Annotated in this window: 52 protein-coding genes (2 of these 52 only partly in view); 27 read left to right on the top strand and 25 right to left on the bottom strand. The window is 61.4% G+C overall.

The genetic code is table 11. From position 1 onward, the window contains the following. A protein-coding gene (locus NXT3_RS30250; protein ID WP_104841284.1) for an SDR family NAD(P)-dependent oxidoreductase crosses the window boundary here: on the bottom strand, nt 1–377 show its 5' portion. It extends 337 nt beyond the left edge of the window; only the first 377 of its 714 coding nucleotides appear in the window; the start codon lies at nt 375–377; its stop codon lies beyond the left edge, outside the window. Nucleotides 378–519: 142 nt separating this feature from the next. Then, nucleotides 520–1,452 carry a LysR family transcriptional regulator gene (locus NXT3_RS30245; RefSeq protein ID WP_097539161.1) on the bottom strand — a complete coding sequence of 311 codons (933 nt, stop codon included), beginning with the start codon at nt 1,450–1,452 and terminating at the stop codon, nt 520–522. Between the two features lie 168 nt (nt 1,453–1,620). On the opposite strand from NXT3_RS30245, the gene NXT3_RS30240 reads away from it, so the two are divergent. From NXT3_RS30240 to NXT3_RS30200, 9 genes are all read left to right on the top strand, one after another. Further along, nucleotides 1,621–2,295, top strand: coding sequence for a type 1 glutamine amidotransferase domain-containing protein (locus NXT3_RS30240; protein WP_037416233.1), 675 nt, complete (start codon nt 1,621–1,623; stop codon nt 2,293–2,295). Between the two features lie 171 nt (nt 2,296–2,466). Next, nucleotides 2,467–4,227 (top strand): cytochrome c biogenesis protein DipZ, encoded by a 1,761-nt coding sequence (locus NXT3_RS30235; protein WP_104841283.1) that lies wholly within the window; start codon nt 2,467–2,469, stop codon nt 4,225–4,227. Between the two features lie 33 nt (nt 4,228–4,260). Then, nucleotides 4,261–4,449, top strand: coding sequence for a hypothetical protein (locus tag NXT3_RS30230; RefSeq protein ID WP_097538664.1), 189 nt, complete (start codon nt 4,261–4,263; stop codon nt 4,447–4,449). Between the two features lie 113 nt (nt 4,450–4,562). After that, nucleotides 4,563–5,366 (top strand): SDR family NAD(P)-dependent oxidoreductase, encoded by an 804-nt coding sequence (locus tag NXT3_RS30225; RefSeq protein WP_104841282.1) that lies wholly within the window; start codon nt 4,563–4,565, stop codon nt 5,364–5,366. A gap of 48 nt (nt 5,367–5,414) precedes the next feature. Continuing rightward, a complete protein-coding gene (locus NXT3_RS30220; protein ID WP_104841281.1) occupies nt 5,415–6,959 on the top strand; it encodes an MFS transporter in 1,545 nt (514 codons plus the stop codon). A 56-nt stretch (nt 6,960–7,015) separates the two neighbouring features. Next, a complete protein-coding gene (locus tag NXT3_RS30215; RefSeq protein ID WP_037416245.1) occupies nt 7,016–7,960 on the top strand; it encodes a GlxA family transcriptional regulator in 945 nt (314 codons plus the stop codon). A gap of 143 nt (nt 7,961–8,103) precedes the next feature. Then, nucleotides 8,104–9,150, top strand: coding sequence for an alpha/beta fold hydrolase (locus NXT3_RS30210; protein WP_104841280.1), 1,047 nt, complete (start codon nt 8,104–8,106; stop codon nt 9,148–9,150). 359 nt (nt 9,151–9,509) lie between these two features. Next, the gene (locus NXT3_RS30205; RefSeq protein ID WP_104841279.1) at nt 9,510–9,926 is read left to right on the top strand and encodes an organic hydroperoxide resistance protein; all 417 of its coding nucleotides are present in this window, start codon (nt 9,510–9,512) and stop codon (nt 9,924–9,926) included. Between the two features lie 140 nt (nt 9,927–10,066). Next, nucleotides 10,067–10,732 (top strand): VOC family protein, encoded by a 666-nt coding sequence (locus NXT3_RS30200; protein ID WP_104841278.1) that lies wholly within the window; start codon nt 10,067–10,069, stop codon nt 10,730–10,732. A 77-nt stretch (nt 10,733–10,809) separates the two neighbouring features. Here NXT3_RS30200 and NXT3_RS30195 read toward each other — a convergent pair whose 3' ends face one another. The 5 genes from NXT3_RS30195 to NXT3_RS30170 form a co-directional block, all read right to left on the bottom strand. Next, complete coding sequence (locus NXT3_RS30195) at nt 10,810–12,129, bottom strand: ATP-binding protein (RefSeq protein ID WP_104841277.1); 1,320 nt, start codon at nt 12,127–12,129, stop codon at nt 10,810–10,812. Continuing rightward, nucleotides 12,129–12,866, bottom strand: coding sequence for a response regulator (locus tag NXT3_RS30190; RefSeq protein ID WP_097524401.1), 738 nt, complete (start codon nt 12,864–12,866; stop codon nt 12,129–12,131). The genes NXT3_RS30195 and NXT3_RS30190 overlap by 1 nt, the downstream gene beginning before the upstream one ends. A 94-nt stretch (nt 12,867–12,960) precedes the next feature. Then, entirely contained in the window at nt 12,961–14,280 is a 1,320-nt protein-coding gene (locus tag NXT3_RS30180) for an epoxide hydrolase family protein (RefSeq protein WP_199773425.1), read from the bottom strand. Between the two features lie 45 nt (nt 14,281–14,325). Next, nucleotides 14,326–14,727, bottom strand: coding sequence for a cupin domain-containing protein (locus NXT3_RS30175; protein WP_097539163.1), 402 nt, complete (start codon nt 14,725–14,727; stop codon nt 14,326–14,328). Between the two features lie 730 nt (nt 14,728–15,457). Next, nucleotides 15,458–16,846, bottom strand: a complete 1,389-nt coding sequence (locus NXT3_RS30170) for a transposase (protein ID WP_104839370.1) — start codon at nt 16,844–16,846, stop codon at nt 15,458–15,460. On the opposite strand from NXT3_RS30170, the gene NXT3_RS32235 reads away from it, so the two are divergent. The 5 genes from NXT3_RS32235 to NXT3_RS30150 all read left to right on the top strand — a co-directional run bounded on the left by NXT3_RS32235 (nt 16,748) and on the right by NXT3_RS30150 (nt 19,863). Beyond that, nucleotides 16,748–16,960: a hypothetical protein gene (locus tag NXT3_RS32235; protein WP_210207165.1), complete on the top strand. Its 213-nt coding sequence runs from the start codon at nt 16,748–16,750 to the stop codon at nt 16,958–16,960. The two genes, NXT3_RS30170 and NXT3_RS32235, sit on opposite strands and share 99 nt — an antisense overlap. A gap of 190 nt (nt 16,961–17,150) precedes the next feature. Then, nucleotides 17,151–17,498 carry an ArsR/SmtB family transcription factor gene (locus NXT3_RS30165; protein WP_104841275.1) on the top strand — a complete coding sequence of 116 codons (348 nt, stop codon included), beginning with the start codon at nt 17,151–17,153 and terminating at the stop codon, nt 17,496–17,498. After that, on the top strand, nt 17,491–17,994 hold the full coding sequence (locus NXT3_RS30160; protein ID WP_097524404.1) for an SRPBCC family protein: 504 nt from the start codon (nt 17,491–17,493) through the stop codon (nt 17,992–17,994). Before NXT3_RS30165 ends, NXT3_RS30160 begins: the two co-directional genes overlap by 8 nt. Nucleotides 17,995–18,267: 273 nt before the next feature. Continuing rightward, complete coding sequence (locus NXT3_RS30155) at nt 18,268–18,798, top strand: dihydrofolate reductase family protein (protein ID WP_097524405.1); 531 nt, start codon at nt 18,268–18,270, stop codon at nt 18,796–18,798. 288 nt (nt 18,799–19,086) lie between these two features. Beyond that, entirely contained in the window at nt 19,087–19,863 is a 777-nt protein-coding gene (locus NXT3_RS30150) for an ABC transporter permease (RefSeq protein ID WP_104841274.1), read from the top strand. 12 nt (nt 19,864–19,875) lie between these two features. On the opposite strand, the gene NXT3_RS30145 is transcribed toward NXT3_RS30150, so the two are convergent. Continuing rightward, nucleotides 19,876–20,907 (bottom strand): capsular polysaccharide export protein, LipB/KpsS family, encoded by a 1,032-nt coding sequence (locus tag NXT3_RS30145; RefSeq protein ID WP_199773424.1) that lies wholly within the window; start codon nt 20,905–20,907, stop codon nt 19,876–19,878. A 168-nt stretch (nt 20,908–21,075) separates the two neighbouring features. On the opposite strand from NXT3_RS30145, the gene NXT3_RS30140 reads away from it, so the two are divergent. From NXT3_RS30140 to NXT3_RS30125, 4 genes are all read left to right on the top strand, one after another. After that, nucleotides 21,076–22,110 carry a capsular polysaccharide export protein, LipB/KpsS family gene (locus tag NXT3_RS30140; RefSeq protein ID WP_104841272.1) on the top strand — a complete coding sequence of 345 codons (1,035 nt, stop codon included), beginning with the start codon at nt 21,076–21,078 and terminating at the stop codon, nt 22,108–22,110. Nucleotides 22,111–22,293: 183 nt separating this feature from the next. Then, nucleotides 22,294–23,232 carry an N-acetylneuraminate synthase family protein gene (locus NXT3_RS30135; protein ID WP_104841271.1) on the top strand — a complete coding sequence of 313 codons (939 nt, stop codon included), beginning with the start codon at nt 22,294–22,296 and terminating at the stop codon, nt 23,230–23,232. After that, nucleotides 23,233–24,402: an acylneuraminate cytidylyltransferase gene (locus NXT3_RS30130; protein WP_104841270.1), complete on the top strand. Its 1,170-nt coding sequence runs from the start codon at nt 23,233–23,235 to the stop codon at nt 24,400–24,402. A 4-nt stretch (nt 24,403–24,406) separates the two neighbouring features. Then, the gene (locus NXT3_RS30125) at nt 24,407–25,627 is read left to right on the top strand and encodes a DUF6716 putative glycosyltransferase (RefSeq protein WP_104841269.1); all 1,221 of its coding nucleotides are present in this window, start codon (nt 24,407–24,409) and stop codon (nt 25,625–25,627) included. A gap of 102 nt (nt 25,628–25,729) precedes the next feature. Here NXT3_RS30125 and NXT3_RS30120 read toward each other — a convergent pair whose 3' ends face one another. After that, nucleotides 25,730–26,341, bottom strand: a complete 612-nt coding sequence (locus tag NXT3_RS30120; RefSeq protein ID WP_158665429.1) for a methyltransferase domain-containing protein — start codon at nt 26,339–26,341, stop codon at nt 25,730–25,732. Between the two features lie 188 nt (nt 26,342–26,529). Here NXT3_RS30120 and NXT3_RS30115 point away from each other — a divergent pair, with 188 nt between their 5' ends. From NXT3_RS30115 to NXT3_RS30105, 3 genes are read left to right on the top strand one after another with little or no spacing between them, the layout of a single operon-like run. Next, nucleotides 26,530–28,479 carry a hypothetical protein gene (locus NXT3_RS30115; RefSeq protein WP_158665428.1) on the top strand — a complete coding sequence of 650 codons (1,950 nt, stop codon included), beginning with the start codon at nt 26,530–26,532 and terminating at the stop codon, nt 28,477–28,479. Between the two features lie 13 nt (nt 28,480–28,492). Next, nucleotides 28,493–29,725: a glycosyltransferase gene (locus tag NXT3_RS30110; RefSeq protein WP_234828258.1), complete on the top strand. Its 1,233-nt coding sequence runs from the start codon at nt 28,493–28,495 to the stop codon at nt 29,723–29,725. Further along, nucleotides 29,722–31,224, top strand: a complete 1,503-nt coding sequence (locus NXT3_RS30105) for a capsular polysaccharide export protein, LipB/KpsS family (RefSeq protein ID WP_104841265.1) — start codon at nt 29,722–29,724, stop codon at nt 31,222–31,224. The genes NXT3_RS30110 and NXT3_RS30105 overlap by 4 nt, the downstream gene beginning before the upstream one ends. A gap of 141 nt (nt 31,225–31,365) precedes the next feature. Here the strand turns inward: NXT3_RS30105 and NXT3_RS30100 are convergent, their stop codons facing one another. The 5 genes from NXT3_RS30100 to NXT3_RS30080 are packed head-to-tail and all read right to left on the bottom strand — an operon-like array spanning nt 31,366 to nt 35,722. Beyond that, nucleotides 31,366–31,656, bottom strand: coding sequence for a hypothetical protein (locus NXT3_RS30100; protein ID WP_104841264.1), 291 nt, complete (start codon nt 31,654–31,656; stop codon nt 31,366–31,368). Nucleotides 31,657–31,663: 7 nt separating this feature from the next. After that, on the bottom strand, nt 31,664–33,007 hold the full coding sequence (locus NXT3_RS30095) for a KpsE/RkpR family capsule polysaccharide export protein (protein ID WP_104841263.1): 1,344 nt from the start codon (nt 33,005–33,007) through the stop codon (nt 31,664–31,666). Continuing rightward, a complete protein-coding gene (locus tag NXT3_RS30090; protein ID WP_104841262.1) occupies nt 33,008–33,667 on the bottom strand; it encodes an ABC transporter ATP-binding protein in 660 nt (219 codons plus the stop codon). After that, nucleotides 33,664–34,434: an ABC transporter permease gene (locus NXT3_RS30085; RefSeq protein ID WP_104841261.1), complete on the bottom strand. Its 771-nt coding sequence runs from the start codon at nt 34,432–34,434 to the stop codon at nt 33,664–33,666. The genes NXT3_RS30090 and NXT3_RS30085 overlap by 4 nt, the downstream gene beginning before the upstream one ends. A gap of 4 nt (nt 34,435–34,438) precedes the next feature. Continuing rightward, on the bottom strand, nt 34,439–35,722 hold the full coding sequence (locus tag NXT3_RS30080; RefSeq protein ID WP_234828215.1) for a capsular polysaccharide export protein, LipB/KpsS family: 1,284 nt from the start codon (nt 35,720–35,722) through the stop codon (nt 34,439–34,441). 347 nt (nt 35,723–36,069) lie between these two features. Here NXT3_RS30080 and NXT3_RS30075 point away from each other — a divergent pair, with 347 nt between their 5' ends. The 3 genes from NXT3_RS30075 to NXT3_RS30065 all read left to right on the top strand — a co-directional run bounded on the left by NXT3_RS30075 (nt 36,070) and on the right by NXT3_RS30065 (nt 39,806). Next, complete coding sequence (locus NXT3_RS30075) at nt 36,070–37,830, top strand: type I secretion system permease/ATPase (protein ID WP_104841442.1); 1,761 nt, start codon at nt 36,070–36,072, stop codon at nt 37,828–37,830. After that, nucleotides 37,827–39,143: an HlyD family type I secretion periplasmic adaptor subunit gene (locus tag NXT3_RS30070; protein ID WP_037416302.1), complete on the top strand. Its 1,317-nt coding sequence runs from the start codon at nt 37,827–37,829 to the stop codon at nt 39,141–39,143. Before NXT3_RS30075 ends, NXT3_RS30070 begins: the two co-directional genes overlap by 4 nt. Nucleotides 39,144–39,368: 225 nt before the next feature. Beyond that, entirely contained in the window at nt 39,369–39,806 is a 438-nt protein-coding gene (locus tag NXT3_RS30065; protein WP_037416305.1) for a hypothetical protein, read from the top strand. A 297-nt stretch (nt 39,807–40,103) separates the two neighbouring features. On the opposite strand, the gene NXT3_RS30060 is transcribed toward NXT3_RS30065, so the two are convergent. Further along, a complete protein-coding gene (locus tag NXT3_RS30060) occupies nt 40,104–41,429 on the bottom strand; it encodes an NAD(P)/FAD-dependent oxidoreductase (RefSeq protein ID WP_104841260.1) in 1,326 nt (441 codons plus the stop codon). A gap of 244 nt (nt 41,430–41,673) precedes the next feature. Here NXT3_RS30060 and NXT3_RS30055 point away from each other — a divergent pair, with 244 nt between their 5' ends. Then, nucleotides 41,674–42,150: an Lrp/AsnC family transcriptional regulator gene (locus NXT3_RS30055; protein WP_037416311.1), complete on the top strand. Its 477-nt coding sequence runs from the start codon at nt 41,674–41,676 to the stop codon at nt 42,148–42,150. 195 nt (nt 42,151–42,345) lie between these two features. On the opposite strand, the gene NXT3_RS30050 is transcribed toward NXT3_RS30055, so the two are convergent. The 7 genes from NXT3_RS30050 to NXT3_RS30020 all read right to left on the bottom strand — a co-directional run bounded on the left by NXT3_RS30050 (nt 42,346) and on the right by NXT3_RS30020 (nt 50,809). Continuing rightward, the gene (locus NXT3_RS30050) at nt 42,346–44,007 is read right to left on the bottom strand and encodes an ABC transporter ATP-binding protein (RefSeq protein ID WP_104841441.1); all 1,662 of its coding nucleotides are present in this window, start codon (nt 44,005–44,007) and stop codon (nt 42,346–42,348) included. After that, nucleotides 44,007–44,876 carry an ABC transporter permease gene (locus NXT3_RS30045; protein WP_104841259.1) on the bottom strand — a complete coding sequence of 290 codons (870 nt, stop codon included), beginning with the start codon at nt 44,874–44,876 and terminating at the stop codon, nt 44,007–44,009. Before NXT3_RS30045 ends, NXT3_RS30050 begins: the two co-directional genes overlap by 1 nt. Continuing rightward, the gene (locus NXT3_RS30040; protein ID WP_037416319.1) at nt 44,873–45,823 is read right to left on the bottom strand and encodes an ABC transporter permease; all 951 of its coding nucleotides are present in this window, start codon (nt 45,821–45,823) and stop codon (nt 44,873–44,875) included. The genes NXT3_RS30045 and NXT3_RS30040 overlap by 4 nt, the downstream gene beginning before the upstream one ends. A 92-nt stretch (nt 45,824–45,915) precedes the next feature. Continuing rightward, on the bottom strand, nt 45,916–47,526 hold the full coding sequence (locus tag NXT3_RS30035) for an ABC transporter substrate-binding protein (protein WP_037416343.1): 1,611 nt from the start codon (nt 47,524–47,526) through the stop codon (nt 45,916–45,918). 85 nt (nt 47,527–47,611) lie between these two features. Beyond that, nucleotides 47,612–48,328 carry an HAD-IA family hydrolase gene (locus NXT3_RS30030; RefSeq protein WP_097524419.1) on the bottom strand — a complete coding sequence of 239 codons (717 nt, stop codon included), beginning with the start codon at nt 48,326–48,328 and terminating at the stop codon, nt 47,612–47,614. Between the two features lie 257 nt (nt 48,329–48,585). Beyond that, nucleotides 48,586–49,959, bottom strand: a complete 1,374-nt coding sequence (locus NXT3_RS30025; RefSeq protein WP_095678088.1) for an aspartate aminotransferase family protein — start codon at nt 49,957–49,959, stop codon at nt 48,586–48,588. Nucleotides 49,960–49,972: 13 nt separating this feature from the next. Next, entirely contained in the window at nt 49,973–50,809 is an 837-nt protein-coding gene (locus NXT3_RS30020; RefSeq protein ID WP_104841440.1) for a GNAT family N-acetyltransferase, read from the bottom strand. A 321-nt stretch (nt 50,810–51,130) separates the two neighbouring features. On the opposite strand from NXT3_RS30020, the gene NXT3_RS30015 reads away from it, so the two are divergent. Both NXT3_RS30015 and NXT3_RS30010 read left to right on the top strand, forming a co-directional pair. Next, nucleotides 51,131–51,799, top strand: coding sequence for a haloacid dehalogenase type II (locus NXT3_RS30015; RefSeq protein WP_037416357.1), 669 nt, complete (start codon nt 51,131–51,133; stop codon nt 51,797–51,799). A 12-nt stretch (nt 51,800–51,811) separates the two neighbouring features. Next, nucleotides 51,812–53,089 carry an NAD(P)/FAD-dependent oxidoreductase gene (locus tag NXT3_RS30010; RefSeq protein WP_037416361.1) on the top strand — a complete coding sequence of 426 codons (1,278 nt, stop codon included), beginning with the start codon at nt 51,812–51,814 and terminating at the stop codon, nt 53,087–53,089. A gap of 130 nt (nt 53,090–53,219) precedes the next feature. Here the strand turns inward: NXT3_RS30010 and NXT3_RS30005 are convergent, their stop codons facing one another. The 3 genes from NXT3_RS30005 to NXT3_RS29995 all read right to left on the bottom strand — a co-directional run. Further along, nucleotides 53,220–54,485, bottom strand: a complete 1,266-nt coding sequence (locus NXT3_RS30005) for a CAP domain-containing protein (RefSeq protein WP_234828214.1) — start codon at nt 54,483–54,485, stop codon at nt 53,220–53,222. Between the two features lie 298 nt (nt 54,486–54,783). Beyond that, complete coding sequence (locus tag NXT3_RS30000) at nt 54,784–56,241, bottom strand: NAD-dependent succinate-semialdehyde dehydrogenase (protein WP_199773423.1); 1,458 nt, start codon at nt 56,239–56,241, stop codon at nt 54,784–54,786. Nucleotides 56,242–56,256: 15 nt separating this feature from the next. Beyond that, a protein-coding gene (locus tag NXT3_RS29995) for a tartrate dehydrogenase (RefSeq protein WP_097524423.1) crosses the window boundary here: on the bottom strand, nt 56,257–57,025 show its 3' portion. Its footprint extends 275 nt past the window's final position; 769 of the gene's 1,044 nt are visible here — the last part of the coding sequence; the start codon falls outside the window, past its right edge; the stop codon is at nt 56,257–56,259.

The following is a 57,025-nucleotide window of genomic DNA, read 5'->3' as shown; positions in this document are numbered from 1 at the left end:
TGGCCCGAGCCCTGCTTCAGCATCTGCGCGGCGGCGCGCTGGGTGATGTGGAAGAAGCCAGCGACATTAACGCCGATATTGTGCTCGTAGTCTTCCTGTGTCATTTCGACGAAAGGCTTGGCAAGGAAAACACCGGCATTGTTGACGAGCGAATCGATGCGGCCAAAGCGCTCGAGCGCTTCCCGCACGACCCGCTCTGCGGTCCCCGGCTCGCTGATATCGCCGGGCACCGTGTGCATGTTCAGGTCCGCGCTCGGCTTGACCGACCGGGACGTGGCGACGATGCGGTAATTCCGGTCGCGATAGGCGCGAACCAATCCGGCGCCGATTCCCTGCGACGCGCCGGTGACGATGACGACCTTCTGTTCAGTGCTCATGGCAGTGGTCCCTTTTCGATTGCAGCGGCCGCTTGCTGCGTCCGCCCTCCGCCCTTGGCGTTGGTGCAGTCGAAAGTAGAGCCATTCACTCTGCGGGAGAATTGCCGGAGATTGGCAGACACTCAACCGAAGATCGGCATGATCAACCGAGTATACCGGCCTCCGTCGCCAGGCGCAGAAATTCGGCGCGCAGGCGTGGCGCGGCGAAGTCGACGAAGGCGCGGACCTTCGGGACCGACATGCGCCCAGGCGGTGAGAGCAGATGCGCCGGCAGGGGCGGGTGCTCGGCATCGGGCAGTACGATCTTCAGGCGACCGTCCCGCACATATTCGGCGACATGATAGGAATAGAGCCTGGTGACGCCGTGGCCCGCAACTGCAGAAGCGGTCGCAGCGCGTACGCTGTTGACGGTGCATCGCGGCGAGAATTGAACCGTTCTTGGGATAGACGACCCCTGCGCCGGGGTAAAGCTCCAGGAGTCCAGACCAAAATTGGTGAAGGCGACGATCTGATGCTTTGCGAGATCGGCTGGTTCGTCGATACGCGGGTGATTGGCAAGATAGCGAGGGGAGGCGACGACGACACGTCTCACGTCGCCACCAAGCCGGGTGGAGATGAGGGATGAGTCCGCCAATTGCCCGATGCGCAGAGCAAGGTCGATGCCTTCATCGACCAGGTTGGCGAAGCGATCGAGCAGGAGGAGTTGGGCCGAAACGGCCGGATAGAGATCGAGGAAATCGTCGAGTACGGGCCGAAGCAGTTCTTCCCCGAGAATCGGCGGCGCTGAAATCGTCAATTTCCCGCGTGGAGCCGCGCGCTCACCGCCGGCAAGCATGTCGGCCTCCTCGAGGTCGACCAGCACCCGCCGACAGGCCACGGCATAGCGCTGGCCGGCTTCGCTGAGTTTCAGCGTACGGGTGGTCCGGTGCAATAGCTCGACGCCGACATGCGCCTCAAGTAAACTCAGCGCCCGACTGACCGCAGTCGGCGAGCGCTTCAGCCGCCGGGCGGCACCGGCGAGACTGCCTTCGTCTATCGCCGTTACGAACACTTTCATTGCATCGATACGGTCCATGTTTTTCTGCCGTTCTTCGGGATAGTGACTGCCAGAAAACGAGTATTCACCCGAAAACGGCACCAGGTAAATAATCGCGCCGAGCCGAAGCGGCGGATGATCGGGCGCAGGCCCCACATGCCTCGGCGCACCCGCGTTTGGACACGCCTCAACAGAAGGAGCATGGCGATGAAAATTCTGATGGTTCTGACCTCGCATGACCAACTCGGGGACACCGGCAAGCCGACGGGCTTCTGGCTCGAGGAGTTCGCAGCGCCCTATTACGCATTCACGGATGCCGGAGCGGAGGTCACGCTTGCGTCACCGAAGGGTGGTCAACCGCCGATCGACCCGAAGAGCGACGAGCCGGGCAACCAGACCGAAGCGATGAAGCGCTTTAAGACGGACCTCGCGGGCCAGAGGGCACTGGCGCATACCTCCAAGCTTTCCGACATGAGTGCGGACGGCTTCGACGCGATCTTCTATCCGGGAGGTCACGGCCCGTTGTGGGACCTTGCCGACGACAGGAACTCGATTGCCCTGATCGAGAATTTCTACCATGCCGGCAAGCCGGTCGCGGCCGTCTGCCACGGCCCGGCAGTCCTGCGACAGGTCACCTATCAGGGAGAGCCCATCGTCAAGGGAAAGCGCGTCACCGGCTTCACCAATTCCGAGGAGGAGGCGGTGCAACTGACCGAGGTTGTGCCGTTCCTCGTCGAAGACGAACTGAAGCGTCTCGGCGGCCGCTTTGAAAAGGCTGCCGATTGGGCCGATTTCACGGTCGTCGACGGTCGGTTGATAACCGGACAGAACCCGTCTTCGTCCACCTCGGCGGCGAAGGAACTGCTGAAGCTACTTCAATAACGGAGCGGCTCGCTCGCCGGCTTTCCATAAGGGCTCCAAGGGCCTCATGCACTTTGATACAGATCCGTTAGCGAGAAGACACAAGCCGGATACTTCACGCTGATCCTCTGCAGCGCGTGACAACGCGGCCCGCGCCAAAAAAGGCGTTGGTCTTCTCGCAGAGGGACGACGATGATCCTTTTCACGATTTCCTATCTCGCAGGTGTGCTGACCATTGTCAGCCCCTGCATTCTTCCGGTGTTGCCTTTCGTGTTTTCACGAGCCGGTCGGCCATTCGCGACGAGCATTCTCCCGATGCTCATCGGGAAGGTCGTGACATTTGCGGGGGTCGCGACGCTGGCCGCCATCGGCGGTGACTGGGTGGTCCAGGCGAATGAGGCCGGCCGATATGCGGCAATTGCAGTGCTTGCGGTTTTCGGCGTCATGCTGCTCTCGCCGCAGGTTGGGGCCGTAGTCACCCGCCCACTGGTCGCCATCGGCAACCGCCTCTCACATCGGGCAGCCGGACAGAAGGCGAGTGTCGGAGCATCGTTGCTCCTTGGTGTCGCGACCGGACTTCTCTGGGCGCCCTGCGCCGGTCCGGTCCTCGGGCTGGTGCTGACCGGCGCTGCCCTCCATGGCGCCAATGTGGGCACGACGCTTTTGCTGGCGGCCTATGCCGCCGGCGCGGCCACCTCGCTGGCGCTGGCCCTGCTCGCCGGTGGAAGGGTGTTTGCGGCCATGAAGCGGTCGCTCGGTTTCGGCGAGCGTCTCCGGCACGGCCTCGGCATCGCCGTGCTGGCGGGCGTCGCGGCAATTGCGCTCGGCCTGGATACGGGGCTCTTGGCGCGCCTCTCCTTTGCGGGCACCACGAGCATCGAGCAATCGCTCCTCGATCGCCTGCACGGCGAACTTCCTAAAACGGCGGCCAGCTATCGTGCCGCACCGGCCGCGAACGGTCAGGTCCGGCACTATCGAAGCAATCTGCCGGTGGAGGGCATTTTTCCACCCCTGGACGGCGCCGTGGAGTGGTTGAATTCCAAGCCGCTGACGGTGGAGGAGCTTCGCGGCAAGGTGGTGCTCGCCGATTTCTGGACCTACTCCTGCATCAACTGCATTCGGACAATCCCCTATGTTCGCGCCTGGGCGGAGAAGTACCGGGATCAGGGCCTGGTGGTCATCGGCGTGCATGCGCCCGAATTCGCCTTCGAGCGGCGCATCGACAACGTCAAGCGGGCAGTCAGCGATTTTAACATCGGTTATCCTGTCGCGGTCGACAACGACTTCGCGATCTGGCGCGCCTTCGCCAACAGCTACTGGCCCGCGCATTACTTCATCGATGCCGAGGGAAGGGTCAGGCACCACCACTTCGGCGAGGGTGACTACGCACAGTCGGAACGCGTCATCCAGGACCTGCTGGCGGAGGCGGCGGGTAGCCGCGCTGGTGAAGGAACTCTTGTGAAGCCCGAGGGAAAGGGCGCCGAAGCCGCCCCCGATTTCGCCAATCTCCAGTCCGGCGAAGACTATGTCGGCTACCGCCGTGCTGCGAACTTCGCGTCGTACGAGGGCGTCGCGGCCGATGAGCCACGCGACTATACGATCGGAAAGCCGCGCCTCAATCAGTGGGGCCTTGCCGGCAACTGGACCGTCGGCGCCGAGCAGGCGAGCCTCAATCGCGCCGGAGGAGCGGTCACCTATAGGTTCAGCGCGCGCGACCTACACCTCGTCCTCGGCCCAGGGGTGAACGGCAGGAAGGTGCGCTTCCAGGTGCTCGTTGACGGAACTGCACCGGGGACGGATCACGGTTCGGACATCGACCCGGAGGGCAACGGAACGGTGCGTGAGACGCGCCTCTATCAGCTCGTGCGCCAGTCAGGAGAAGTGCGTGAGCGGACATTCGAGATCCGCTTCCTTGATCCCGGCGTCGAAGTCTTTGTTTTCACATTCGGATGAGCGTTCGACTCGTCGTCAGAGAGGAGAGTTCAAGTGCGTGTTTTTGTCCTGGTCGTTGGCATCATGGCACTCGCGGCTGCGCCCTGTGCATGGGATACCGATCTACGAGAGGCATCGGCGATCGCGGCGCTCGTCGGCGGGGCAACGTCGTCTGAGCAAGGCCCGATGCAGGCGAAGTCAAGCCGCGACACTCCGGTTGCGCTGAATGGCGCGTTTAAATGAGGGTACCCGCCGATCCCAACGATCATGTCCTAAATCGACGGAAATACGACATTTGAGACATGGCGCTTTCGCCCTACCATCGAGGCTCCAATCTTAAATCAATGGAGCCTCGCATGACCCAGCACTCGAAAGGTACCGCTTTGATTACCGGCGCGTCCTCCGGCATCGGAGCTATCTATGCCGATCGCTTGGCGCGCAGGGGATATGACCTGATCCTCGTCGCCCGCAACCAGTCCCGGCTCAACGATCTCGCGAAGCGCCTGACCGATGAGACCGGCCGTGCCATCGAGGTCGTTGCGGCAGATCTAGGCAACAAGCACGATCTCGGCCGCCTCGAGCAGGTACTTCAGACGGATGCCAGCATTACCTTGCTGGTCAATAATGCAGGCGTCGGTGCGACTGCCCCACTGCTCGATTCCGATATCGACAAGATGGAGGAGATGATCATGCTGAACGTCAACGCTCTGACGCGGCTGACCTATGCGGCGGTTCCCCGCTTTGTCGCCCGTGGTACGGGTGCGATCATCAACATCGCTTCGATCGTCGGCATCGCGCCGGAGCTGCTGAACGGCGTCTACGGAGGCAGCAAGGCCTTTGTGCTCGCCTTTACCCAATCGCTTCAAAAGGAACTTTCCGAGAAGAACATCCGCGTTCAAGCGGTCCTCCCGGGTGCGACGGCCACCGACTTCTGGGGCACTGCGGGGACTCCTCTGGAACATGTCCCGAGCGAGATCGTCATGCCCGCCGAAGAGATGGTGGATGCCGCTCTCGCCGGCTTCGATCTCGGCGAACACGTCACCATTCCGGCGCTACCGATCGTTGCCGATTGGGAACTCTATGAGGCGGCGCGGCAGAAACTCATGCCGAACCTTTCCCTCCGGGCGCCGGCGGCTCGCTACCTCAATGCAGCCGGCTGAAGCAAATCGCCAACACCGGCAACAATTTTACCGCCGAGGATGGTTCAAATGAGCACGCCCACTCTGACACGTGAAAATCTGCTGTTCCTCGCGACCGGGCTTGCCGGCGCCTTCCTGGTGAACCTGTCGGCCCAATTTGCCTCGGCAAACATCGCCGACATCCAGAACGGGCTCTTGTCCAGCGCGGACGAGGGCTCCTGGATACTGACCGCCTATACGATGGGAAGTTGCGTCGGCATAGTCACCTGGGGCCTGTTAATCGGAGTCCTGAGCATAGGGCGCTACTTGGTCGCAAGCTCCATCTTGTTTGCGGCCGCGGCGCTCGCCGGTGCCATGACGAGCGACCTTGGCGTCATGATTGCATCCCGTTCACTGCAAGGCTTTGCCGCCGGCGGGTTCGGCCCGGCGGCGTTCGTCGCGGTCTTCATGGTGGCCGGCGGACCGCGTCTCGCCTATACGGTGGTCATACTCGCATTTGCCCTCCTCTTTTCCGGGACCGCAGGGGCCGCCATTGCCGGTTATGTCTCCGACAGTTTCGGCTGGCGCGCGCTTTTCGCCGTTCAGGCAGTGATCGGCGCGGCTCTGGCTCTTGCCGCCCGCTTTTGGGTTCCGCACAAGGCCCTGAACTGGTCGGCGCTCAAGGGCGATTGGACGTCCATCGTCCTGTTGTCGCTCGCCCTTGCGAGCCTGATGCTCGTCCTCAACCAAGGAGCGCGCCGCTTCTGGTTTGCGAGCGAGATGATCGTCTGGGGCGCCGGCTTGTCCGCTGCCGCGTGGGCGGGCTTCATTATCGTGTCACGCTTGTCAGCGCTGCCGCTCGTGGCGCCCCGGATCCTCCTCACACGGAGGTTTGGCCTTCCGATTGGGTTGAATTTCCTGCTACGCGCCGGTTTCGCCGTAAGCTCGTATCTAGTGCCGCAATTGCTCGCGACCGTAGAAGGCCACGCGCCGCTCGATATCTCGGAGCTCATGCTTTGGGCCGCGGCTGCCCAATTGCTCGCTCTCCCGCTGGTATGGTGGTTCCTGCATCTCTGTGATCTGCGCATCGCGATGGGAACCGGCGTTGTCCTCCTGGTGTTGGGAACCATGCTCATGGGCAGCGAAACCACGACGCCCGCGGGAGAACATTTCCGCTATGGGCTTGCCCTGTATTCGGCCGGTCAATTGTTGCTGTTGACGCCCGCCATGATCGTCGGCACCGGCAGTTTGAAGCCCGCGGACCTTCCGACAGCGTCGCTGACATTCAATATCAGCAATCTGGCGGGAACGACGCTCGGCGTCGGGGTTCTCTCCAGCTTCGTTGCTGAGCGTCAGAAGTACCATTCGGACGCACTCGCCGAGGCCGAGCGGATTTACGGCCTCGCCGGCGCTGTTGCGGGGCAGGTTGCGGGTGACGCCGGCGCCACGGTGAGGGCTGTAGTGGAGATTGGCTCGGCGGTTCGGCGGCAGGCCTGGGCGCTCGCATTCGGCGACGGCTTTGTCGTTATTGGGCTCATGTTGGTGCTCGGCCTAGTCGCAGTTGTGGCTATCGGCCGTTCGCCGCCATTGCTGCGTCCGGTCAGGATTTCTCAGCGGGAAGCCGCTCGAGACTGAGTGGCAGTTTGTCTCCAGTATCGTAATCGCGGAAAATTCCAGTAAGGAACTTGCCCATGCATAGGATCGGCTTTGTCGTTTTTCCAAGATTCCAGCTTATGGGTTTCGCGGCGGTAACCGCCTTCGAGATGGCGAACTCGGCGCTTGGGGAGCCGGCATATGAGATAGAGCTGCTCTCAGAGGCGGGCGGCGAGGTCAAGTCGTCCGCCGGCTTCGGTGTCCTCACGAGGGCCTTCGACGACAGACCTTTTGACACCGTGATGTTCGGCGCCGGCGTGACGATCGAGCCCATGACTCCGGAGCTGATCGCATTTGCGCGTCAAGCGCTTGAAACGTCGCGCCGGGTGGCGGCGCCCTGCACCGGCGCCTTCGTGCTTGCTGAAGCCGGTCTGCTCGATGGACGCCGCGCGACCACGCATTGGGCCTTCGCGCGCCAGCTCCAGGAGCGTTTTCCGGACGTCAAGGTCGAGGACGATCGCATCTTCATCGTCGACGGAAGCGTGTGGACGTCGGCAGGGATGACGGCGAGCATCGATCTTGCGCTTGCGATGATCGAGAAGGACCATGGCCAGGAGATTGCGCGCAACGTCGCCCGCAAGCTTGTCGTCTATCACCGGCGCGCCGGCGGGCAATCGCAGTTTTCGGCCTTGCTTGAGCTCGAGCCGAAGTCCGACCGGATCCAGAAGTCGATCGACTACGCCAAGGCGAATCTGCGCGGCGTGTTGTCGGTAGAAGAGCTAGCGGATGCGGCGGGGCTGAGCCCGCGCCAGTTCAGCCGGGCATTTCGGGCAGAGACGGGACAGTCGCCCGCCAAGGCAGTGGAGAACCTCCGCGTCGAAGCGGCCCGGCTGTTGATGGAGCAGGGCCGCCACTCCATGGACGTGATCGCAGTCGAGACAGGTTTTGCCGATCCCGATCGCATGCGCCGCGCCTTTCTTCGAACGCTCGGGCAGCCACCGCAGACGATCCGGCGAAATGCGCGCGATAGCGCATCCGCATAGTGCCGCCACTAGTGGAATTGTAACGCACTGTGTCCAGGCGCGGGTGCGTACATGAGCTTTCAATCGCGGTCTCGCGAAGTCACAACGCAGATACATGGAAATCGCATTCCGCAACTGTAGTTCACACAGTTCGGAGAAGAGCGATGACAGGGGAAATCAATCTGCAGAGACGGCGGTTCATCGGAGCGGCGGCGTTGACACTTGCCGCCGCGCAATGGAACATCACCGGCGTGGCCGCCGCAAAATCTACGGCTGAGGCCGGCATTCGGGCGATCACGCCAGGGACGAACACGTCCTTTGCCTCGCTGAAGCAGATCGATGCGGGCGTTCTTAATGTTGGTTACGCCGAACTCGGCGCGAGCGACGCGCCTGTGGTTATCCTTCTGCATGGCTGGCCCTACGACATCCACACCTATGTCGATGTGGCGCCCTTGCTGGCGGAGTCCGGCTACCGGGTGATCGTTCCCTATCTGCGCGGCTATGGGACGACGCGCTTTCTTTCACCGGAGACGCCGCGCAACGGTCAGCAGGCGGCAATCGCCGCCGACATCGTCGCCTTGATGGACGCGCTTGGCATTGAAAGGGCGGTCATCGGCGGATGCGATTGGGGCGCGCGGACCGCCAACATCATCGCCGCTCTCTGGCCGGAGCGGTGCAAGGCCCTTGTGTCCGTGAGCGGCTACCTGATCGGCAGCCGTGAAGCCAACAAGATGCCGCTGCCGCCCGGCGCCGAGCATGCCTGGTGGTACCAGTTCTACTTTGCCACCGACCGCGGGCGCGCCGGCTACGAGCGAAACCGAAACGAATTCGCGAGACTTATCTGGCAACTGGCCTCGCCGAAATGGAATTTCGACGACGCCACCTTCAACCGCAGCGCGGCGGCTTTCGACAACCCGGATCATGTCGATATCACGATCCATAACTACCGCTGGCGGATCAGCCTGGCCGACGGCGAGCCGAAATACGACGACCTGGAAGAAAAACTCGCCAAATTCCCCACGATCGGTGTGCCGACGATCACGTTGGAGGGAGATGCCAACGGCGCTCCGCATCCCGAGCCGGCGGCTTACGCGAAAAAATTCTCCGGCAAATATGAACATAGGCTGATCACAGGCGGCATCGGTCACAACCTACCGCAGGAAGCTCCTCAGGCCTTTGCACACGCCGTCTTCGACGTCGATCGTTTCTGATCACTTTTAACGCCGCAGCACGGTCGCATCCTTTTGGACGCTCCGAGATCGCTGTAGACTTTTAAAAGCGCGTCCGCATTCACGAATGCGCGACGCGCTTTGGGTATTGTCTTCATGCATCTCGCGTTCAACCGTAGCGCACCTTCGGGCGACATGGGCGAATGGCTTCACCCTTTTACGCGTCGCCTCTGACAGCGCTTTTGTATCGCAGTGTTTCCGTTCCGCATCTTGCCGGCATTCGCTTACTTTCTTCGCCCGGTCACGAAACATTCCATACACGTGCGGAACGGCATGTGTGCCTCGACAGTCGGACAAGCCAATTGGCTCGGCGTCATCAACTCTGTCGAAGGAAGGACACCATGACCGAGATCGAGAAGGTACTTTACACTGGCAAGACGCACACCACCGGTGGCCGTGATGGCGCATCCCGCAGTTCTGACGGGCGCCTGGACATCAAGCTTTCCTCACCCGGCAGCACGGGGCCGGGGACCAATCCGGAGCAGCTCTTCGCGGCCGGCTGGTCGGCCTGCTTTATAGGGGCGATCGGAAAGGCGGCCAGCGAGCGGAAGATAACGCTTCCGGCCGATCTCGCGGTGGACGCGGAAGTGGATCTTCGCCACGGCGGCGGCGCCTATTCGCTGCAGGCCCGGCTCAATGTGAGCATGCCGGGCATCGACCGGGTCACGGCAGAGGCGCTGGTCGAGAGGGCCCATCAGACCTGCCCTTACTCCAAGGCGACGCGCGGCAATATCGAGGTCGCGATCAACATCGTCTGACACGGAAGAAGATACCTCCCGATCGGACGAGTTTCGGTCGGGGGGCAGCCGGCGGTTCGCCCACGCGTTCAGGGCGGCATTCTGGTCCCGGCGAACAACTCGCACCGGCGCATGGCGCTTCCAAACACAAGGAGAAAAGCATGACCACCGCAATCAACAGCGAAAGAACGCGGCCGATCGACATGAAGCTCGAGGTCATCGTCGTCCCCGTCTCGGATGTCGAACGCGCAAAGGCATTCTACGCGAACCTCGGTTGGCGCCTCGATGCCGATTTTGCCGGGGATGACGGCTACCGCGTGATCCAGTTCACCCCGCCCGGATCCGGCGCCTCGGTCATCTTCGGAAAGAATGTCACCGACGCGCAACCGGGCTCCGCCCAGGGGCTGTATCTGATCGTTTCCGACATAGAGGCCGCCCGTGAGGATTTGCGCCGCCGCGGCGTCGATATCAGCGAAGTGTTCCATGCGGGCGACGTGCACGCGGGCAAAGACGAGCCCTATCTGTTCGGGCGACACAGGGTTGGCGGGGCTGATCCCGAGCGCCGTAGCTACCGCTCCTATGCCTCGTTCCGCGATCCGGATGGCAACGGCTGGCTGTTCCAGGAGGTCACCACACGGTTGCCCGGGCGGATCGACGCGAGCACCACGACATTCGCCTCCGCCGCGGATCTGGCAAGCGCTTTCCGGCGCGCAGAGGCCGCCCACGGCGAATACGAGAAGCAACTCGGTCACCGTGACGAGGGTTGGCCTATCTGGTACGCCGAGTACATCGTCCGAGAGCAGATGGGCGAGCCGCAGCCCGCGTGAATGGGCTGCTGCACTAACGGATTCCATGTCAGGGCGGCCGAGGCCGCCCTGGTGTGTAGCCACGGGGGCCGAGGATTCTACTGTCGGAGACTGATTTCCGCCACCAGTCCTCCGCCGTCGCGGTTGCGCAAGGTGAGCGCAGCACCAATCGCGGTCGCGAGCTGATCGGCGATCGCAAGACCGAGGCCAGTCCCCCCCGTGTCGCGGTTGCGCGACTGCTCCAGACGGAAGAAAGGGTTCAGGACGGCTTCCAACTGGTCCTCCGGAATGCCGGGACCGCGATCGAGCACTCTTATAAAGACGGTGCGGTCCTGGCGCTGAGCCTCGATTTCCGCACTGCCGGCGAATTTGAGCGCATTGTCGATCAGGTTGGTGAGAATTCGCCTTAGCGCGTGCGACCGGGTCGCAATCGCGCCGTGGCTCAATTCGCCGATGGTAACGGCCTTGCCGGTATCCTGGTAATCATATGCGAGGCTCTCGATGAACGAGGCGAGATCGATGCGTGAGGCCTTTTCCTCCGTGCCGTGGGTGCTGCGCGCATAGGCAACCCCTTCCTTGACGAGGCGCTCGACTTCGCCAAGGTCCTGGAGCAGCTTGTCCCGCTCGGCGGATTCATCGGCCATTTCGGCGCGCAGCTTCATGCGGGTGATCGGCGTCTGTAGATCGTGCGAGATCGCAGCAAGGATCTGCACGCGCTCTTCCAGATACTGCGCGATGCGATCCCGCATCGAATTGAAGGCGGTCGCCGCGTAGGCCACTTCCGTTGGTCCGGTTTCGCTGAGACGCGGCGTGTTGCTGTTCGGGTCCAGCGTGTCGGCGGCCTTCGCCAGATTGGCGAGAGGCCGGATGGCCTGGCGCATCGCGATCCAGCTGCACAACACCAAAAGGGAAAGCTGTGCCACGAGCACGTAAGGCAGCCAGTCGGCTACGGGCATGACGCCCCTTGGGGTGACGTCTATCGTCAGTGGTTCGCCGTCGCTCAAGCGAAGATGCGCCTGGAGGCGGCGGGCCGCGCCGGGAATCGACTGAACTTCGATCGGGTATTTCGCGCCTATTGCAGCCTGGATCTTGGAGGCGACTTCGGCGTCGTTCGGCTCAAGCACTGGATTGCCGGGCATGCCTGGCCCCAGGAGGAACCGGTAGGAGCCGCGAGCAAGTTGATCCAGCCAGGCGCTGCGCTCGGCGGCAGGCAGCCTGTCGAGGATGGCGATCGCCGTCGCGACGTCGTTCTCGAGCGTATTGAACATCACCGACCTCGCGGCGACATACCGCTCGGAAAACAGCACCGCAAACGACATGGCGTGAGCGATTGCGAGACCGGCAAGGAGAATTATGAACAGTCGCGTTCTGAGTGTGCGCGGCCATAGGCGAATTCCTTTTAAGGCGGCCGTCGCCATCAGCGCGGTTCCACGATTTCGACCGGCATCGAGAACACATAGCCTTCGCTGCGGACCGTCTTGATATAGGTCGGCTCGCGGGCATCGTCGCCAAGGCGTTGGCGGACCCGGCTGACCAGGAGATCGATGGAACGGTCGAAGAGTTCGGCATCGCGTCCCTGTGTGAGGTTGAGGAGCTGATCGCGGTTGAGGACGCGCTGCGGATGGTCGACGAAGACGCGCAGCAGCCGATACTCGGCTCCACTGAGCGCAATCACGGTCCCGTCCGCATCGACGAGATGCCTTGCCGTCGTGTCGAGCTTCCATTGACCGAAACGCAGCAGTTGGCCGGCTTCCGAGATCTGCAGATTGGGCGGCAACATGCGCGCGCGCCGCAGGACCGCCTTGATGCGGGCGAGCAACTCGCGCGCCGAGAACGGCTTGGCAAGATAGTCGTCGGCGCCCATTTCCAGGCCGATGATGCGGTCCATCTCGTCTGAGCGGGCAGTCAGCATGACAATCGGTGTCGCCTTGTGTCTGCCGACGCGCAGCTCGCGGCTCAAAACGAGCCCATCGTCGCCCGGCATCATGAGATCGAGGATGATGAGGTCGACCGTGTTGGCCTCGAGGAACGCGCGCATCTGCCGCCCGTCGGCGACGGCGGTTACGCGCAGGCCGTTCTTCTTCAGATAGCTCGACACGAGCTCCCGGATTTCCCGATCGTCATCCACGACCAAGACATGATCAACGTGTTCCATGGCGCGATCTCCACCGTTCGACTGCCATTACTTATCAAAATGAGAACGCCGTGGTAGCAGTATTCACCCGTTCGTGCGCCTGTGCCGAGGAGAGCTAGAGTTGACGCAGCGGCCGGAAAGCGGCGCGCAACTCGGCGCTGAACAAGTCCGGCTCTTCCCAGGCGGCGAAATGGCCGCCCCTGTCGACGCGATTGTAGTAAATCAGGTTGCGGTAAGCGCGTTCCGCCCAGTTCTTTGGCGGCCTGTACACCTCTCCGGGGAAAATCGTCACCGCCGCCGGGATCGCGATAGGGACCAACTTGGCAGTGCCCGCGCTGTTCTCCCAATATATCCGGCCGCTCGAGGTCCCGGTGTTCGTCAGCCAGTAGAGCGTGATGTTGTCGAGAATTTCGTCGCGGCTCAACGCGCGTTCCGGTTCGCCCCGGGTGAACACCCAATCGGCGAGCTTGTCATAGATCCACGCTGCCAATCCGACCGGTGAGTCGGCGAGGCTGTAGCCGACGGTTTGCGGACGCGTCCCCATGATTGCCGCATAGCCAAAGCCTTTGCCGAGGAACTCCCTGGCCTCGTCAAACACCGCCCGCTCCTCGGCGCTCAAATCCGCCGGTGCAGGATCACCGCTTTTCAATGCCTTGGCGACTTCCTGCGGGAGGGTGGTAGAGCGCTCGATCCTGTTGACGTGGATGCCGCGCAAACCCGGAGGAGCCTGGCGGCCCATCGCATCAGAAATGATGGCACCCCAATCGCCGCCCTGTGACACGTAGTCCTGGTACCCAAGGCGTCTCATGAGAACGTCCCAGGCGCGGCCGATGCGGTCCGGGTTCCAGCCGGTGCCTTCCGGTTTTTCGGAATAGCCGAAGCCGGGAACGGACGGAAGCACGAGATGAAAGGCGTCCTGCGCGGTCCCTCCATGCGCCGTCGGATCGGTCAGCGGACCGATGACTTTCAGCAGTTCGAAGACCGAGCCCGGCCAGCCATGCGTCATGATGAGTGGCAATGCGTCTGCATGACGGGAGCGGACATGGATGAAGTGGATGTCGAGCCCGTCGATATTCGTCAGAAATTGTGGCAAGCCATTCAGCTTCGCTTCGGCTTTACGCCAGTCATAGTGAGTCTCCCAGTAGCGGACAAGTGACTGAAGCTTCGCAAGCTGAACGCCCTGGGAGCGGTCGCCGACCGTCTCAGGGTCGGCCCAGCGTGTGGCTGCAAGGCGCCGTCGGAGGTCGACGAGCGCTGCCGCCGGCACATCCACACGGAAGGGGCGAATGGCATCAGCCTCCAAAGTCGCCGGCGCAGCCGCTTGGGCGAGGGCCGTCGCAGGGCGAAACGCCGCAAAGGCGACCGCCGCAGCTCCGTTCAGGAGCAGAGCCCGGCGGGACAGCCCGGACGCCTCTGCGGTTTCCTGTGCGGCCATTCTGGGACTTCCTTCCATGTGGTTCTCAATATTCATGTCGAACGCTCACTTGACCGGAACGACCAGCGGGGCGCCTTTCTCGACAACGTATGTCGCAAGCTCCGATGCCTTGCCGCTGCCGACATTCTTCGCCACATGCGCCACTCCGGCCGGGATGAACAACGCTTCCCCGGCATGAAGGATGACCGGTGCTCTCCCCTCGAGCTGATATTCCAACGAGCCCTCGAGGACATAGGCTATCTCTTCGCCCGGATGGGAGTGCTTGATGGAGACGGCTCCCTGTTCGAAATCGACCCGCACCTGGACGGCCTCCCGGCCAGGCGTATCGAGGTCGTGCTGCACGAGATCGGTACGCTGAATTCCCCCTTGCTGCGCCTTCGCCGCCTGCAGCGCCAATCCGCTTCCAACGATCAGCAGCGCAGCCGCGATGATCCGAGACGTTTTCATATGGTCGTCCTTTCGCATATTGGGTCGAGGCTCGTTTTCGAAGCCAGCGTCGCCATTTGAACGTCCGGGTGTATTGACCATGTGTCTGCTGGGCAGGACTTTTGTAACGACATGTGTCGCGGAAGCAGCGGGGGCGAATTCGCGCCGGGTGGGGCTGGCGAGTGCGGGACACCGCGTTCCTGCCGGAGCTCGAGAACCCCGCGATGGCGACGATGGCTTTCCATGCCCTTACGATGATGATTGCCGAAATGATCGCCGCGCCCAACAGCACCACCCGGTGATCGCGAAATAGGCGTTGAGCCCCCAGGCGCTGACACACATTGCCGGAACGAGAGCCAGCAATTCATTCCTCGTCCACGGCCTTGCTGGCCGGCGATCTAGTCGTCGTGCCTGCCGCTTTGCGGGCTCGTGCGGGTTTTGACGACGATCCCCAGCCTGAGCCATCGGTTCCAGTAACCTGAACAGTCGCTGCAAGTCGTCATCGCAGTCAGCCCATCTTTGCCACGGCGATCCTCTCACGATGGGCGACGCGGGCTAAAGCCAATCAATCGAGCTAGACATGCGGTGTGGAAAGATGCGCGAACACCCCACCAAGGTACGTCGGCTTAGCGTCGATATCGTTGAAAAACTCGCAGTTTGAGCAACCGCGACGCTCTGCACGCGGTTTTTCAAAGGGTCGGCAAGGTGTCTCCCGCTCTGATGCGGTGGGATGGCGCCAGGCAACCGACCATTATGCGGCGATGGCGGCGGATGGGAGGCGTGAAGGCCTAAGCTTTGCCAGCCTTCTGAGGTTTTGTGCCGTTGCTGCGAGCAGGAATTCATCGCGTGCACCACAGGGACCGCGCAGTCTCAACCTGGCCATCCGCAGGATGCGCTTGAGGTGAGCGAAGAGCATCTCGACCTTCTTGCGACGATGCCGTGAACGCTCGTAATCGGGCGTGCCGGCAATGGCTCTGGCGACGTCACGGGCATCCTCATTGAGATCACGAGGGACTTTGCGAGCAACTGCATTCGGGCAGCAGCGCTGCTTCAGATCGCACACATCACAGTCCTTCTTGCTGGCCCGATAAAGCCGGGTGCCTTCACTGGTGATGCCCGATCGGGGCGTCGCGTAGGTGCGGCGGAACTGAACCAATTCCTTGCCCGCCGGGCAGATGTAGCGATCTCCCTCGCCATCCCAATGGAAGTCGGCACGCGAGAAAGTCCCGTCTGTCCGATTGGACTTGTCGAACACAGGAATGTGCGGAGCGATCTCCTTTTCCTTCACAAGCCAGGCCAGATTGTCAGCGGAGCCGTAGGCACTGTCGGCGACCAGATAACCCGGCTTCAGGCCAAAGCGGTTCTCTGTTCTGTCGATCATGGTGCGTGAAGCGCCAACTTCCGCCTGTCGAATGGCACGGGTCGCTTCCACGTCAAGAATGACGCCATGATCGGTGTCGATCAGATAGTTGGTGGCGTAAGCGAAGAAGGCATGGCCTTTATGGGCACCCGTCCACTGGGCTGCCGGGTCTGACGGGGAAACAAACTTCGGCGTTACCGGCGAAGCCGCACCAAAAGCAGCGTCATCAAGCACCGCCAGATATTCCTGAACGGAGCGGCCTGCATTCTCCTTCGCCGCTTGCGCGCTCCATTCTGCGCCAGATACCGAGCGCTGCTTGTTGGCATCCGCGGAAATCAAGCTGGCGTCGACGGCAAAGCCTTCAGCACCGACAAGACCCTGTGCCAGGCAGCGCTCAACCACCGTCTCGAAGAGATGCCGCAGGATATCGCTCTGGCGGAAACGTCCATGGCGGTTCTTCGAGAAGCTGGAATGGTCCGGCACCTTGCCATCCAGTCCAAGCCGGCAAAACAAACGGTAAGCGAGATTGAGATGAACCTCCTCGCACAGCCGGCGCTCCGACCGGATGCCCATGCTGTAGCCAATGATCAGCATGCGCATCATCAGCTCCGGATCGATCGAGGGTCGACCCGTACTGCTATAATAGGGCTTCAACTGCGCGCGGACGCCATCGAGGTCCAGATGTTGATCGATCCGGCGCAGAAGATGGTCGGCTGGCACGTGCTCATCGAGACTGAAATCGTAAAAGAGCTGCGCCGGAGCCGCCTGCGTTCCCATCATCGCCTGATCCCCTGCCAAATCACTCAGAGGATTGAATCACGCGTCCCAAGTGCCTGCAACGACGAGTTTTTCAACAGTATCCGTCAATTGCGGTCATTCGGCGAAATTGAGTGAGCGACCGATTTTGGGGCCGGCACCCGGCGGATTACGTTCGTTCACCAGCGGCCATAAGGGCCGCTTTTGACCCCGCAGCAGACGATTTTTTGCTGCCGCCGCCGCGGTGCATGACCTCGGATGACCGGTCTACGGCATGGAAAGTTCGGGACGCTTGCGCTCCCTGCGACCAGGTTATACACTGAACTAGATGGTTCAGTATTCAAGTCCTCCCCTCGATCTCTCGTTTGCGGCGCTTTCCGATGCGACCCGCCGCGGAATCATCGATCAGCTTGGGCGAGGGGACGCGTCGATCACCAGTCTCGCGGATAAATTCCAGATGACGTTGACCGGCATGAAGAAGCACGTCCAGGTTCTCGAGCGGGCGGGGCTCGTCGTCACGCACAAGGTCGGACGGGTGAGAACCTGTAAGCTTGGGAAACGAGGCCTCAAGGCGGAGGCCGAGTGGATCGAGGCGCATCGCAAGCTCTTCGAAGCCCGCTTCGAAGTTTTGGATGAAATCATCAGCGAAATGAAACAGGAGGGAAGCGATGACTGAGCAAGTTGACAGTGCAGGTGGTGCGCAGAACCGCACGTCAGTCGAGCGCAGAGGGGATCGCGAACTCGTCGTAACCCGGACGTTCAACGCGCCGCCGAGCACGGTTTACAGGGCGTGGAGCCAGCCCGAGCTGTTCCAGCGCTGGTGGGTGCCAAAATCGCTATCCGGCGTTTCGCTCGTATCGTGCGATATGGACGTCCGTACCGGCGGCAAATATCGCCTGGAATTCGGCGCCGGCGGTTCGGACACCATGGTCTTCTATGGCACGTATCTCTTGGTGGTGCCGAACGAGCGCATCGTCTGGACCAACGACGAGGGCGAAGAGGGCGCGATCACGACCGTGACCTTCGAGGCCCAAGGCGGGAGGACACTACTGAATTTCCACGAAGTCTATCCGTCCAAGGAGGCGCTTGAGGAAGCACTACAGGGTTCGGCGGCCGCATTGCCGGAGCAGTTGGAGCAGCTCGACGAGTTGCTTTCCAGCACAGGCGAGTAGCGCGGGTCGGGGAAACTCGCCTGGAGGGAACGGGGGCGGCTCGGCACTTGGTATCCGTGGTTATCCAGGCGCTCGGGGAAGAGGAAAGTAGGATTGCTTTCGTCGAGCCGCGCCGAGGCTTCGAAAACCGGAGAGTTGCCCGATGAACTCAGGCTTTGGGTTCCCTTTAGAGGTTCATCGCGTTCAAGCCGCACGCAGCCCGTGCCGCAACCGCACTTACACGGAACGCCGGCTCAAGCTATTCTGAAGAACCGGGGATGGAGATTTTGGAGCATGGCGAAGCTGGTCTTTGGAATGAACCAATCGCTGGACGGCTACGTCGACCACCAGGAATTTGCACCTGGCCCCGCGCTCTTTCGCCACTGGATAGAACACGTGCGCGACCTGACCGGCAGCGTGTACGGTCGCCGCATGTACGAGATCATGCGCTATTGGGACGAAGACCGTCCTGAGTGGAGTGCGGAGGAACGCGCGTTCGCCGCGGCGTGGCGGCGCCAACCGAAGTGGGTCGTGTCGCGCTCGCTGAAGTCGGCCGGCCCCAACGCCACGCTGGTCGCGGATGACATCGAGACGGTGATCCGCGGGCTGAAGGCTCGGCTTCCGGGGGAGATTGCCGTTGCCGGACCGGGCCTGGCGGGAAGCCTGACCGACCTTGGTCTTGTGGACGAGTATCGCCTCTACATCCACCCCGTCGTTCTTGGCCGCGGCACGCCATTCTTCGCCGGCCCCCGACCGCCGCTCCGCCTTGTGGCCAATGATCCGGTTGGCGAGGACGTGATTAGGCTGACCTATGTTCCTGTCTGATTACGCAGCTCGCGCGGCGGAACGCACCGACGGGGGTCTAAGCTGCAATGAGCCGGCGTCGAGTGCCCGTTGGCGACGTTGAATTCCTCTGGAGACGAAGCTGCCGGGGCCGGGCCAAGGATCGGCCGGCATCGTCCCCGTGCTTGTCACGGGTTTCAGCGGCGCCGCGTCTGCGCGCGACACTTGCCCAAAATTTGCCAGCAAGCGCGGATTGTGAAATATGCCGACGGCGGCCGAAGAAATGACCGCTCGCTCATCGCATGAACGGCAATCCGCGCGGGACCAGAAGTGAAACTCATCGAACAGCACATCAGAGTGACGGCCGCCCTCATCGTGCGCGAAATGTCGACACGCTACGGCTCGAAGCCGGGCGGCTATCTCTGGGCCGTCTTCGATCCGGTCGCCCATGTCGCGATGATGACCTTGATCTTCCAGGCCTTCGCCCGCATGCCTGCGCTGGGCCTGAGCTTTCCGCTGTTCTTCGCAAGCGGCTATCTGCCCTTCACCTTCTACCAGCGCATGTCCTCCTTCATGGCCGGCACGATGAAGGCGAACAAGGCGCTGCTCTCCTATCCGGTCGTCTCGCCCTTCGACGCGATCCTGTCGCGTTTCATCCTGCAGCTGATGACGGATGCCCTGGTGTCGGTCCTCATCCTCCTGCTGATCATCGAACTCGGCGGCGTCAGCCAGCCGCTGGACTTCGCCGGCATGGTCGAGGCCGCCGGCGCCGCCGCGGTCCTGGGGTTAGGCGTTGGCACGGTCAATATCGTGATGTTCGCCCGCTCGGCACTTTACGAGCAGATCTTCGGCATCATCAACCGCCCGATCTTCATGATCTCCGGCGTCTTCTTCCTGCCCGAGACAATGCCGAGCCCTTTCCGTGATTACCTGCTCTACAATCCGCTGGTGCACATCATCATGTGGTTCCGGAGCGCAATCTATCCGGAATATCGCGCTGACAGTCTGGACAAAGGCTACGTGCTCGAGTTCGCCCTCGTCTGCTTCGTTGCCGGGCTGGCGCTGCTGACGGCGTCGATGCGGGAGATCAGAGAGGAGCGGCTTTAGGACTGGGGCCGTTCAGGCCACCATCTGCTCGGCGCGCATTCTGGCAAGAACGTCGAGTGCCTGCTCGATCTCGATCGGCGTCTTGGTGACCGGATCGAGATACTTCGCGTAAAGAATATAGGCGGCCGCAAAGATCTCATCGATCGAAAGCTTCCGGTTGCGACGGGGGTTGGGCTGGCGGTCGTCCGTCAATCCCCAACCGGAATAGAAGGGGCAGCCGACGGTCGTCACCCTGATTCCACGCAGCAGAGCCTCGAAGCCTGAAAGGGAGGTGATCGTGTAGACGTGATCAACGGTTTCGAGCGCGTCGGCAAGGCTGATGTCCTGCTTGAGGATCAATGCGATGTTGCGCACGAGCTCCGGATTGGACTTCGCCTCCGCCGTACCCTTCAGTACTTCCGGATGCGGCTTGTAGATCACTTGCGCGTCCGGATTCTCCTGGCGGGCTAGCCGCACCAGATCGTTGTTCGTCATCTTCGTCGCGCAGCCATAGGCGATCGACGCGTCGCGTTCGACTTGCCCAATGACGAGCACCCGCTTCCGCGCTTTCTCCCCATAAACGGCGGCGATGTCGAGCGAATGGCCGGAATTGTACTTGCTGAGGCGGCGTGCAAGCAGTTGCTGCCGCGCCGCCTCCGCCCTTCGCACCAACGGTTGGTCGTTCTCGAAATCGTAGGTCCTGAGGATATTTTCGAGATCGCTCGGGCTTTCGGCGTTGAAGTACATGTCCTGCGCATCGAAGGCCAGCGAAAGCGGCGGCACCCTGAGCGCCCCGAGCGCCACCGAGCGGAGAAAGCCATCCTCGACATAGTGAAACGAGATGCCATGGCGGGCACAGAACTCTTTGAGTTTCGGCGGCCCCTTATACTGCCAGGCGAGCACCTTGGTGCGGGGATCGCGGAGAATTCGGCGTTTCCAGTAGAGATCGAATTCGAGTGGCCAAGCGTTTACGCAGCCGAAGATCACCTCATTTTCGGGGAACCAGTCGCGCATATAGGATTTCCAGCGGCTGAAGCCGAAGAGGAAGAGGGGAGGCTTGGACACTGTGCGTGAACCCCTTATGAGCGTGGGCATTTATGTTTCCCATATCGTCGCCACGGGCCAAGTTTACAGAGCCTCTCTATAACGATTCAAATACTACGACAACGCATCAAGTCGCGTTGTCATATGACGCTCCATCCGTCATAACGGCCGGGCAACATGGAGAGGCCTATGGCGCGCAAAGCCACTTTTTTCGGTTTCGAGCCGTGGAAATCCTACATTCCCAAATGGTTCCCGGACAGAAAATGCCGGGTGATCACACGCAATCCGGAGCTGATGTTGCGGCGCGGCTGGCCTTTCCGGCTGCTCCTGTCGCCAAGACAAGAGGTTTACGTCTGGGGTTTCAAGCACCCGCCGTTCCTGAAGAAATTCTGCAAGTTGTTCGGTATTCCGTTCTACCATGTCGAGGATGGCTTCGTGCGGTCCGTCTCGCTTGGCGCGCACAAAGCGGCGCCCGCATCGCTGATCATCGATAGCCGCACGACGCATTATGACGCGAGAAATCCTTCGGACCTGGAGCGCACGCTGCAGACGCACGATTTTGCGGCAGACAAAGCGCTGATGGATCGAGTGGACCGGTGCACTAGGACGCTGCTTGATCTGCGTGTCAGCAAGTACAATCTCGGAAAGAGTGTCGTCATTGAGTCGATTCTTGGGTCAAAAACCAGGAAACGCGTTTTGGTCGTAGGTCAGGTCGAGACAGATGCAGCCATTGCTTTTGGCTGCGACACGCCGATGACGAATAATGATCTCGTCAGGCTGGCCGCGTTGGAAAACCCTGACGCACAGATTATCTATAAGCCGCACCCGGAAGTCCTGCATGGTACACGTGCGGGTGTCTCCGATCCCTCCGACGTCGCCGATATCTGCACAATTTTGAAGGAAGATGTGACGCCTGCAGACGCCCTCGACGGTGCCGATCATGTTTACACCATCACGTCGCTCATGGGTTTCGAGGCGCTGTTGCGCGGCATCCCCGTGACTTGCATCGGCCTGCCCTTCTATGCCGGCTGGGGCGCGACAGATGACCGGCAAACGAGTCCTCGGCGCACACGGCGTCTTTCGGCGCGCGAAATCTTCGCCGCTGCCTATCTGCTGCACTCGCGTTACTTCGATCCCGAAACGGGTGATCCAACGAATTTCGAAACGGTTGTTCGCCGATTGAGCGAGCTGCGCAATGTCACACCGCTGCAACAGCCGCAATAGAACATGCTTCATCGGGTGTTAAATCCATTAAGTGGCGCGGTTGCCTTTGGCGGGAGGAATGTCTAAGGACGGCCGGATCGTAAGGCACACGGTGCGTACACGGGTGCCTTGTTTTAGGCGCGATGCCGTGCTGATCAATTTTATGTCGATGGCGCATTCGTCGATCAATTAGGGAAGCTGCTTATGACCGAAACCAATGAAATCAAAGTGATTGCCGAGATCGGTTGCAACCATATGGGCAATATGGATACAGCTAAGGAACTGATCCGCGTCGCGGCCAAGATCTGCGGAGCGCATGTCGCCAAGTTCCAGAAGCGCCACAATCGCGAATTGCTGACGCCGGATGAATATGACCGGCCGCATCCGGTTCCAGCCAATTCCTATGGAAAGACCTACGGCGAACACCGTGAATTTCTGGAGTTCTCGGTAGGGCAGCACAAGGAATTGCAGGAAGAGTGCCGCGCGATGGGCATCGATTACTCGACCTCCGTGTGGGATCTCACTTCCGCCCAGGAAATCGCGGCGCTGAAGCCGAACCTCATCAAGCTGCCCTCGGCCACCAACCAGCACTATGTGCTTCAGGAATTCCTCTGCAAGAACTACGACGGCGAAATCCACGTCTCGACCGGCATGACGACGCATGACGAGACGGACCGGCTGGTGAAGTTCTACGAAGATCGCGGCCGCGCCAAGGATCTCGTCCTCTATGCCTGCACCTCGGGCTATCCGGTCGCCTTCCCCGACATCTGCGTGCTCGAGATCAATCGCCTGCAGGAGCGCTACGGCGACAAGGTGAAGTCGATCGGCTTCTCCGGCCATCACCTCGGCATTGCCGCTGACGTCGCCGCCATGACGGCCGGCCTGATCGGCCGCAAGATCTACGGCAAGGGTGAGTTCGAATATGTCGAACGCCACTTCACGCTCGACCGCACCTGGAAGGGCACCGATCACGCCGCCAGCCTCGAGCCCGACGGCCTGCGCCGCCTGTGCCGCGACCTGAAGAATGTCAGCAAGGCGATCGCCTACAAGGGCAAGGAAATGCTGGATGTCGAGCTCGTGCAGCGCGACAAGCTCAAGTGGCGTGAAGAAAAACACGGCGCCCAGATCCGGCAAGTCTCGTAAATGAAGGTCGTTGCCGTCATTCCTGCGCGGGGAGGCTCTGTCGGCCTTCCCGGCAAGAACATCAGGCCTCTGAACGGCGTGCCGCTGGTCGGGCGCGCCGTGCTTGCGGCCGCTGGGTCCGAATACGTCTCTGGCGTCTATGTCTCGTCCGATTCATCGGAAATCCTCCACGTGGCCGCAAGTTTCGGTGCGGTCGGCATTCAGCGACCAGTCGAGATCTCGGGTTCGACGGCAAGCTCGGAATCCGCGCTCATTCACGCCTTGCAGGAGATCGGGAGCATGTCCGGAAAAATGCCGGACGTGCTCGTCTTCCTTCAGTGCACCTCTCCCTTCACCACTTCGGAGCAGATTGACGCCGTCGTGTCGAAGCTCTTGCAGGAGGGGGCGGCCAGCGCTTTCAGCGCGATCGAGGATCACGGTTTCATCTGGGAGATCGCCGGCGACGGAACGGCGGCAGGCATTACCCACAACCATACGAAGCCTCGCCAGCGCCGGCAGGATATGACGCCGCGCTACCGGGAGACCGGGGCGATCTATGCGATGCGCGTTCCGGAGTTCCTCGATCGTGGGAACAGGTTCTGCGGCAAGACCGTGCTCGTGCCGGTCGAGATGCCGCCGATCGAAATCGATACAGCGGAGGACTGGACCGTCGCCGAGGCCTATGCCCGCTTGCACGATCCGCATCGCCTGTCGCCGAACAGCAAGATCAAGGCGCTGATCACCGATTTCGACGGTGTCCATACGGACGATTGCGTCATCGTCAATCAGGATGGCAGCGAGGCGGTGCGCTGCAGCCGCAGCGATGGCATGGGCATCGAAATGCTCAGGAATCGCGGGCTCAAGATGCTCATCCTTTCGCGCGAGCAGAACCCGGTCGTCAAGGTGCGTGCGGCCAAGCTCAAGATGGACGTGCTGCACCACATTTGCGACAAGCTGCCCGCGCTTGATGCGTGGCGCTCAGAGCATCGGCTGGATTGGGCCGAGATCGCCTATATCGGCAACGACATCAACGATCTCGACTGCATGAAGGTCTGCGGCATGAGCTTTGCTCCGTCCGACGCACATCCGGAGGCAAAGGCGATCTCGACTATGGTGCTCCGGAAGTCCGGCGGCAATGGCGCGCTCCGGGAGCTCAGCGACTACCTGATCTCCAACGATCTGATTGGCTAACCCGATGCGCGTGCTGGCGCTCGCCTCATACGATTCGTTTCTCAATATCGCTGGGCTGATCGCGCCGCATTTCGAGCGCGCGGGCTGCACTGTCGAGTTCGCTCTCGTTCAGGCGCGCCGCAAGAAACAGATCAGCGAAGATCAGGTGCAGCGCTATGGCCTTGCGTCCAAAGTCCGCTGGATCGATATCGAAGCTTTCTGCGGCTCGGGTGAGATTGCGGGCTACGATATCGTGCTTTCCTGTCTTGAGGGCCTCTCAACCCGCCGTTTGATGCACCACCTGATCCAGCTTGGCAGCCGCCGGCCTCTGGTCATTTCCGCCTATCCCGGCCTCGTCCTGCGCCATGCCTATGACGGCTTTTCCATGCGTACCGGCAGCGACCTGTTCTGGCTGAATTGCGAGGCGGATGCCGAGGCCTATCGTGCGATGTGCGGTGCCTTCGGCATCGACGCGAGCAATGCGCGGGTCTTCGGCGTCGGCGCGCTGCTGGAGCCCATGAACCGGCAGCCGGTGGCGGAAACCGGGCCTGTCGTTTTCTTTGAGCAGGCGGTGATCCCACGTTACCACGACGAGCGCGAATTCCTGGCCGAACAGTTGGTTCTCCTGGCAAAGCGTTTTCCAGAGATCAGCATCGCAATAAAGCCGCGTACCATGGGCAAGGATGCGACCCTGCATCGATCCTGGCACCCGATCGAGCCGCTGCTCAAGGCGGTGGCCGAGCGTCAGGGAGGATGGCCCGGCAATCTGAGCCTTACCTCCGAAAAGGCGTCAACGTTGCTCTCCAGGGCCTCGCACTGCCTGACCGTCTGCTCGACGGTGGCCGCCGAGGCGATCCATGCCGGCATTCCGACAGTGATCATCGGCGACTTCGGCGCGCATGATGACTACGGCTTGCATTATTTCTATGGCTCCGGTCTGATCAGGACTTTTGACGAGCTCGACTTTCCGGTTGAGACGAAGCCGAATGCAGGTTGGCGCGCTCGGTATATTGGTGACCCGAACCGGAAAGTGGAGACACTTGTTCGGGAGGCGCTCGCAATAGCGGGCGGACAGCGAGTGGCGATAGCAGCGAAGCAACTGAACGCTGAAATGTCTCCCGCACTTCGCGACCATCTCATGCGGAGATATGGGACGTCAGATGTCCTTGGCAGGAAACATCAGACGCCGCGGAAGGCGCCGCGGCGTTGGACTGCATTGTTCACGAAGCTTTTCACCGGGGCTTAAGATGATCACGCTGTCGTCGGGTTCTCATACCAAAGTCCACCAAAGTTCTCAGATAGGATGAGATCTTTGTCAGTTCATTTGAAGCCGCAGCAGACGCTAAATTTAGGCGAGCGGCTTGCGACCCAGATAGTAAACCTTCCAATTTTCACGCCAGCCGCCGAGCATATCGACGGGCACATGGTCGCGTTTTGACCCCCAATGGCCGCGGGCATCCTCCCTACGATGAAAAGCGTTGAAGTTGGCCTCTAGGCACTCAAGTTCATCGAACAACTCAACCAACCCCTGGTGGGTATAGCGCCAGTAGTCCCCCGGAACGGGGTGATACCGCCACGCAAACAATGTGCCAATGAACACGACGCCACCCGGTCTTAAGATTTTTTCGATATTTTGGGCGGCAAGCCAAGGTTTGGAGATGTGCTCGAAGGCATCGTTAGAATAGAGCAAATCAACGGAATTTGGCTCTAGGGGAATGCCTTTTGTCACGTCGCACACAATTGTCTTGACTTTGTCGCTATCAGCGAGATCGAGATTGGCATAGTCGGAATCTGGAAACATCTGGTGAGCGTTAGCACCAACGGAACCGCCAATTTCAACCACAACCCTCGGTGTAGCAATGCCGTATTTCTGCAAAAGCTTAAGGCAGAACTCCTGAGGGCTTTTAAAACTCTCAACATTAAAGAGAGCAGGATGTTTGACGTTGAATGCTACTGACATGCGGTGCTTTCTCCCGATTTTCGCGGCAAAAATGCTCCGCATGCATTCCGGAGTCAATGCGACCCGAGGCTAGGTCAACAACGAACTCCCAAAATTTGTCTTCATTTCGAAGCATCCATTGACCGTGAAATGCCCCTCGGATACTCAGTGTGCGCTAGGGAGGGTGGCCGAAATGGAGATTGTTGAACTTGAAACACCACGGCGGAATGTTTCCGAAGGTTGCTAAGCTATTTTCCAGCAGCGAAGTGATCGACCAGTTTGAGTTCATAAAGCGACTAGAAGACGGTCAATTCAAGGTCGTCTCGTTCGATGTCTTCGATACCTTAGTCGCCAGATTCATCAGTTCACCTGAAGACATCTTTTATCTTCTGGAAAAGCGCGCGAGGGACGACCTTGGTGTGCGCCTCCCAATTGCAGCAATGCGAGGGGACGCTATCCGGAAAATAAGAAATTTCGCCTCTCAGGAGGAGCCGACCAACAAGGAAGTTTCGAGTTCGGAAGTCTACAAATATATCGAATTGCATTACGCGGTTGATCGTCGGTTGTGCGAGGCACTGCACCACCTCGAGAGGCAGATCGAACTGGAACTGTCGACACCAAGGCCGGCCGGCCTCAAACTCTTCCAAGCTGCGGTGAAGAGCAGGGCCATGGTGATCATCACTTCAGACACCTATTACGATGAGGAGCACTTAAAGCTCGTCCTCGAAAAATGCGGTGTGGTGGGCTACCATCGGCTGTTCGTTTCTTCAGCTGGTCAGCGTACTAAGAGCGCAGGGACTATTTTCCCCGCAATCTTCGCTCAGTTGGCCACCCATATCCCCGCTCTACGCCCTCACGACATTTGCCATATTGGTGACAATGAAACCAACGATGTGGCGAATCCGAAGAGCGCCGGTTGGCAAGTCTATCATTTGCCGAACCCCATCGATCGACTCAAACATCACCCACTGTATGGGCGCAACGGCTTTGATCGACTGTCGAAGTTTCCGGCGCCGTTCCGCATGATTGTGGCGGCGCTTGCATACAAGATGTTTGAGGAACCGGAAGCTGACTTGCACGAGAAGTCTCTTTTTGGTGGGGACGCCTACAACATCGGCTTCATGGCTGCCGGAGTCCTCAATCTCGGCTTAGCCCACTGGGTGGCGCGTGAAGTCCGGATGAGGAAAAGCCTCGGGCCGATTAACATTGTGCATTTTTTAGCTCGCGACGGGTTCTTGCCTATCCGGTTTTTCAATGAGGTCTCCAGGCTTACTAGTCTGGACGTGAAATCAAATTATCTAGTTGCTAGCAGGCGGGTCCTCTACCCGGCACAGATTGACTCCGCCACAGACATTATCACGGCTGCGTTGAAACACCCGATCAAGCCTCATCAGCCGGTTGAAGCATTGTACAAGACCAGGATGTCATGGTCATCCACGGCAAAGGTCGTGCTAGCGGAATTCAACGACAGGCGCCTGTCCACGAAAGAGCGGCACAAAGAGAGTTATCTGAGTGCTGTTGCGGCACACGGCCAAGAGGTCGTCGATGAAGCTGAAGCTGCGAAACAGAGGCTGAGGCAAGTGTACGGACCAGACATTGATCGCGACGATGCGATCTTCTTTGATTTGGGATATCACGGCACAACGCAGAAGTTGTTTTCGAAGCTATTTGATCGCGATTACGACTTTCTGTATGTGCTCGCGGAGCCGTCGTTGCTTCAGGTCACAGAGGAGCGGGGAAGGTTTTCTTCCTTTTTGTCGGTCCCCACAGGGTCTTATGTCCGCAAGCCGGTCGTTACAGCCGTCGTTGAGGCGATGATCTGTGCCAGCGGTCCAAGTGCGGTTGGTGTGTCAATCGAGAATGGCAAAACAAAAGTTGAATATGAAACGCAGCCAGGATGGGGTGCGGCGGGCGTGCTTACGCTGAATGAAATCCATGAGGGCGCATTGGACTTCTTGGACTGGATGCTCGTCGGCTTTGGCAATAACTTGCGTTACTTCGCGCTGGAGCCGGCGCTGGCATATTTTTTCGTGAACCTGCTGCTGCGGAACGGCACGGCTGAAGACAGGCAAGTGTTTTCTTCCATTGTTTATGACAACAGTATCACCGGTGAAATCGATTCACTTGCATCAAAGCGGTATTGGTTGTCAAAGCAATAGAGGGCGCTTGAACATGAAGATAGGATTGTATTGCCCCGCAATGACAAGAATCCGGGGAGGGATCGAACGTCTTGCGGCAGACTTGGCATGGGCCTTCGAGGAGCAGAGTTGGAGCACCGTCATCTATACTCACAACCGCGGCGACGCCGCTGCGGTTACGCCGGTCTATGACCTCCCGGTCAGCGCGGAAGTTGTCCCGCTGAATTTCAGGGATCAGCCGGAGTTTGGTTCCGAATTGCGGCATGCTATCCAGACCGCGCGACCGGATGTGGTCTGCGTTATGGATGTCGTCCCGGCTTTCTGGCACTTCATAAGGGCTGTGAAGGACCTCAACATTCCACTCGTATTATCTGAACATTTTGCCCCATCGATCAGCGAGACGAATTTTCGCGACCCTCGGGTGAGAAGGGCTGCTTTCAGTTGTGCGGATCTCATTCACCTTTTAGTCCCTTCCCATGCTGACACTGTCGACTTCGAAGACCGCGATCGGACGCACGTCATCCCGAACCCAGTTGTTCCGCCGGCTCGTCGAGCGGATGCTGTTGGGCAGAACGTAACAAGGAAGCGCTTTATTAACGTCGCTCGTATCCACTTTGCTCAGAAGGCGCAGGATGTATTGGTGGAGGCGTTTAGCTCTATCGCGTCCGAAATACCGGAATGGGACTTGTTGTGCGTTGGAAACGCTCATAACGCCGACGAGGAGCGGAAGTTCAGGGAATTGGTTGACCGGTTCGGCCTGAAAGACAGAGTGGTGTGGAATGGTGGTCTTGAGCATGATCGCCTTTATGATGCTTTGTCAGAAAGCCAGGTTTTTGTGCTGCCTTCATGGTTCGAAGGCAGCCCAATCTCATTGGCGGAAGGCTTGGCGCATGGATTGCCTGCGATCGGCTTTGAGAAGTGTGAGGGAACGAATCAGCTTATTCGCGGCGGCGCAAATGGCTTGTTGGCGCCCGGCTTAGGCGACCCTAGATCCCTCTCGAGGGCAATGTTACAGCTCGCTAAATACCCGAGGCTGCGAGAGGCATACTCCGCCAAAGCTGAAGAGATTAAGCAGGAGCGCGCTAAGACTCGCCTTCTCGGTCGTTGGGTCGGTTTGATGCGGGAGGCTAAAGAGGTAACGTTGCCGCGGTTGTCCAAGTTGGGAAGCGGCGAGCTGCGTTACGACGATGCGGTCGCGGCCAGGCTTTCGGGCGAAAAAATTCTAGGTGATGTTCGGGCGATTTCGGTGCCGGGGAAGGCAAGATGATGAACGTACTTATTTACTGCAAGCCGTCTTTGGAGGGCAGAGCATTCCATAATTCTGCTCACTGGGTTTGGCTCGGCCACCAACTGGCCAAGGCATTTCTCAATGAAGGCCATGCCGTATCTATCTGCCTAAACTCCCACCAGATGGAGCGCTGGTACAAGCAAAACGAGTCACTCCTCGACCGTATCGAGAACAAATTTGTCGTAGACTTCCCAAGCAATATCACGGCGGGCCGATTTACCCTCGATCATTTCCTTGCCGCAAGCGGATCTGAAACGGATATCTCGGCTCCGTTGGATGTCTTCAAAACAGCTGTGGGTGATGCCAAGTTTGATTGCATCATTTCGGTTTGCGACCGGGGAATTTTGCCTCGGTCTGCTTTCCCTGAGGCGATGCATTTTTCGTTTGTCGAATCTCCTTTCACACGCGCCCCGTATCCTCGCCTGTGGGCGCTCGATGCGACAGGCATTGACCGTTCTGACGTTTTCCACACGGGAGTGGCAAGTCAGTTTCTTGAGGGCATTACACACCCGGAGATCGAAGCGGCTCGCAGGTTTGCCAAGGACATGTCGCACAAGCTGAAGCGCCGGCAACTGTCTGAGCTTTCGCTTGGCCGTCTTAGAAGCAAGAACGTCCTAGTTGCACTTCAGAAAGAAGGCGTGTCAGCGCTGGATACCTACACTCCTTATTCATCACAGCTGGATTTCCTTCTGGATGTGCTCGAAACCATTCCACGCGATGTTGGGGCTGTCGTAACCGAGCATCCGCAATACCCAGTTATCGAAAAGTCAGCCTTCAATTATCTTCGCGAAAACTATCCGAATCTCTTAGTCTACCCGAAGTGGATGGCGGTAGAAGGTATATCCCAGAATCTTCTGTCGATCGTAGACGCCGCTGTGGTGCAAACATCTACGGTCGGGATCCAGGCTTCGCTCATTTTTGGAAAGCCCGCGGTATGTGTTGCGCCGGAAAGTCGCGTGGGGCCGTTCGTACCGTGCCATGACATTGGGTCGTTGCGCAACATCGAGGACATTCCTGTTCTACGGGACGACTACCGTTATCGGATGCTAGCGTTTCAGTTGTTTCGTTACACATATACGGATCAGGCGGCCTTCGAGGACGGGCAGCTTGTGAGAGCAGTTGCTCAAGCCTTCAAGAAAAGGGACGCAAATTCCCTTTATGCCGAGGAGTTCGCGAGCCGAGAGCAATTTTTGAAAGTCGGTATTGCAAAGGTAGTAAACGCCGCTGCTAAGCCTCGCGCGTTCGATAAATTAATACATCTTCCAGGAGCGCCGATCGCGCTCATTGAAACGTACCAAGTTCATCAAGAGATGACCGCCGCACAGCTGCAAAAGGTGAAGCCTCCGCAGCCGCCCGTAAAGCGAAAGCCGGGACGTGATACCCTCAAGTGGAGAGTGCTTTACGCACTCGAAGCTGCGCTGCCGGCTGCGATAGTCCGTCCTTCGGAAAAGGTGCTCAAGAAGCTAAAGGTGATCTAGGGAACAGGTGAAGGAGGCAGAAACTGGCCGCCTCGGGACCCTGCCTCTGATGCCGTCACTGCCGTTCCTTCTGTATCGCTTTTAGTGCGGCAATACACAACGCGATCGGGGGGGAGACGGCTTGGCAGTAGGGACCATCATTTATAATGGCAGTGCCCTTCCCTCGCTCCCAGCTACATCCTCCAATGTTGGAGCAAGCTCTTGGGCGAGGCTGTATGCGTCATGAATATTCAGTGTATATCTGGGAATGATGCCTTCATCATTGTTCGACGGAACCAACCAAAGGAGGCGTTCCCGAGCCTCACCTGATTTCGGATCTTTGAAAGTTTCCACTTTCTTTTTCCATCCAACCACTTGAGCGATTTCGCCATCCAACCTCCGGCTCGGTCCTTCGAGCCTCTCAAGCTGGTCTATGATCTCGCGGATGTCCATGCTTATGCTATGCCCGATCCCGAATGTTGTAGTAGCTCATCACGCCGATCCCCCAGGCAAATAGCAGCCCGAGCGTTACCAGCAGTGCGTTGAGCAGTCGGCTCGGATATTGCGCCAGCTCCGAAAGCGTCGGCTCGATAAACAGCGCCAAATAGCGCTGTCGGTTGTTGGCCTCAATCCGTGCTTTCTCAAGAGACCCCAGCGCCGCCGTATAGGCGCGCTCGGCAAATTCGCGTTCGGTCTCCAGTTCCTCGAACTCCGCGATGCGGCCGGCGACATCAGGCGCGTCAGGGTCATTCGCGGCGGACCTTTTTTCGCCTGTGCCCAGCCGCTGGCGCTCAACGGCGATCTGCTGTTCCAGGCTTTCGATACGGGTTTTTAGTACGCGAATGCGCGGGGTGTCCTCGCTCATCTGGCTCTTAGCCGCGGCAAGGTCAGCATTGAGCTTCGTCAGTTCTTCCTCCAAGCCGCCGATCAGTTGCACAGCGAGCTTCGCGCCCTCTTCCGGACTGATTTCCTGCGATTTGTCGCGGTAGTCGCGCAGCCCCGCGCGTGCCTTGGCAAGACGTGCCTCACCCGCCAAGACCTCGTCCTGGGCGGCCCTCAGCACGTCGTTGCGCGCCGAAAGCGACAGGCTGTTCACGAGGCTGTCGCTCTGGTCCACGATGAACTGCGCGATCTGCCGCGCCTGTGTCGCGTCGAAAGCTTTGACCGTGACCTGCATGATGCCGGAAGCGTGGTCGAAATTGACGTTTACCATGTCTCGCCAATAGTCGAGCTTGTCTTCGATCGGCAGGTCGGAGCCGATGCCGTAGAAATAGTCGAGCCCTCGGGTGGCGTAGACGTCCTCGAGCTTGAACTTGCGATCGGCATCCGCGGCCATCCGCTCGCTCAGGATGTAGTCCATGAGGATATAGCTGTCCGAGACGGTGCTGCCGCCGGAAGCCTGGGTGAACATGCCGAGGATATCGGTCGAAACGCCGCCCTCAATGCTACGCACTGCGAAGGAAGTCGTGCTGTGATACTGGTCGGCCGCGATGAAGGCCATGTAAAGCGAAGCAAATGTAGCCGGCAGGGCAACGAGGCCGAGGAACGAGCCCGCGATGACAGTATGGCGCAGTGCGAACTTCTTGAGCCACTTAGGCCTTGAGGTGGCCTGTTCTTCCGGCGGGGCCCTGTCTTGCCGCTCGCGAAGCGGAATGACAGGGGCGCTCTCCCTGCCGAGCAGCCCCTCGAGCACGGCGATACCCTTGCTCTTCGCATCGCCTTTGGCGGCTGGGGAGGAGGCTGGCCTATCGGCAGCCTGTGCAGGGCCCGGCTTGTTTGCTGCCGCGTCTTTGCTGGCCGCCATTTAGTTTTCCCTCATGTTTCTGTCGTGTGCGCCGATCGCGTCCTCGACATCGTCATAATAAGTCAGCTTGCCTTTTTCCAGCACTACGCCGCAATCACAATAATCGCGAATCGTCTTGGAACTGTGGGAGACCATGATCACGTCGGAATCCTGGAGCTTGGTCTCGAAGACAGTCTGACATTTCTTCTTAAAATTTGAGTCACCAACGGCGGTGATTTCGTCGACGAGATAATAATCGAAGTTGATGCCCATGCTCAAGCCGAAGGCAAGCCGCGCCTTCATGCCGGAGGAATAGGTGCCGACCGGCGCCTTGTAGAAGGGGCCGAGCTCGGCGAAATCCTCGACATAGGCGATCAGTTCTTCGGTGTCGACGCCGTAGATGCGAGCGACGAAGCGCACATTCTGTTCGCCGGTAAGCGAGGTTTGAAAGCTTCCCTGGAAGCCAAGCGGCCAGGAGATCTTGCCGCGGCGGATGATTCGACCCTTGTCGAGCCGGATCGCGCCGGCGATGAGGCGGAGCAGCGTCGACTTGCCGGCGCCGTTGCGGCCGAGCAGGCCGACGCTTTTTCCCCGGTTGAGGGTAAGCGAGGCATCCTCAATGATCGGCTTCTTGATGCCTTTGGTGCGGGCATATTTCGTCGCCTGCTCGAACCGGATCATTCGTTTCTCAGCGTTTTTCGGGAGAGAGTGAAGACCAGCATTCCGGCACACAATGTCAGAAATGCGATTCCGTAAAGGTAATTCATATCAAGGCCGATTGCGCGATACTCCGGGTAAAAGCCCTTTCTGAAGCCCATGACGATGTGAACAAGTGGATTGATAAGCACAAGGTCGCGGTATGGCGCTGGAATCGAATCCGGCAGGAAGAACACGCCGGAGATCAGAAAAAGCGGCCGATTGACGATTCCGAAGACCTGTTCGTAGAGCGGGTACTTTAGAAAGAGCACGCAATTGATCATCGCGATGCCGAGGCCGAAGAGGCAGGCCATAGCGATGGCCTCCAAAATCGTTGGCCAATGCAGTTCGGTTTCCACCCGCATGGTCGCGACGATCGTTCCGAGCACGATGAACGCGACGAGCGAGGTGGTGCCGACCTGCAGGACGAAACGGGCGACGACGGTGTCGATCGGCGCCACATTGGGGTAGCTGAGCAGCGCCCTGTTGGCCCGCACCGCGCTATTCAAATAGCTGGTCATCGCCTGATAGAACTGAAAGGCGATGTAGCCGGTGGCGAAGAACAGCGCGAAGCTGGTGCCGAGCGCGGGCGCCCGGGCGATCGCCCGGAAGATCATCGTCATCAGCAGGATATGGGCCGCCGGGTCGAGCAGCGCCCAGATATAGCCGCCGGGCTTGGAGCCGAACCGCGTCGCCATCTCCCGCACGAGGAGGGCGCCGACGACGCGGATATGGGTGGAGAGATAGCTCACGGCTTCACCCGAAGGGATAGAGAATGCGGCCGATCAGCCGCAGCCGCCGGTCGGAGAGGCTGCGGAAGAAGCCGATGGGGTCGGCCTGGAAATCTTCGGCGTCGCGGTCGTTGCCGGCATGGCGGATCGCCGGCGCCATGATCGCGATGAGCAGATGGCGCCAGCCGAGCACGCCATAGGGGCCCCACGGCCGCCAGGCCGGGCGGGAAGGCTGTCTGAGATCGGGTTCGTCGAGTTGCCGCTTGATCGCGGCGACGGTCGCTTCGAATGATGTCTCATCTCCGGTGACGGGTTCGAAGTAGCGAGGATAGAGGAGATAGGCGCCGGCGAAAAGGGCCTCCAGCGAAAGCTTCCTGCCGCGGCGCGGATTGGATTGCCTGTCGTCCGTCAGCCCCCAGCCGGCATAGAAGGGCGAACCGGCCGTCGTCACTTCGATTCCGCGCATGAGCGCTTCGAAACCGGCCAGCGAGGTGATCGTATAGACATGATCGACCGTCCGCAGCGCTTCGGCCAGCGGCAAGCTCTCGGTGACCACTTCGCAGAGATGCGCGACTTCGGCGGGATCGGATCGGGCCGGACGAACGCGGCTCAATACGTCCGGATGCGGCTTGTAGAGGATCTGGGCCTCCGGCTGCTCCGACGCGGCAAGCCGCACCAGGTCGTTGTTGGTCATCGGGCTTGGGCAGCCGTAGCGGATCGAAGCATCGTCCTCAACCTGGCCGACGACCAGCACGCGCTTGCGCGTCTTTGGTCCATAAATCTCTTCCGCCGTCCGCTGCAGCCCGCCATTGTATTTGCTGATGCCGCTCCCCAGGAGCAGCGCGGCGCCGGCGCGCGCCCGCTCCATCAGCGCCGCATCCGCCTCGAAGTCATAGGTCGAAAGCAGCACTTCGAGATCGGACGGCCTGTGGCAATCGAAATAGGGTGCCCTGCTGTCGAGCGCTAGCGACAGGGGAGGCGTACGGCTGGCGCTCGGCCGCACTGACCGAAGGAAGCCGTCCTCGACGAAGCAAACAGGGATGTTCTGCTTTGTCGCGATTTCGGCCAGCGCCGGCGGCAAGGCGGCGCCCCAGACGAAGACCTCGCATGGCCCCTCCAGGAGAATGCGAGGCTTCCAAGTCCGGTCGAAATCCGAGTCGGACAGGTTCTTTGGCAGAAAATGAAAGCGCCGGTCGGGAAACGAGCGCTCCAGAAAGGGTCTCTTCCACTCGGTCACATGGACGGCAAAAGTCGCCAGCCGCTTCACAGAAGCGCCACCGGAAATTTCAGGGGCAGCCTTTCTGCTCACCACTCTCCACCGAGATCAAGTCGCGTCGCCCTGCACATAAAGCTCTCCTTTCTGGTTCGCAACACTATCCTGCCGAATTTGCAAGACAGTAGCGGAGGCGTGTTCGCATCGCCGAGGGCGGGCAATGGCGCGGCCTGCCGCCGCATCGGCAACCGACAACCGACCGTATAATCCCTGTCACCCCGGTAACAACTTCTGCATGCGGACTTTGAAAAATTAGGCCAACGTGATTTAAGGTGCGGAGCAACAAGCTGACCGAACACACTCGTTCTCGGCGCGTCCGCGCCTGGACCTCAACAAAAGGCCGCCTTGGCGGCCGGACCATGCCGACCTGGAGAGATTCGCCGGTGCCTGAACCTTTGACAGTATCGAGCGGCAGGAATGTCGACCCCGCCTCCGCCTTGCGAGAGTGCCGATCCGCCTTTGTCGGCGTCGGCATTGCCAGTGCGCTCGTCAATATCCTCTATCTCACCGGCTCGTTCTTCATGCTCGAGGTCTATGACCGGGTTCTGCCCAGTCGCAGCATTCCCTCGCTGATTGCGCTCTGTCTGCTCGCCCTGCTTCTCTATGCCTTCCAGGGCGCCTTCGAACTGATCCGCGGGCGGATGCTGGTGCGCATTGCCGGCGCGCTCGACGAGAGCTTGAGCGGCCGCATCTATCGGGCGGTGGTGAAGGCACCGTTGAAGCTGAAGATGCAGGGAGACGGGCTGCAGGCGCTGCGCGACTTCGATCAGGTTCGCTCGTTCCTCTCGGGCGCGGGGCCGGCGGCGCTGTTCGATCTTCCCTGGCTGCCCTTCTATGTCGCCATCTGCTTCCTGTTCCATCCGGTCATCGGCTTCGTGGCGATCGGCGGCGGGCTGATCCTGACGCTTCTCACCTATCTCACCAATCGCGGCACGCAAGCGCCTGCCAAGAAGGCATCCGAGGCGGGCGGCCTTCGCAGCGCCTTTGCCCAGGCCTCGCAGCGCAATGCCGAGGTCGTCCAGGCGATGGGCATGACCGGCCGGCTTGCCGAGCTCTGGGAACGCCGCAACGCCGAATACCGGGAGGAAAACCGCCGCGCATCCGATATCGGCAACGGCTATGGGGCGCTCTCCAAGGTCTTCCGCATGGCGCTGCAGTCGGGCGTGCTGGCTGCGGGCGCGGTGCTGGTGATCGAGGGCCAGGCTTCGCCCGGCATCATCATCGCCGGCTCGATCCTCACCGCCCGGGCGCTCGCCCCGGTCGAGCTCGCCATCGGCAACTGGCGCGGCCTCGTTCAGGCGCGGCAGAGCTGGCAGCGCCTGAAGGACCTGTTGAAGGCCTTGCCGGAGGCCGAAACCCCGCTGGCGCTGCCGAAGCCGCACGAGCGTCTGAGCGTCGAGGCGCTGGCGAGCGGGCCGCCGGCGGCGCAGCGGCTGATTTTCACCGATATCAATTTCACCGTGCGGGCCGGCAGCGCTCTTGGCGTCATCGGCCCGAGCGGATCGGGAAAGTCGTCCTTCGCGCGCGCCCTTATCGGCGTCTGGCCGGCCTATCGCGGCTCGGTGCGGCTGGATGGGGCGGCACTCGACCAATGGGACGGCGACGCGCTCGGACGGCATATCGGCTACCTGCCGCAGGACGTGGAGCTTTTCGCCGGAACCGTGGCGCAGAACATCTGCCGCTTCGCCGCGGATGCGACCTCCGAGGCCATTGTGGCGGCTGCCAAGGCGGCGCGCGTCCATGAGCTGATCCTCCGTCTTCCGAACGGCTTCGATACTGAGATCGGCGAGGGCGGCACGGCGCTCTCGGCCGGCCAGCGCCAGCGCATCGCGCTCGCCCGGGCGCTCTATGGCGATCCCTTCCTGGTGGTCCTCGACGAGCCGAATTCGAACCTCGATGCGGATGGCGAGCAGGCGCTGAGCGAGGCGATCATGAATGTGCGCCGGCGCGGCGGCATCGTCGTGGTAATTGCCCACCGGCCGAGCGCGCTTGCGAGCACCGACCTCGTCCTGATGATGAACGAGGGGCGGCAGCAGGCCTTCGGCCCGAAGGAGGAAGTGCTCGGCAAAGTGTTGAGGGGGCAGCAGACGGAACGTGCGTCACCGCTGAAGATCGTCGCGGAAGGCCAGGAGGCAAAGCAATGAGCGGAAGCACGCAACGGGCGCCCAATGCGCGCCGGTCGCTTTCTCGCCATATGATCGGGGTCTCGGTCCTCGCGCTTGCCCTCGTGGCCGGCGTCGGCGGCTGGGCGGCGACGACGGAGCTGTCGAGCGCGATCGTCGCCGGCGGCGTCGTGGTCGTGGACGACAATGTCAAGAAGGTCCAGCATCTGACCGGTGGCATCGTCGGCGAACTCAAGGTCAAGGAAGGCGACCGCGTTGAGGCCGGCCAGGTGCTGATCCGGCTCGACGGCACCACGGTGCGTGCGAACCTTGCGATCGTCGAAAGCACGCTGGCGCAGCTTTATGCGCGCCGCGCCCGCCTGCTGGCCGAGCGGATCGGCGCCGAGTCGTTCGAGATCGACAAGGACCTCGCGAACTTCGTCTCCAGCGCGGCGGCGGCAAAACTCGTCGATGGCGAGCAGAAGCTCTTCGCCAGCCGCCGCACGGCGCTGCTCGGCATGAAGGGGCAGCTGCAGTCGCGCAAGGCACAATTGGCCGACGAGATCGACGGCCTGACCGTGCAGCTGAAGGCGATCGAGGACGCCTTGACGCTGATCGCGGAGGAACTGACCGGCGTCGACTCGCTCTATGGCCGGGGCCTGGTGCCGATGCAACGGGTGACGACGCTGAAACGCCAGCGGGCGGAGCTCGAGGGCGACCGCGGACGGTATATCGCCTCGCGTGCTCAGGCACGCGGCAAATCCAGCGAGATCGACCTTCAGGTGCTGCAACTGGACGAGGACCGGCGCACGGAGATCTCCAAGGAGCTGACCGATGTCGAGGCGAAGATCGCCGAATATGAGGAGCGGCGCACGGCAGCGACCGACCAGTTGCGGCGGCTCGACATCACCGCGCCGCTACCGGGCCGCGTCTATCAGCTGGCCGTCCATACCGTGAACGGCGTTGTCAATCCCGGCGAGACGCTGATGCTCGTGGTGCCGGAGGCCGACGAACTCACCGTAGAGGCGCGGGTGGCAACCCACGACATCGATCAGATCCGTGTCGGCCAGCCCGTCGAGATCCGCTTCAGCGCCTTCAACCAGCGCACGACGCCGGAGGTCGAGGCCGAGGTGGTGACCGTCGCCCCGGACATGGTCAGCGACGAGCGGACCGGCGCCACCTACTATCCGCTGCGCATTCGCCCGAAGCCGGAGAGCCTTGCCAAGCTCAAGGGCCTCTCCCTCTATCCGGGCATGCCGGCCGAGGTGTTCATCAAGATCGCCGATCGCACGGTGATTTCCTATCTGGCGAAGCCGCTCACCGACCAGATGCGGCACGCATTCCGCGAGGATTGAGACGGTCGCGGGAAACGAACTGGCGCCTCCGGGCATCCCCGGGCGCGGGCTCGTCACGCGTGAGAGGGCGGCGTCAGGCGCGGGTCCGCGCGAAATCCCTCAATTTTTGCTGGTTAAGTGTTCGCGGGGCATTTTCGTGATTGGACTTCGCGGCCGGTTGGAGTCACGTTTATTAGGCGTATGAGGTGGAATGGGGGACCAACTAAGTCTGATTAGGAGGTCACAATGAAGCACCATGCAATCGAAGACCTGCAAAGTGTCGCCGAGGTCAAACAGGACCTTCCGCGCCGGACCCTGTCGCGTAGCGAGCGTCTGGAGCGCTGGGCGGAACTCCTGGAACGCAGCCCGCACAGACGGCTTTCGACGTTGCACGAGACCGAGTATCAGCCGGCGCATGTGCGCGCCACGATGCGCGGCGACGGCACGCCGATCTCCGTTGCATTCGAGGACCCGGTCCTGCGGACTGCCGGCCTGGACAATGACAGCTACGGCGAGGCGAAGCGGTTCTTCGAACTGAGTGACGAGCAATTGCACAAGGTCATCTGCTATTGCCATTTCGGCGCCACGGTCAGTGCGTCGACGGCGGCACGTCACATTCGCGCGATGCTTGTCGAAAACCAGCCAGGCCTGTTTGCCCGCTTGCGCCAGATTTTCTTCGGCTAAGGCAGGCGACGTTTGCCACGACGGCTTTGAATGGCGGTCGACGACGCCGGCCGGAGAGGGTGTGTTGTGTTGCGGCTTGTCCGCTGCAACGTCGCCTGGTGAACGTCTCAAAGGTACTGGCGATCCAAAGCGGGGGAGGCACTTCGCCGCTACGGCGCCTCTTGCATCTTCGAGCAAGGGACGCGGGAGCGGCGAAGTGTGCGCGACCCGGCCGCAAACTCCACTTTCACCCGCGCCCGTTCGCGGGCCGCTGGCCTGTACAGCCGCGTTCCCACATTGCCCGCATCAAAAATCGTGTCAAAAATCGGCGACCTTGCCCCAGGCCAAGCCGTTCAGCCGGTCGGGTCGATAAGGTTTCGGGTCGACGATCGGCGGCTCACCCGTCACGATATCCGCGACAAGGTGGCCCGCGCCGGGTCCGATGCCGAAGCCGTGGCCGCTGAAGCCGGCGGCGAGCACCAGGCCGGGGAGCGAGCCGATCTCGCCGATTGCCGGGACCCCGTCCGGGGTGCTGTCGATATAGCCGGCCCAGGCGGCGCTGACCGGCCGCTTCTCGAGCGCCGGCAGGAGCGCCCGGGCCCGCTTCAAAGTCAACCGGATCTGCGCCTGATCCGGGCGAGGATCGAGGATGCGGTTGAACTCCATCGGCGTCGGCCGGTCGAGCCGCCAGCGCGACAGCGTCTCATGACCGGATTTCCAGCCTTCGATGCCGCCGGGCGCGAGGCTGCGCCAGCGTCGCGCGAACATCGGTACGAAATGCCGGGCAAAGCGCATCTGCTGCGGGGTCGGATCGACCCGGGCGCGGCCGCTGATCGCCAGCGTATAGCCGCCGTCGCTACGGCGCGTCGCCGAGACTGCGGCGGTGTGCAGGGCTGGCGGCAGGTCCTCGGCACCGGGCGCCACGGAGAGGATCGAGGCGCGGATCGAGGCCTGCGGAAAGCGGATGCCGAGTTGACGGCAGAAGGAGGAAGCCCAGGCGCCGCCGGAAAGCACAACAATCGGCGTGCGGATCGTGCCGGCTTCGGTGACGACGCCGCTGACGCGTCCGCCCTCGAGCTCGATGCCGCGGGCAGCGCACATCTGGTGCAGGGTTCCGCCGAGCTTCATGACCGCGCGGGCGACAACCGGCGCGGCGCGCGAGGGATCGGCGGTGCCGTCGCTCGGCGAAAAGACGCCTCCCTTCCAGCGGCGGCCGGTCGCCGCACCCTTTTCACTCGCCTGCGTTTGATCGAGCATGTGGGTCGTCACTCCGACGCCGCGGGCAAAGTCGCCCCAGCGTGCCCAGCCGGCAAGCTCGCTTTCGTCATTGCTGAGATAGAGCAGGCCGCAGCGGCGAAAGCCGGTGTCTTCGCCGGTTTCCGCGGCGAAGCTCTCCCAGAGCGACAGGCTCTTGGTCGCCATCGGCAACTCGCGCGCGTCCCGGTTCTGCTGCCGGCACCAGCCCCAATTGCGGCTGGATTGCTCGGCGCCGACCAGGCCTTTTTCCAGGAGCGCGACCTTGAGGCCGCGCCGTGCCAGATGATAGGCGGCAAAAACCCCGACGATGCCGCCGCCAATGACGACGGCGTCGGCGCTCGCCGGCAGCGCTGGCGTGGTTTCGATATGAAGAAGCGGGGCAGGCATCAGCGGTCTCCGGTCGAACCGAACGGCATTCTAGCGCTTCGGCGATTGCAAGACTGCCGCACATCGGCGCTTCACAGCATATTCTTCCGTTCGCTCGACCCAGGGCCAATGCTTATTCTAGCGGAGATTGCCTAAACTTATCAGGGCAGGGTAGGCCTTTTCAGCTTGTCAGTCAGTACACGCCGCATAAGATGCTGGACAGTCCGAGTCGTATTGCGGCCCCCGGGCCAATTGGAGAGCGCCGATGAAACTCGACCGGATCGACATCAAGATCCTCTACGAACTGCAGAAGAACGGCCGCATCACCAATGTCGAGCTCGCCGAACTCGTCAATCTCTCGCCCAGCCCCTGCCTGATGCGGGTGAAGAAGCTGCAGGCGGAAGGCTATATCGTCGGCTATTCGGCGCAAATCAATATCGCCAAGCTCGGCCAGACCCTGACGGTCTTCACCGAGGTGACGCTGAAGAATCATCGCCAGATCGACTTCGCCCGCTTTCTCGCCGCCGTCGAGAAGGTCGACTCCGTCGTGGAGTGTCACCTAGTGTCCGGCGGTTACGACTACCTCCTGAAGTTCGTCACCGGCGGGATCGTCGAATACCAGACGATCATGGAACGGCTGATCGACATGGATGTCGGCATCGACAAGTATTTCAGCTATGTCGTCTTGAAGTCGCCGATCGTCAAATCGCACATGCCGCTGACCAGCCTGTTTCAGGTATAGGTGGCGCCTCTCGATCCATGTGTTCGCCCCTGACTCTAACCCTCTCCCGTTTTGACGGGGAGAGGGGACCGGAACCCGCGGCTTACCAGGCATGGCAGCGGCAGCCCTCGTCAAGGCGGGACTGGCAGCCGCGGCTCGTCCGCCCGCCGTGCGCGCAGGCGGATCAGGCCAATCGCATTGCCACCAGATATTTTTTTACCCCGCCTTGCTGAGCGCCCGCGCCAGCTCCGGCCGCCGATCGAGACCGTCGAGCCAGCCGGTGTCGAGTTTCGGCACGGAGGCGAAGAGCAGCTTGGAATAGGGGTGCTTCGCGCCGGTCGCGAGCTCGGCCGAGGCGAGCTGCTCGACCTTCTCGCCCGCATACATGACGACCACCTCGTCGCAGATCGCCTGCACCGTCGAAAGGTCGTGGCTGATGAAGACGTAGGAGAGGCCGAGCTCGCGCTGCAGTTCCTTGAGCAGGTCGATGACCGCGGCAGCGACGACCGTATCGAGGGCGGAGGTGATTTCGTCGCAAAGGATCAGCTTCGGCTCGGCGGCGAGCGCCCGGGCGAAATTGACGCGCTGCTTCTGGCCGCCGGAAAGCTCGGAGGGGCGGCGATGGCGCAGGTTGCGCGGCAGACGCACCATGTCGAGCAGTTCATCGATGCGGGCGCTGCGGGCGCTGCGACCCATGCCGTGGTAGAAGGCGAGCGGCCGGTCGAGGATATCCTCGACTGACTTTGCTGGGTTGAGTGCGGTGTCGGCATATTGGAAGACGATCTGCATCTCGCGCAGCTGTTCGCGTGAGCGCTCGCGGGCGCTGCGGCCAAGTTCGCGCCCCTCGAACTGGATGCTGCCCGAGACCGCGGGCAGGATGCCGGCAATCGCACGGGCAAGGGTCGACTTGCCGCAGCCGGATTCGCCGATGATGCCGAGATTGCGGCCCTTCTCGACCTTCAGCGAGACCTGCTTGACGGCGCGCACAAGCGGCAATCCGTCCGCCTGTCGCGGCCCGTAGCCCGCGACCAGCGTGTCGATCTGCAAAAGCGGGGCCGGGGTAGATGCGGCGGGACCGGGGGCGGCGCGCGGCTGAGGTTCGAAGGCGTCGAGCAACTCGCGCGTATAGGGGTGCTTGGCGTCGCTGAGGATCTCTTGCGTTGTGCCGACCTCCTGCACTTCGCCGCCCTTTAAGACGACGATGCGATCAGCTATCTGGGCGACGACGGCAAGGTCGTGCGAGACATAGACGCCGGCAATGCCGCCGGCCTTCATGACCGACTTGAAGGCGCGCAGCACTTCGATCTGGGTCGTTACGTCGAGCGCAGTGGTCGGCTCGTCGAAGATCACCAGCTTCGGGTCGCCGATCAGCGCCATGGCGGCGGAAAGGCGTTGCAACTGTCCGCCGGAAACTTGATGCGGATAGCGGCTCCCGATCGTCTCCGGCTCCGGCAGCGACAGGGAACGGAAGAGCGCGACGGCCTTGGCACGCGCCTCGTCGGGCGACATCAACTGATGGATGCGGGTGATCTCGATTACCTGGTCCATGATCGTAGCGGCCGGGTTGAAGGCGGCGGCGGCCGATTGCGGCACATAGGCAACCTCGGTACCGCGGATGCGGGCGCGCTCCGTTTCGCTGAGCCGGACCATGTCCTTGCCGGCGACGGAAACGCTGCCGCCGGAAATGCGACAGCCGGGACGGGCGTAGCCCATCAGCGTCAGCGCGATCGTCGTCTTGCCCGAGCCGCTTTCGCCGATCAGCGCGACGATCTCACCGTCGGCGATGTCGATGCTGACGCCCTTGATGATCTCGACCTTGCGCCCGGAATCGGTGGTCGCTTCGACCTTCAGGTCACGGATTTCCACGAGATTAGCCATCATTCACTCCGATCACGGATCTTCTGCGGCAGGTTGTCGATGAGGAGGTTGACGCTGATCGTCAGGGTGGCGATGGCGAGCGACGGGAACATGACCGCCGGCGCGCCGAAGGGAAGGCCCCCGATGTTCTCCCGGACGAGAGCGCCCCAGTCGGCATAGGGCGGCTGGACGCCAAGGCCGAGGAAGGAGAGACCAGAGAGCAGCAGGACGATGAAGACGAAGCGGAGGCCGAGATCGGCAAGCACCGGCCCGACAATGTTAGGCAGGATCTCGGAGCGGATCAGATACCAGGTGCTTTCGCCGCGGATCCGGGCGACGGTGATGAAATCCATCGCATTGATGTTGACGGCGAGGGCCCGGGCGAAGCGATAGGCGCCGGGGATGTAGATTACAGACAACGTCAGGATCAGCACCGGAATGGAGGAACCGACGGCGGCGACGACGACGAGGCCGAAGAGCTTGCTCGGGATCGAGTTGAGCGCGTCGAGAAAGCGGCTCAAGACTGTGTCGAGCCAGCCGCCGGCGACCGCGGCGATCATGCCGAGCACCACGCCGGAGAAGCAAGCGATCGTCACCGCGGCAAGCGAGATGCCGACCGTGTAGCGGGCGCCCATCAGGATTCGCGAGAGCATGTCGCGACCGAGATAGTCGGAGCCGAGCCAGAAGTCATGGCTCATCGGGCCGAAGTAGTCGAGATCGACGATCTCGCCGACAGGATAGGGGATGATCATCGGCGCGACGACCGCGACGAGCGCCCAGGCGATGATGATCGAAAAGCCGATAACGCCGACGAGGTTGAAACGATAGCCAAGCCGGCTTCCGGACTTCCGGATAGCGCTGGTCGATGTGCTCGAAGTGGTCATTGTCATCGAAGCCTCGGATTGGAAAGGATGGCGATGAGGTCGGCCGTGGTGGTCAGCAGCAGGTAGCCGAGACAGAAGATCATCGCGCAACTTTGGATGAGCGGCAGGTCGCGGGTCGCTACGGCATCAACCATCAGCTTGGCAACACCGGGATAGTTGAAGATCGTCTCGACAATAATAACGCCGCCGAGCAGGTATGAGAGCGAAAGCGCAACCGCATTGACAATCGGGCCCAGAGCGTTGGGCAGCGCGTGGCGAAAAACCATGCGCGGTCGCGAGGCGCCCTTGAGCAACGCCATCTCGACATAGGGCGTGTTGAGCGTCTCGATCACTGCTGCCCGTGTCATGCGGATCATCTGAGCCGAGACACCGAAGGTCAGCGTTATGACCGGCATTGCATAGATGCGCAGGAGATCGGCGAATGAGGTGACTTCATTGGCAACCGAGAGCGCCGGCAGCCACTTCAGATAGACGGCGAAGACCAGCACTGCGGAGGTCGCTATCATGAATTCCGGCACCGAGATCACGCCGATGGTTAGCACGGTAACGGCGCGGTCATAGAGCGAGCCGCGCAGCATCGCCGCTGTTATGCCGAGCGTCAGCGCGATCGGCACGGAGAAGAGCGCGGTGACGCCCGCGAGCTTCAGTGTGTTGACGAAGCGCCCGCCGATCAAATCGGCGACAGGCATCTCGTTTGCATAGGAGGTACCAAGGTCGCCCTGCACGAGACCGACGATCCAGCGCAGGAAACGGAGGATTGCCGGCTCGTCGAGATGCATGGCCTTACGCAGACCCTCGACGGCTTCCGGCGTGGCGGCTTGGCCGAGCAGAATCGACGCGGTATCGCCCGGCAGGAGCGTTGTCGCGAAGAACACGGCGAAGGAGACAATCATCAGGGTGATGAAGGCGATGAGCAATCTACTCAGCGCAAGGGATAGGACCCGGTTGTTCACGCGCGCTCCCTTTCGGCTTTCAAGATAGGTTTCAAACCATACTGTCCGGGGCCGCAGCATCGAAGCTGCAGCCCCCTAGGCCAGTTGCCCAATCAGGCCTCAAACCAGACATGCTCGGCCATGCGATAACCCATCATACCGCCTAGCGGGTTGGTTTCCATGCCTTTGAGCTTGTCTGTGATGGCGTCGATACCAGTCAGGTAGGCCGGAATGATGGTACCGGCCTCCTCGGCGACCATGACCTGCATCTCGTGGTAAATCGCCTTGCGCTTCTCCTGGTCAAGCGAACCGCGCGCCTCGATCAGCATCTTGTCGAATTTTTCCGATTTATACTGGCTCTCGTTCCAGGGAGCACTGGAGGCGTAGAGCAGCGAGAACAGGATGTCGGGCGTCGGCCTGTAATTGATGTTGCCGAAATGGATCGGCGCCTTGAGCCAGTAATTGTCCCAGTAACCGTCCGAGGGCACGCGCTGGACATCGAGCTTCAGGCCGATCTCGGCAGCGGCCGCCTGGATGACCATCGCCATGTCCACCGAACCGGTAGCCGCGTCGGAAGCGACCACCGGGATGGTCTGGCCGAAAACGCCGGCCTTCTCAAAATGGAATTTCGCCTTTTCAGGATCGTACGCCTTTGGCTTAATATCGTCGTTGCGGTAGACGTTGCCCGGAAAGACGGGCTGATCGTTGCCGATTTCGCCGCGCCCGCGCAGGGCCGCCCTCAGGATCTGCTCGCGATTGACCAGGTGCTTCATACCGGCCACGAAGTCCTTGTTTTGACCCGGGGCCGCGTCGAGGCGCATGTTGAGGTTGGTGTAGCTGTTGGCACTCGACTTGGAGAGAACGAAACCTGGCTGGCTTGCGACAAGGCGCTCCGAACGGGGGTTGATGGCGGCGGCGACATGGATGTCCCCGGACAGAAGCGCATTGACGCGGGAGCTATCGTCGCTGATCGCCAAGAACTCAAAGGAGTCAACATATGGCCCCTTTGACTTCCAGTAGTTCTCGTTCCTCCGCATGACCGAGCGCACGCCCGGCTCGAAGTTTTCGAGAACGAAGGGTCCGGTGCCGTTCCCCTTGGAGAAGTCGGCGGTGCCGTCGGCGACGATCATGAAATGATGCAGCGCCAGGATTGTCGGCAGATCTGCGTTGGCATCGGCGAGCGTGATTTCGACGGTGAGATCGTCGACTGCCTTGAAGCCGGTCATCTGCTTCGCAATAGCATTGACCTTGGAACCGACATCGGGATCCAGATGGCGCTTGAGCGAGAAGATTACGTCTGCGGATGTCAGCGACTTCCCATCGTGAAACGTAACGCCCTTCTGCAATTTCACGGTCCACACCTTGGCATCGGCGCTTTCGATGCTTTCTGCCAGCTCCATCTGGGTGGCGCCGGATTTGTCGAGGCTCGAGAGGCGGTTATAAACCGCGGAGCATCGCGAATAGTCCGTTGAATTCGAAGCTTTGGCCGGATCGAGCGTGTCTGCGGTCGAAGACGTGAAGCCCGCGACCTTGAGGTGCCCTCCTTTGACCGGAGTTGCGGCCACCGCGTCAGAGGCGCGGCCAAGCACCAGGCCGCCGGCGGACATGGCGGCGCCGCCGGCCAGCAGCATCTGCAGGAGCTCGCGGCGGGTGGCGCCGCGGCGAATGGCGTTTTCGACGACTGCGTCGTCTTTTCCGGTCCAGTTGGTAATTTTGTCAGTCATGTCGTTCCCCATTCGCTTGGTGGTTGGTCGGATCGCCCCGTCTTCTTTTGCATACGGGGTTCAGGTGGAATGCTTCGCCCGCCTTTCAGGTGGCCTTGGCTTTCTCCACGGCGTCGGCAAGGCCGGCCATGGAGGTGAAATGAAAGTCGGGCTTGGTGAACTCGGCCGGCTCGATTGTGCCGCCATAGCCCTTCTGGGCATGGCGCCGCTCGATCCAGCAATTGGTCAGCCCGAGTTTCCGCGAGATGCCGATGTCGTGATACTGGCTTTGGGCGACGTGCAGGATGTCGTCCTTCGAATTGCCCTCCGCCGCGACGAAGGCGAAGACTTTTTCGAAGAAGGCCGGATCCGGCTTTTCGGTGCCCGTATCGTCGGCGGTGAAGGCGGCATAGAACGGATTGCCGAGCTCGCGGGAAAAATGCTCGAAAGCCCAGCGCCGGGCGTTGGTCATGGCGATCAGGCGGTAGCGCTTAGCAAGGCGGGCAAGCGACTCAGCGCTGTCGGCAAAACCGTTCCAGCCCTTGGCGGAATCACGCAGCCTTTCGCCATATTTTGCTTCGGCGGGAAGACCGAGCTCCGGAGCAATGGCGAGATAGACGCGGACCAGATCGTCGGGGAAGAGGTCGGCATCGGCAGAGTAACGCCCTGCCCGGTAAAGCTCCAGCGCCTCTTCGCCGTCGACCGTGACGCCCGCTTCCTTACCGATGTCGGCCAGGCAATCCTTGATGCCGCCTTCGAAATCAATCAGCGTGCCGACGACGTCGAAGGTGAGATACTTGAAATCGGCGAAGGTCTTTGCCAAGGCTCTTTCCTCTATTTGGCGCGGGCGAAGTTTGCTCGCGCTGGGCTGCATCAGAAGAAAATGCTGTTTTCAACGGGCCGGAAAGACTTGCTTTCCCGGGCATTCCTGCGCCCTTAGCCCATCCAGTCTCGCAGCATCGGCTCGCCGGAGTCTCTGAATGGAAGAAGGATGCCGGCACAAAATTGCGAATATGGGCATAAACCGGTATTTCACCTTTCCGACCGCCGATCCGCTGTTCTCTGAGCGGAAGTCGGGGGTCAGGTGAGGGCCGCGCGAATTTCGGGGTCCTCCAAGGTCTGGTCGAGCGTCAGCCGCGTGCGCTCGACGATTGCGTCGATTTCCGCGTCGGTGCAGCAGAGCGGCGGCGCGTAGCCGAGAACGCCGTTGCCGAAGGCGCGAATGACGAGGCCGTTGTCCCAGGCGCGGTCGAAGATGCGGCGCGCCGGATCCGCGGCCGCCGGCAGCGGGGCCTTCTTCTCCTTGTTGGCCACCAGCTCGACGGCGGCCAGCATGCCACGGCCGCGCACATCGCCGACGAGCGGATGGTCCTTGAGGCCTTTGAGCCCCGCCATCAGCCGTGCGCCGGCTTTCCGGCCGTTGTCCAGCAACCCGTTCTCGTAGAGCCTCAGCACTTCAAGTCCTACCGCGGCGCTGACCGGATGGGCCGAATAGGTATAGCCGTGACCGACGGCGACGGCACCGGCACCATCCGCGATCGTCTGGTAGATATGATCGCCCATGAAAACCGCGCCCATCGGCACGTAGCCGGAGGTCAGGCCCTTCGCCACGGTTATGAAATCGGGAACGATCCCGTCCTCCTCGCAGGCAAAGAGCGGACCGGTGCGGCCGAATCCGGTAATGACCTCGTCGGCGACGAAGAGGATGCCCAGCTCGCGGCAGAGTTCACGCATCGCCTTCATCCAGCCGTTCGGCGGTACCAGCACTCCGCCGGAGCCCTGAATCGGCTCGGCATAGAAGGCGGCGACCCGCTCGGGACCGATCTCCTCGACCTTGCGCCTGAGTGCCGCAAGCGACGCATCTATGATCGCCTGCGGATCGTCGCCCACCGGGTTGCGGTAGGCATAGTGCGACGGAATCTTGTGCTGCCAGTCGAACGGGATGCCGAAGCCCGCATGGAACAGAGGCAGTGCCGTGAGGCCCGCACCAACGGTTGAGGAGCCGTGATAGCCCTGCTCGATGGAGATGAACTGGTCGCGCTGCGGTTGGCCCCGGGCGATCCAGTAATAGCGGATGAAGCGGATCGTGCTGTCGACGGCGTCCGATCCGCCAAGCGTGAAATAGACATGGTTGAGGTCGCCCGGCGCTCGCTCCGCCAGTTCCGCCGCAAGCCGGATCGCCGGTTCGGAGCCGAGGCCGAAATAGCCGGTAGCATAGGGCAGCTCGCGCATCTGCCGGGCCGCCGCCTCGACGATCGATTCATGGCCGTAGCCGGCATTGACGCACCAAAGCCCCGCAAAACCGTCGATCATCGTATGCCCCGAGGCGTCGGTCACGGTCGCGCCCTTGGCGGACCGAAGGACGCGCACGCCGATCCGCTCGTGGCTGCGATAGGAGGCGACCGGGTGGACCAGATGGGCGCGATCGAGTTCGATTAGGGAATTGCTGTACATCGAGTCCTCCAGATCAGCCGAGCGCCTGATTGGCGAGGGCGAAGGTGAAAGCCGCGCGGTCTGCGGCGCGGTCAACGGTGGGTCTGTCCATGGCAAAAGCGCCACCAACATTGCTAAGCCCCTGGTCTGACAGCCAGGGGGAGAGGCCGGTTTCGGCGGTGGTATCGATCCTGACGAATTGGCCGGCCCGCCTTGCGATGAAATGGGTTATCAGCGCCTTGGCGTCGTCGACATTTGCAGCGACGACGGGCCCGATGACATCGCCGCGACCGAAGGCGCGCAGGGCGGCAAAGCCGACGACACGGCCGTTGCGGCGGATGACCACGAACTCGCCCACCTTGACGATATACGCGATCAGATCCCGGCGATCGGCACCGAAGGCGATGCGATCGAGGGCGGCGATCTCCGCAATGTCTTCCGCGGTCGCCGGCTCGGTTTCAGCGGGGGCGGCAAGCTCTCTGGCGATGCCCTGGTGCTGCAGCACGGTACCGGTTTCGCGGAAGCCGAGCTTTTCATAAAGAGGCAGGCCGTCCGCCGTCGCCACCAGCCGGAGCCGGCGGTCGCCGGCGATCCGCAGGGCCGCATCCATCAGTCCGCCACCAAGGCCGCGGCCGCGCATCGCCTCGTCGACGATCACCATGTTGATCGTGGCGCAGCCGTTCCCATAGGTGGTCACCAATGTCGTCCCGACAACCCGGCCGGCCTCGAGAGCAACGACGCCCTCGCTCAGCGCCAGTGCCATCTGCCAGTCCTCCAGCCGATGCGGCCAGCCGGCCTGGCGGGAGAGGCGCGCGGCGCTCTCCAGATGCTCGGGGCCGAACGGGGCAAGTTCGATCTGACTTAACTGCATGGACTGGTCCTTGGTTTCCTGCAGCAAGTGTTAAGGAAGTGCGACCGGCAGATCGTCCGAAGGCGCCGGTCGGGGCGGTATCTTATATCTTTGCTCCGCCGGGTCGCCGCATCTTATGCCGACAGGGCAGCGGCAAAGGGTCTCGAGCGTGGGAACAAGGCTGAGCGCTGCGGGCAGTGCACACAACCATGTGCCAAAGCCGCCCGCGGATACGGTACAATCTGCTTCAATAGGCGCCCAAATCGCGCAAGCCGGCGCACGGGACACGCCTATGATCCATTTCGGATAAACCCCGTCACGTCATTGAAGAGGAGAATGCGCATGGCGAACTTCCGTCCGAAATACATCACCTTCGACTGTTACGGCACTCTGACCAACTTCCAGATGGCGGAAGCGGCGCGCGACCTTTACGGTGAGCAGCTCGATGAACCGCGCATGGCCGAGTTCATCAAGAATTTTGCCGCCTATCGTCTCGACGAGATCATGGGCGACTGGAAGCCCTATGCGGAAGTGGTGCACAATTCGCTGGAACGCACCTGCAAGCGCAACGGCATAAAATTCCGCGATGAGGCCGCCCGTGTGGTCTATGAGCGAGTGCCGACCTGGGGTCCGCATGCGGACGTGCCGGCCGGCCTCGCCAAGGTCGCCAAAGAGATCCCGCTGGTGATCCTGTCGAACGCTATGAATTCGCAGATCATGTCGAATGTCGAGAAACTCGGTGCTCCCTTTCACGCAGTCTACACAGCCGAGCAGGCACAGGCCTACAAGCCGCGCTTCAAGGCTTTCGAATATATGTTCGACATGCTGGGCTGCGGCCCGGAGGACATTCTCCACTGCTCGTCCTCGTTCCGCTACGACCTGATGTCCGCGCACGATCTCGGCATCAAGAACAAGGTCTGGGTCAACCGAGGCCACGAGCCGGCAAATCCCTTCTATGGATATACGGAAATCAAGGATATTTCCGGCCTGCCCGGCGTCGTCGGGCTCTGACAGGAGATGGCCATGCAGCTCAAGTCCTACTGGCACGACACGGCTCGCACCTTTCAAGGGGGCAGCCGCGCACCGGTCGAGGGCCACTATGACGTCGCCGTCATCGGCGGCGGATTCACGGGGCTCGGAGCTGCACGTCAGCTTGCATTGGCCGGCGCGAAAGTGATCGTGCTGGAGGCGGGGGCGGTCGGATCGGGCGCCTCCGGCCGCAATGGCGGCCATCTCAACAACGGCATTGCCCACAGCTTCGTCGCCGCCAAGGCGGAACTCGGACCCGAGCGGGCGGCGGCGCTCTACCGCGCCTACGACGCTTCCGTCGACACGATCGAGCGCATCGTGGCGGAGGAGGGTATCGACTGCAGCTTCCGGCGCGCCGGCAAGCTGAAGCTTGCCTCGAAGCCGGTGCATTTCGAGGCGATCGCCCGGAACTTCGAGGTGGTGAACCGCGAGGTCGACCCGGACACGGCGCTTCTGACGAAAGGCGATTTGAAGGACGAGGTCGGCTCGGACTGCTTTCACGGTGCAATGCTCTCGAAGAAGAGCGCGATGATGCATATGGGCCGCTTCGTCGTCGGTCTTGCCGATACGGCGGTCCGCCACGGCGCGACAGTCGTCGAGAACGCCCCGGTAACGGGCCGGCGCCAGTCGGGCGGCAAGCAGGAACTGGCGACGTCGCGCGGCAGCGTGACGGCCGATACGGTGCTGTTGGCGACCGGCGCCTATACGACGGGCGCCTTCGGCTATTTCCGCCGCCGCATCGTGCCGGTCGGCAGCTTCATCATCGCAACCAGGCCGCTGACCGAGGCCGAGATTGCCGCGACGATGCCCGGCAACCGCACCTGCGTCACCTCGCTCAATATCGGCAACTATTTCCGGCTGTCGCCCGACAACCGGCTGATCTTCGGCGGCCGTGCGCGGTTTTCGGCAACGTCGGATCAGCGCTCCGACGAAAAGAGCGGTGCGATCCTGCGTGCGAGCCTGGCCGAAATCTTCCCGCATCTCGCCAAGGTCGAGATCGACTACTGTTGGGGCGGCCTGGTCGACATGACCAAGGACCGTTTTCCGCGGGCGGGATTTGCCGACGGGCTCTGGTACGCCATGGGCTATTCCGGCCACGGGGCACAGATGTCGACCCATATGGGCATGCTGATCGCCGACGCCATTCTCGGCAAGGCCGATCGCAACCCGGTCAAGGACCTCGCCTGGCCGGCGGTGCCCGGACATTTCGGCAAGCCGTGGTTCCTGCCGCTGGTCGGCATGTACTACAAGATGCTCGACAGGGTTCAGTAGCTGGGGGAGCCGACAACGGTGCGGCGAGCCAGCGCTCGCGGATCGATGTCGCTCCCTAGCAACCGGCTCATGTGCACGTTCGCGGGTTCCCGCCTTGGCGGGAACCCGCGACTTTCGCCGGCGGATGGCTTCAGACAAACAGATCCGAATTCAGGCTGCCTCTAGCTGTCGCCATCTGGACCAGGATGTCGGCAAGGGCGTCGTGCGTGGCATCGACGTCCGCCGGCACCTGGAGGTCGTCCGAATGGTCCGCTAGCCGAGACGGGAGAGAATCGCCGTGAGCGAAGTTCGCAACCATCTCCTCGAACAAGTCGGCGATTTCATCGGCTTTGCCGACAGTCTCCAGGGACGGTTGAAAATGCAACTGGTCTCCATTGAGCGCGAGAGCAAGATGATCGCCATTCTTGGCCACCGGGGCGCTTGCCTCATCACTGGCGGAACCGGTCAAGCGGTCGCTCTGCACCGCGTCCCAATCACCGCTGTCTTTGAGGAAATCCGCAAGCCAAGCGTTCGAAGTAGGCGTTCCGTCGCCCTCCGATGCATCGGAAGGGACTGGAGTGTGGACCGGTGTCGACATCGGCGCCGAACCTTCTGCTGCGGCATTCGCACTCAGCGTTCCTGAGGTCATGGCCGGATCGATAAGATCCTTCTTGACGTTTTTCGTGCCGATGGTGGCCGTCTGGGTCGACGTGGCAATGTTGGCGCCCGAGAAGGTAACGGTATAGGTGCCGGGCTTCAGCGCGAGGTCATAGCCGCCGGCGGCGCTCGTCGTGGTCTTGAAAAGCTGCCCCGCTGAATTCTTGGCCGTCACCGTGATGCCGCCGAGACCCTCGCCGGGATCGTAGAAGCGATCGCCGTCGCGATCGTCGAAAGCCACGCCCGTCAGGAAGAGGTCGGAACCGGTCTTTGCGAAATTCTCCGTCACGAACGCACTGCTGCGGCCGCCATAGTCACCGACCTCGACGCCGAGGCCGACCTCGCGGAAATTCGGATTGAGAAGGTTGGCGCGGTGACCCGACGAGTTCATTAAGTTGGTGTGCAGGAGCTTGACTTCATCCTGATAGCCGGTGGGGGCACGGGTCGTTGCCCAGGCGATATTCTCACCGGTGGCCCAGGACCCCTGCAAGACATAGCCCGCCGCCTTGATACGCTGTGTCGAACTGGATCCCCCAGAACCGGTATGCGAGAAAACGTCGGCAGCGAGCATCCACTGGCTGTGCCCTTCGGCGGCTTCGCTGAGGTCGTTGTCGAAGGCCAGCGGCTGTACGCCCGCTTTCGCCCTCTCGGCATTGATCAGCTCTAGCAGGTACTGTTCATTCGCGCTGTGCTGCGGCAATCGGTAAGTCTCCCTGGGAGTCGTTCCTTGTTGGTTGAGTACATCGCCCCAACGCTCCATAGGAACGAACTGTGTCCAAGGTGCGGAATAAGATTGGCTAACTTGGGGATTCGCACATGTATCTTCGCCGCCCCTTCGCGCGATGTCGCAAATGGCAAAATCGCGCGCTCGGTTACTGCGGAGCTATTATCGCGGAGACACGAGACGACGCTAAGGCGCAGGACGGACGAGGATCCTCAGCGTTCGGAGGAATTGTTTCGCGCGCTGTCCACTGCCGAGGTGATGATCGCCTGGCGGGAACCGCCTCGTGTTCGAAGCGGTTCCCGCCCGAGCGACACGGTTTGCGAGTATCCCGAAGTTACGCCAGCCCGCCGATGTGGAAGCTCTTCATTTCGAGATATTCCTCAATGCCGCATTGCGCGCCCTCGCGGCCGAGGCCGGATTGCTTGACGCCGCCGAAGGGCGCGACTTCGGTGGAGATGGCGCCGGTGTTGAGACCGATCATGCCGAATTCCAGCGCTTCACCGACACGCCAGGAGCGCTTCAGGCTTTCCGTGTAGAAATAGGCGGCAAGTCCGAAGGGCGTGCCGTTGGCAATAGCGATCGCCTCCTCCTCGGTCTCGAAGCGGAAGAGGGGCGCGACCGGGCCGAAGGTCTCTTCGCTGGCGAGCAGCATCTCGGTGGTCGCTCCTGTGAGCACGATCGGGGCCGTGTATTGCTTGCCCTCCGGCACAGATTTGCTGCGAGCCGCGAGCTTTGCGCCTCTGGCCAACGCATCCTCGACATGGCGCTCGATCTTCTCGATCGCCGCCGCGTTGATCATCGGGCCGATGGCGACGCCCGGCTCGGTTCCCGGTCCGACCTTCATCGCGTCGACGCGGGCGGCGAGCTTCTCGGCGAAGGCGTCATAGACGCCCGATTGCACCAGGATGCGGTTGGCGCAGACGCAGGTTTGGCCGCCGTTGCGGAATTTTGAGGCGATCGCGCCTTCGACCGCAAGGTCCAGATCGGCGTCGTCGAAGACGATGAAAGGGGCGTTGCCGCCAAGCTCGAGGGAGAGCCGCTTGACGCTGTCGGCGGCGCCGCGCATCAGAAGCGAACCGACGCGCGTCGAGCCGGTGAAGGAGATCTTGCGGACCGTCTCGTTCGCCATGAACTCGTTGCCGATCTTGGTCGGCATGCCGGTGACGATGTTGATCACGCCGGCCGGAATGCCGGCGCGCTCGGCCAGCACACCGAGCGCAAGCGCCGAGAACGGCGTGAATTCCGAGGGCTTGATGACGACGGTGCAGCCGGCGGCGAGCGCCGGGGCGACCTTGCGGGTGATCATCGCGTTCGGGAAGTTCCAGGGCGTGACGATGGCGCAGACGCCGACTGCTTCCTTCAAGACGACGATGCGCCGGTCCGTCGTTGGCGAGGGGATGGTATGGCCGCCGATGCGGCGGGCCTCCTCGGCGAACCATTTGACGAAGGCGGCGCCATAGCGGATCTCGCCACGCGCTTCGTCGAGCGGCTTTCCCTGCTCCAGGGTGAGGAGCAGCGCCAGATCCTCGAGATTTTCGATCATCAGCGCGTGCCAGCGTTCGAGCAGCGCGGCCCGCTCGGCATGCGTCTTCTTTTTCCACGCTCCGAAGGCGGCAGCGGCAGCCTCGATTGCAGCCCGCGTCTCATCCGTCCCCATGTCCGGAACCGTGCCGAGGACGTCCTGAGACGCGGGGTCGATGACCTCGACGACCTCACCGAAGGCTGCGTCGACCCATGCGCCGTCGATCAGGCCGGCCTGGCGGAAAAGCTCCTTGTCGTTCAACTTCAGCATGTCGTTCCCCTGTGATTAGTCGAGCGCGGCAAGAACCGCGGCTGTGATGGTTTCCGTTCTGTCCTTGCCGGGCACCGTGCCGATCCCGGCGGAGGTGGCGGAGGCGATCGCCGCCATGACTGCCTCCGCCGCGGCCGCCTCGCCGACATGATCGAGCATCATCGCCGCCGACCAGATCGCCGCGATCGGGTTGGCGATGCCGAGATGGGCGATATCCGGCGCCGATCCGTGCACCGGCTCGAACATCGAAGGGGCGCTGCGATCGGGATTGATGTTGGCTGAGGCGGCAAAGCCGAGGCCGCCCTGAATGGCGGCGCCAAGGTCGGTGAGGATGTCTCCGAAGAGATTGGAGGCGACGACGACGTCGAGGCTTTCCGGCGCCATGACCATGCGCGCGGCCATCGCGTCGATGTGGTAGCTGGTGACCGTCACGTCCGGATATTCCGTGGCCAGACGCTCGGTGATCTCGTCCCAGAAGACCATCGAATATTTCTGCGCGTTGGACTTCGTCACCGAGGCGAGCTTGCCGCGGCGGGCACGGGCCTGTTCGAAGCCGAAACGGAGGATGCGTTCGACACCGGTTCGGGTGAAGATCGATGTCTCGACCGCGACCTCGTCCGTCGTGCCCTGATGCACGCGGCCGCCGGCACCGGAATATTCACCCTCGGTGTTCTCGCGGATGCAGAGGATGTCGAAGCTGCGGGCCTTCAAGGGGCCCTCGACGCCGGGCAGCAGCCGGTGCGGACGGATATTGGCGTATTGCACGAAGGCCTTGCGGATCGGC

The sequence above is a fragment of the Sinorhizobium fredii genome, from assembly GCF_002944405.1.
Classification (GTDB): domain Bacteria; phylum Pseudomonadota; class Alphaproteobacteria; order Rhizobiales; family Rhizobiaceae; genus Sinorhizobium; species Sinorhizobium fredii_C.
The sequence above is the reverse complement of the archived record's forward strand: the minus strand, read 5'-3'. Positions and strand labels throughout refer to the sequence as shown.

What these genes read in the sequence shown, in the direction of transcription:
- NXT3_RS30245 (WP_097539161.1), bottom strand. Translation starts at nt 1,452, where the DNA reads ATGGACCGTATCGATGCAATGAAAGTGTTCGTAACGGCGATAGACGAA.
- NXT3_RS30240 (WP_037416233.1), top strand. Translation starts at nt 1,621, where the DNA reads ATGAAAATTCTGATGGTTCTGACCTCGCATGACCAACTCGGGGACACC.
- NXT3_RS30235 (WP_104841283.1), top strand. Translation starts at nt 2,467, where the DNA reads ATGATCCTTTTCACGATTTCCTATCTCGCAGGTGTGCTGACCATTGTC.
- NXT3_RS30225 (WP_104841282.1), top strand. Translation starts at nt 4,563, where the DNA reads ATGACCCAGCACTCGAAAGGTACCGCTTTGATTACCGGCGCGTCCTCC.
- NXT3_RS30220 (WP_104841281.1), top strand. Translation starts at nt 5,415, where the DNA reads ATGAGCACGCCCACTCTGACACGTGAAAATCTGCTGTTCCTCGCGACC.
- NXT3_RS30215 (WP_037416245.1), top strand. Translation starts at nt 7,016, where the DNA reads ATGCATAGGATCGGCTTTGTCGTTTTTCCAAGATTCCAGCTTATGGGT.
- NXT3_RS30210 (WP_104841280.1), top strand. Translation starts at nt 8,104, where the DNA reads ATGACAGGGGAAATCAATCTGCAGAGACGGCGGTTCATCGGAGCGGCG.
- NXT3_RS30205 (WP_104841279.1), top strand. Translation starts at nt 9,510, where the DNA reads ATGACCGAGATCGAGAAGGTACTTTACACTGGCAAGACGCACACCACC.
- NXT3_RS30200 (WP_104841278.1), top strand. Translation starts at nt 10,067, where the DNA reads ATGACCACCGCAATCAACAGCGAAAGAACGCGGCCGATCGACATGAAG.
- NXT3_RS30195 (WP_104841277.1), bottom strand. Translation starts at nt 12,129, where the DNA reads ATGGCGACGGCCGCCTTAAAAGGAATTCGCCTATGGCCGCGCACACTC.
- NXT3_RS30190 (WP_097524401.1), bottom strand. Translation starts at nt 12,866, where the DNA reads ATGGAACACGTTGATCATGTCTTGGTCGTGGATGACGATCGGGAAATC.
- NXT3_RS30180 (WP_199773425.1), bottom strand. Translation starts at nt 14,280, where the DNA reads ATGGCCGCACAGGAAACCGCAGAGGCGTCCGGGCTGTCCCGCCGGGCT.
- NXT3_RS30175 (WP_097539163.1), bottom strand. Translation starts at nt 14,727, where the DNA reads ATGAAAACGTCTCGGATCATCGCGGCTGCGCTGCTGATCGTTGGAAGC.
- NXT3_RS32235 (WP_210207165.1), top strand. Translation starts at nt 16,748, where the DNA reads ATGTTGATCGATCCGGCGCAGAAGATGGTCGGCTGGCACGTGCTCATC.
- NXT3_RS30170 (WP_104839370.1), bottom strand. Translation starts at nt 16,846, where the DNA reads ATGATGGGAACGCAGGCGGCTCCGGCGCAGCTCTTTTACGATTTCAGT.
- NXT3_RS30165 (WP_104841275.1), top strand. Translation starts at nt 17,151, where the DNA reads ATGGTTCAGTATTCAAGTCCTCCCCTCGATCTCTCGTTTGCGGCGCTT.
- NXT3_RS30160 (WP_097524404.1), top strand. Translation starts at nt 17,491, where the DNA reads ATGACTGAGCAAGTTGACAGTGCAGGTGGTGCGCAGAACCGCACGTCA.
- NXT3_RS30155 (WP_097524405.1), top strand. Translation starts at nt 18,268, where the DNA reads ATGGCGAAGCTGGTCTTTGGAATGAACCAATCGCTGGACGGCTACGTC.
- NXT3_RS30140 (WP_104841272.1), top strand. Translation starts at nt 21,076, where the DNA reads ATGGCGCGCAAAGCCACTTTTTTCGGTTTCGAGCCGTGGAAATCCTAC.
- NXT3_RS30135 (WP_104841271.1), top strand. Translation starts at nt 22,294, where the DNA reads ATGACCGAAACCAATGAAATCAAAGTGATTGCCGAGATCGGTTGCAAC.
- NXT3_RS30130 (WP_104841270.1), top strand. Translation starts at nt 23,233, where the DNA reads ATGAAGGTCGTTGCCGTCATTCCTGCGCGGGGAGGCTCTGTCGGCCTT.
- NXT3_RS30125 (WP_104841269.1), top strand. Translation starts at nt 24,407, where the DNA reads ATGCGCGTGCTGGCGCTCGCCTCATACGATTCGTTTCTCAATATCGCT.
- NXT3_RS30120 (WP_158665429.1), bottom strand. Translation starts at nt 26,341, where the DNA reads ATGTCAGTAGCATTCAACGTCAAACATCCTGCTCTCTTTAATGTTGAG.
- NXT3_RS30110 (WP_234828258.1), top strand. Translation starts at nt 28,493, where the DNA reads ATGAAGATAGGATTGTATTGCCCCGCAATGACAAGAATCCGGGGAGGG.
- NXT3_RS30105 (WP_104841265.1), top strand. Translation starts at nt 29,722, where the DNA reads ATGATGAACGTACTTATTTACTGCAAGCCGTCTTTGGAGGGCAGAGCA.
- NXT3_RS30100 (WP_104841264.1), bottom strand. Translation starts at nt 31,656, where the DNA reads ATGGACATCCGCGAGATCATAGACCAGCTTGAGAGGCTCGAAGGACCG.
- NXT3_RS30095 (WP_104841263.1), bottom strand. Translation starts at nt 33,007, where the DNA reads ATGGCGGCCAGCAAAGACGCGGCAGCAAACAAGCCGGGCCCTGCACAG.
- NXT3_RS30090 (WP_104841262.1), bottom strand. Translation starts at nt 33,667, where the DNA reads ATGATCCGGTTCGAGCAGGCGACGAAATATGCCCGCACCAAAGGCATC.
- NXT3_RS30070 (WP_037416302.1), top strand. Translation starts at nt 37,827, where the DNA reads ATGAGCGGAAGCACGCAACGGGCGCCCAATGCGCGCCGGTCGCTTTCT.
- NXT3_RS30065 (WP_037416305.1), top strand. Translation starts at nt 39,369, where the DNA reads ATGAAGCACCATGCAATCGAAGACCTGCAAAGTGTCGCCGAGGTCAAA.
- NXT3_RS30060 (WP_104841260.1), bottom strand. Translation starts at nt 41,429, where the DNA reads ATGCCTGCCCCGCTTCTTCATATCGAAACCACGCCAGCGCTGCCGGCG.
- NXT3_RS30055 (WP_037416311.1), top strand. Translation starts at nt 41,674, where the DNA reads ATGAAACTCGACCGGATCGACATCAAGATCCTCTACGAACTGCAGAAG.
- NXT3_RS30050 (WP_104841441.1), bottom strand. Translation starts at nt 44,007, where the DNA reads ATGGCTAATCTCGTGGAAATCCGTGACCTGAAGGTCGAAGCGACCACC.
- NXT3_RS30045 (WP_104841259.1), bottom strand. Translation starts at nt 44,876, where the DNA reads ATGACAATGACCACTTCGAGCACATCGACCAGCGCTATCCGGAAGTCC.
- NXT3_RS30035 (WP_037416343.1), bottom strand. Translation starts at nt 47,526, where the DNA reads ATGACTGACAAAATTACCAACTGGACCGGAAAAGACGACGCAGTCGTC.
- NXT3_RS30025 (WP_095678088.1), bottom strand. Translation starts at nt 49,959, where the DNA reads ATGTACAGCAATTCCCTAATCGAACTCGATCGCGCCCATCTGGTCCAC.
- NXT3_RS30020 (WP_104841440.1), bottom strand. Translation starts at nt 50,809, where the DNA reads ATGCAGTTAAGTCAGATCGAACTTGCCCCGTTCGGCCCCGAGCATCTG.
- NXT3_RS30015 (WP_037416357.1), top strand. Translation starts at nt 51,131, where the DNA reads ATGGCGAACTTCCGTCCGAAATACATCACCTTCGACTGTTACGGCACT.
- NXT3_RS30010 (WP_037416361.1), top strand. Translation starts at nt 51,812, where the DNA reads ATGCAGCTCAAGTCCTACTGGCACGACACGGCTCGCACCTTTCAAGGG.
- NXT3_RS30005 (WP_234828214.1), bottom strand. Translation starts at nt 54,485, where the DNA reads ATGGAGCGTTGGGGCGATGTACTCAACCAACAAGGAACGACTCCCAGG.
- NXT3_RS30000 (WP_199773423.1), bottom strand. Translation starts at nt 56,241, where the DNA reads ATGCTGAAGTTGAACGACAAGGAGCTTTTCCGCCAGGCCGGCCTGATC.